We start from the raw sequence: 57671 nt of genomic DNA, 5'->3' as shown, positions 1-57671 counted from the left end.
CGCGTACGCCGTGGTGACCGGGCGGTGCAGGTGGCCGGCGGCGACCCGGACGACGTGCCGGTGCCGGCCGATGACCTCGGCGAGGGCATCACCGTCGGCGAGCCGGATGGTGTCCGCCACCGGGATGCCGACCGCGACCGGTGGGTGGTGCAGGAAGAGCACGGCGGGCACCTCGGGCCGCCCGGCCAGCACCCCGTCGAGCCAGCTGAGCTGCTCCTCGCCGAGTTGGCCGCCGTCGCTGCCGGGGACGAGCGAGTCAAGCACCACGACCGACACCGCTTCGTGGTCGACGTGGTAGTAGGCCGAGAAGCCGCCGCCGAGCCACGGCGTGCCCCCGAACGCGTCGAGCAGCGACTCCCGGTCGTCATGGTTACCGGTGGCCAGGTGCACCGGCAGCGGGAATGCGCCAATCACCTCGCGCAGCGCCGCGTACTCCTCGGGTTTCCCGTGGTCGGCCAGGTCGCCGGTGATCACCACACATTCCGGGCGGGGCCGCAACGCCAGCACCCGACCGAGCGCCCGGTGCAGCCCGGCGGCGGGTTCCGCGGCGAGCAGGCCGGTGGTCAGGTGCGGGTCACTGAGCTGGGCGATGAGCACGGGCTCGCCTCCTCGACGCCGGGGTGCTTCAGGCTATCGCCGGGCGCGGCATCCCGGGGGCAGCCGTCCACAGGCCGCGTCCACAGCCTGTGGATAGCACGTGTGTACGAAGGTCGCTGGCCCGCCACCGTGAGTACGCTTGATCGAGCGGTTCGGCGTCAGCCGGACCCCTCCCCTACCTGGAACGACGTGCGAGTGGATCATCAGCGAGTCATCCGTGACGTCACCGTCCGCCTGCCGATGGCGTCGAGCACACCGGAGGCGTGTCGGTGGACGGTCACCGCACTGTCCCGCCACACCCCGGCGACCATCTCCGTACTCCTCGCGGCCCACGACCGTCTGCGCTGCGTCGCGGCGACCGGGGCCTGGCAGGTCTTCGCCACGGTTCCGGCGCGGACCGGCATCGTCGGCCGGGTGTACGCGACCGGCACTCCCGCCGTCGTCCCGGACGTCACGGTCGACCCGGACTACCTCCCGGTACGCCCGGACGTGACCGCCGAGCTGTGCGTACCGGTGCTGGACCCGACGGGCCGGGCGATCGGCGTACTCGACCTTCAGTGGAGCGAACCGACGGACCTGGAGCCGTGGCGGGAGACCGCGCAGCGGCTGGCCGACGGGCTCGGTGCGCGGATCGCCGCCCTCGGTGGCCCACCGGTGGAGAGCCGCAGCGAGAAGCTGCTCCGGCACGCGTCCGCGCTCTCCTCCGCGCCGACCGAGGGAGAGGTGATGGGGGCGGCGGCCCGCGCCGCCCGGGAGGTCTCCACGCTCTCCACCGCACTGCTGTTGATCGGCGGCCAGCTCGGCCCGTCCCCGGCGACGCCGAGCGACCTGGAGACCCGGATCCGCGCCGAGCTGGCCGCAGCGGGTCCGGCCGCCCTGGACCGGATGGTCGAGCGGGCGCACCGGTACGGCGCCGGCTACACGCTGGGCGAGGCCGGGCATCCCCCGACCGAGGACTACCGCCCGCTGACCCGGGCGGGGGTACGCACACTGGTCGCCGTGCCGGTCGGGCCCACGGACGCCGGTGGGGTGCTGCTGGTCGCCGACGAACGCGCACTGCGCCCGGACCCGACCACGGTCAGCCTGATGGAGTTGCTCGCCGGGCAGGCCTGGACGAGCGTGGACCGGCTGCGCACGCTGTCCCAGCTGCGGGAGCAGGCCAGCTCCGACCCGCTGACGGGGTTGCAGCACACCGGCCCGTTCGGGCAGCGGATCGCTGCGGCCACCCCCGGCCGTACGGCCCTGCTGGCGATCGACGTGGACGGCTTCAAGACCGTGAACGACACGTACGGCCACCAGGCCGGTGACCGGGTGCTGGTCGGGTTGGCCCGGGCGCTGGAGGGGGCGCTGCGGCACGGCGACGAGTTGTACCGGATCGGCGGCGACGAGTTCGTCGCGGTGATCGAGGTGAGCCGCCCGGAGGAGGCGGTCCGGATCGCCGAACGGCTCACCGAGGCCGCCCGCCGCATCGGCCGCACGATCAGCGTGGGCGTCGCACTACCCCGCCCCGGCGAAACCCCCGACCGCACCTTGAAGCGAGCCGACCAGGCCCTCTACGCGGTCAAACGCCAAGGCCGAGACGGCGTCCTCCTCTCCGCCGCCTAACCCCAAACCCCAAGCCCCCAAGCCCCAAGCCCCAAGCCCCAAGCCCCAAGCCCCAAGCCCCAAGCCCCAAGCCCCAAGCCCCGGCGATCTTGCACTTTTGGTTGTCGTTTTGTCGCTCTAGTCCTTTATGCCGCCACAGAAACTGCAAGATCGCCGCAATCGGAGGGCCCCGAGCCTCAAGACCAGATCGATCATGGACTTGTGGTGGGCGCTTTAGCCCCGGAAGGGGTGAACGCCCCCCACCACAAGTCCATGATCGACGCGGGTCAGAGGGCAGGGCCGCGGCAGGGGCAACCGCGCCACGAGCAAGGGCGGGGCAGGAGACGCGGCGCAGGGGCGGGGCAGGGAGGCAGCGGGGGTTAGGGGGTGCGGAGTTCTTTGGCCAGGAGTTCGGCGATCTGGGCCGTGTTGAGGGCCGCGCCCTTGCGGAGGTTGTCGCCGGTGACGAAGAAGTCGAGGGCGCGGGGGTCGTCCAGGGCGCGGCGGATCCGGCCGACCCAGGACGGGTCGGTGCCGACGGCGTCGATCGGCATCGGGAACTCCCCGGCCGCGGGGTCGTCGACCAGGATCACCCCCGGTGCGTTGCGCAGTGCCTCGCGGGCACCCTCGGCGTCGACCTCGGTGGCGAAGACCGCGTGCACCGCTACCGAGTGGGCGGTGACCACCGGCACCCGGACGCAGGTGGCGGAGACCTTGAGGTCGGGGAGGCCGAGGATCTTCCGCGACTCGTTGCGGATCTTCATCTCTTCCGATGACCAGCCGCTGTCCGCCGGGGAGCCGGCCCACGGGACCACGTTGAGCGCCATGGGTGCCGGGAACGGGCCCAGGTCGTCGCCGACCGCCTGGCGTACGTCGCCGGTGCGCGAGCCGAGCGCCCGATCGCCGGCGACCTTGGTGAGTTGGTCGTGCAGGATGTCGACGCCGGACTGACCGGCTCCGGAGACCGCCTGGTAGGAGGCGAGCACCAGCTCGCGGAGGCCGTACTCGCGGTGCAGCGGCGCGACGGCGACGATCATCGCGAGGGTGGTGCAGTTGGCGTTGGCGATGATGCCCCGGGGCCGGTTGCGGACCTGCTCGGGGTTGATCTCCGGAACGACCAGCGGGACGTCGCGGTCCATCCGGAACGCGCCGGAGTTGTCGACAGCGATCGCGCCGCGGGCGACGGCGATCGGCGCCCACTCGGCGGAGACCTCGTCGGGCACGTCGAACATGGCCACCTGGACCCCGTCGAACGCCTCGGGGGTCAGCGCCTGGACGACGAGTTCCTCGCCCCGGCAGCGCACCCGGCGGCCGACGGAGCGCTCGGAGGCGAGCAGCCGGATCTCGCCCCAGACGTTGCGTCGCCCGGTGAGCAGCTCACACATCACCGTGCCGACGGCACCTGTCGCTCCGACCACGGCGAGGGTGGGCAGCGCCGTCATCGGCGCTACCTACCCGTCCCCGCGTAGACCACGGCTTCGGTGTCGCCGCCCAGCTCGAACGCGTCGTGGATGGCGCGGACGGCGGCGTCGAGGTCGGTGTCCCGGCAGACCACGGAGACCCGGATCTCGGAGGTGGAGATCATCTCGATGTTGACCCCGGCCGCGCCGAGGGCGGCGAAGAAGCCGGCCGCCACCCCGGGGTGCGAGCGCATGCCCGCGCCGATCAGCGAGACCTTGCCGACGTGGTCGTCGTAGAGCAGGCCCTTGAACTTGACCGGCTCCTGGATCTTGCTGAGCGCGGCCATCGCGGTGGGGCCGTCGGCCTTGGGCAGGGTGAACGAGATGTCCGTCCGGCCGGTGCCCTCGGTGGAGACGTTCTGCACGATCATGTCGATGTTGATCTCGGCGCCGGCGACGGTGTCGAAGATCCGCGCGGCGGCACCCGGCTCGTCGGGCACCCCGACGATCGTGATCTTGGCCTCGCTGCGGTCGTGCGCGACCCCGGTGATCAGTGCCTGCTCCACGGAAAGGTCCTCCATCGATCCGGTGACCATCGTGCCGGTGTTGGTCGAGTATGACGAACGGACGTGGATCGGCAACCCCGCCCGCCGGGCGTACTCCACGCTACGCAGGTGCAGCACCTTCGCGCCGCACGCGGCCAGCTCCAACATCTCCTCGTAGGTGATGTGCCGGATGTGTCGGGCGTTGGGCACGATCCGCGGGTCGGCGGTGAAGATGCCGTCCACGTCGGTGTAGATCTCGCAGACGTCGGCGTGCAGGGCGGCGGCGAGCGCCACGGCGGTGGTGTCCGAACCACCGCGACCCAGCGTGGTGACGTCCTTGGTGTCCTGCGAGACGCCCTGGAAGCCGGCCACGATGACCACCGAACCCTCGTCGAGCGCTCCCTTGAGCCGCCCGGGGGTGACGTCGATGATCCGGGCGCGGCCGTGCACCGAGGTGGTGATCACGCCGGCCTGCGAACCGGTGAACGAGCGGGCTTCGTACCCCAGGTTGTGGATGGCCATGGCCAGCAGGGCCATGGAGATCCGCTCCCCGGCGGTGAGCAGCATGTCCAGCTCGCGGCCCGGCGGCAGCGGGCTGACCTGGTTGGCCAGGTCGAGCAGCTCGTCGGTGGTGTCACCCATCGCGGAGACCACCACCACCACGTCGTCGCCGGCCTTGCGGGCGGCGACGATGCGCTCGGCCACCCGCTTGATCCGCTCGGCGTTGGCGACGGAGGACCCGCCGTACTTCTGCACCACGAGTGCCACGACGGTGCACTCCCTCCCAGCGACCCTGAGCGTGCCGACGCCGCCGGAACCGGGGCCGGCGGCGCGTGTCAGACCTCATGAGGGTATCCGGCGGATAACGAAGCCGGGTCAGGTGATCCCACCATCCGGCCCGGCCGGGACCGGCCGGGGCGGTCCCACCAGGTCGGATGGGTACGCCGGGCCGCCCCGCCCGACACGCCGGGACGGGCCAGGTACGCGCCGGCACCCGCCAACCGCCCGCACCCACCAGAATGGGCCGGTGCCCGTCCTCATCCGCTCGGCCGGCCGCGTGATCGGGCCGCTCGTCCTCGCCCTGCCAGCCCTCCTGGTCGCCTGCACCAGCGAGCAGCCTCCGCCTCCGCCGCCAGCCGACCCGGGGCCGGTCGAGGTGGACGCCGCACGGGACGAGCTGGCCGCGCTGGCCGCGGCGGCTCAGGACCGTCACCTGGTGGCCCAGTACGTCTACAGCCAGACGGGTCAATCGGATCGCACCATCGTGTTCACCAGCGCGAACGACGGCAGCTGGCGGGTGGACGTGCCGGGGGGCGCCCTGGGCGGCACCGCCGACGTCTCGATGGCCAGCACGGCCGACGGGCTGTTCCAGTGCGCCCTGCCGTCGGCCGGTCGGGCCGAGTCGGCGAGTTGCGTACGCCTGGGTGATCGCGACGACGCGGTTCCACGCCGGTCGGACCCCCGGGTCCAGCACCTGCTCACCGACTGGCTGGACGTGCTCACCGACCGACGCGCGCCCTTGGCCGTTGCCCCGGCCAGGACGCCCGACGGCCTCACCGGCACCTGCTACTCGGTGGATTCCACCTCGGCGTCGCTGAACGCCCCGCTGGATGTGGGCATCTACTGCTACGACCAGGACGGCACACCCACCGGCGTCCAGACCGGGGCCGGGACGCTGAGGCTGGCCGCCGCACCCGGCCCGGCACCGGCCACCGTGCAGCTGGCCGGCCCGGTGGTGATCGACCGGGAGCCGCTCGACACCGCCGCGCCGCCGACCCCGGACCCGTCGGAGAGCCCGGGCGCGGGAACGCCCTGATCTTCGTCCCGTTACGGGTGCTCTTGCCCACATTCAGCCACCCCATCCTGATGGGCGAATCACCCATACAGGACGATTCGGTGTATGGCCGATCTCACCCCGCTGCTCGCCTACCGCTGGAGTCCACGAGCCTTCGACCCGAGCGCCGAGCTGACCCCGGAGGAGTCCGCCTCGCTGCTTGAGGCCGCGCGCTGGGCCCCGTCGGCGGAGAACGGGCAGCCCTGGCGGTTCGCCCTCGGCCACCGCGACGACGAGACCTGGAAACGGATCCTGATCAGCCTCCCGGTCGACGACCAGATCTGGATCCGGCACGCCGCGACCCTGGTGGTCGGCGCCCACACCGGCCTGAACACCGAGCAGGCGGCGTACGACCTCGGGCAGGCGATCGCCCACCTGACAGTGCAGGCCACAGCGCTCGGCCTGCACGTACACCAGCTCACCCGGTTCGACCGGGCCGGCCTCGCCACCGAACTCGACCTGCCCGGCGATGTCCGCCCGTTGGTGGTCGCCGCCGTCGGACGACTCGGCAACCCGTTCGACCTCCCGGCCCACCTGCACGCTCGGGAGACCGGCCTGCGGCACCGCCACCCGGTCGCCGAGCTGCTGCTGCGTTGATCGGGCGCCGGGCTCACTCGCCCCGGCTGGCCCGGAGCAGGACCGCCGCGGCATCGGTGTTGCGATAGCGCACGTGCCGGCCCTCGCGGAACCGGGACACCAGGCCGGCGCCGTGCAACGCGGCCAGGTGCTGGGAGACGTTTCCGGCGGACATCCCGGTGAGTCGGGCCAGGTCGGTGGTGGTCAGCGCCGTCTCGAGCAGGTACAGCAGCGTGGTCCGGCCCGGCCCGATCACCCGTGCCAGCGGGTCGCCGGGCGGCGGCGCGGTCGCCTCCCAGAGCGTCCCGACGGCACGGACCGGGTACGCGCCGGCCGGCAGCGAATCCTCGAGCAGGTTCCACAGCACGTGCTGCTCGGTGAACACCGTCGGGTTCAGCGCCAGCCCACGACCGCGGAGGTCGAAGTCCCGCTCGAACGTGTCGTCGCTGATCACCCGGTCGCCGTGCCAGCGCAGGCTCGGGTGGAGGTGCTCGAAGAACCGACCGGCGCCGCTCTCGGCGAGCTGGGCGGCCCGATACGCCACGTCGGCGTCGAGCAGCGCCCGCATCCGCGGCCAGTCCGGGGCGATCGCCTCGTCGTACCAGACCCGCACCGCGTCGACGACCTGCGGCAGCAGCCCGCCGGGGTCGGCGAGCAGCGCCCGCCCGAACGGGCTCAGCGGCTTCTGCCAGGTGGTCGCCAGCAGGTCCTGGACCACCACGGCCGGCGGCGTCGCGGCGATCTGGTCGAGCTGCTCGGCCAGCTCCACGTTCGGTCGGGCCGCCGGGGTGAGGAAGTCGGGCAGCCAGCGACCAGGCACGACCAACCCCACCAGAGGCCGGACCCGGTCGGCCACTTCGGGACGATGCAACGTCACCCGGGCCCGGTCGATCCAGGGCAGGTGCACCGCGTAGCGGACCGGGTTGGCCAGCGCCCACATGCTCATGACCGTCTCGTTGACCGGTGACACGGCGAGCCGCACTCCCGCCACGTCGGCCAGGCTGAACCGCAACTCGGACACACGCCCCCCAGGAGCAGGATTCGGTCCAGCCTAAAAGATTCGACCGAGGTCATGGGGACCCGCTTCACTCCCCGGACATGGGGACCAGAGAAACCATCCGTACCGCCGTTCGAGACGTCGTACCGCCAGCCGGGCTGACCCGCGCCCTGGCCGTGCAGGCCATGGTCTACGCCGTCGGCAGCGGCCTGTTCCACGCCGGCAGCGCCGTCTTCTTCACCCGGGCGCTCGGGCTCAGCGCCGCCCAGGTGGGGTTGGGGCTCTCCATCGCCGCGGGGGTGACGCTGCTGGGCACGGTGTCGCTGGGTGGGCTCACCGACCGGTACGGACCGCAGCGGGTCTGGGTGGTGGGGCTGGTGCTGAACGGGGCGCTGTTCGCGACCTACCCCTTCGTGGGTGGCTTCGCGGGGTTCCTCGCCGTGGTGGTGGCGCTGGCAGCCGTGGACGGCGCTGTCGGCGTGGCCCGGCAGGTCTACTCGATCAACGCGCTCGCGCCGGCCGAACGGGTCACGGCGATGGCGTACCAGCGCTCGTCGCTGAACGTCGGCTTCGGGCTCGGCGCGGTGATCAGCGGCCTGGTGCTGGCGGTGGACACGATCGAGGCGTACCGCGGGATGGTCTGGTTCATCTCGACGGTCTTCCTGGTGACGGCTCTCTTCGTGCGCCGACTGCCTCGACTGCCGCAGGTGCGGAGGTCGGTGGAGCCGACGAGTCGGCTCGCCGTGCTGCGGGACCGCCCGTTCATGACGGTGTCCCTGCTCTCCGGGCTGCTCACCGCACACCAGGCGCTCTACCTGACGGTCATGCCGCTCTGGATCCTCACCCACACCGATGCCCCGAAGACGGTCATCGCCGCTCTGGTGCTGCTCAACACGGTCCTGGTCGTGCTGCTCCAGGTACGTGTGAGCCGGGGCGCGGACACTGCGGCGGGCGCGGCCCGGGCCTCCCGTCGGGGTGGACTGCTGATCGCCCTGTTCTGTCTGGTCCTGCCGATTTCCGGGTTCACCCGGGGCTGGCTCACCATCGTGGTGCTGGTGACCGCGGCGACGGTACTCATCCTGGCCGAGCTGATCGAGTCGGCCGGCACCTGGGGGCTCACCGCCACCCTGCCACCGGCCAACCAGCGCGGCGCGTACGTGGGGGCTCTCGAACTCGGCGTGCAGGTGCAGTACCTGATCGCGCCGGCCGGACTGACCGCGCTCGGCGTGACCACCGGCGGGTGGGGTTGGTTACCGACGGCAGCGATCTTCGTGCTGGTCGGGCTGGCGATCGTGCCTGCGGTGGCCTGGGCCGGGCGCACGCCGCGGCTGGGTGCCGAGGCCGCAGCGCCGGCCATGACCCCGGTCCCATAGTCCGGACCTGTCTTTCCACCCACCGTTCCATCACGTAGGGTGACTTGGTCATGTGGCAGGCGCTGCTCCTCCTTAGCCGCCGCGACGAGGCCTGACCGGCCGGCACCTCGTCGCGGAGTTGCATCGCGCCGTCCAGCACATCCGATTTTTTTCTCGGCACCGCCGCGCACCGTCGCCCGGCATCTCGCCGACACCTTCCGATCTGCTGACGCCACATGTTCCAGGGAGCACTCCGAGATGGCTCAACCTGTCACCGACGCTGAAACCGATCCGATCGCCCGGCAACGCCCGAGCCGGATGCCGTACCACCGCTACCAGCCGTACGGGGAGCAGTTCCGGGTCGAACTCCCGGACCGCACCTGGCCCACCCGCACCGTCGAGGCCGCCCCCCGCTGGTGCGCCGTGGATCTCCGCGACGGCAACCAGGCACTGATCGACCCGATGTCGCCCGAGCGCAAGCGCCGGATGTTCCAGCTGCTGGTGCAGATGGGCTACAAGGAGATCGAAGTCGGTTTCCCGTCGGCCAGCCAGACCGACTTCGACTTCGTCCGGCAGCTCATCGAAGACGACATGATCCCGGACGACGTCACCATCCAGGTGCTCACGCAGTGCCGGGAGCACCTGATCGACCGGACGTTCGAGTCGCTGCGCGGCGCGAAGCGGGCCATCGTGCACTTCTACAACTCGACCTCCACCCTCCAGCGGCGGGTGGTCTTCGGCCTGGACAAGGACGGCATCGCCGACATCGCCACCACCGGGGCGCGGCTCTGCCAGAAGTACGCCGAGATCCACACCCCGGACACGGAGATCTTCTACGAGTACTCGCCGGAGTCGTACACGGGCACCGAGCTGGAGTACGCGCTGGAGGTCTGCTCCCGGGTGATCGACGTGATCGACCCGACCCCGGACCGGCCGCTGATCATCAACCTGCCGGCCACCGTCGAGATGGCCACCCCCAACGTGTACGCCGACTCGATCGAGTGGATGCACAGGCACCTGCCGCGCCGGGACAGCGTGGTGTTGAGCCTGCACCCGCACAACGACCGGGGCACCGGTGTGGCCGCCGCCGAGCTGGGCCTGCTCGCCGGCGCGGACCGCATCGAGGGCTGCCTGTTCGGCAACGGTGAGCGCACCGGCAACGTCGACCTGGTCACCCTGGGGCTCAACATCTTCTCCCAGGGCATCGACCCGATGATCGACTTCTCGAACATCGACGAGGTCCGGCGAGCGGTTGAATACTGCAACCAACTGCCGGTGCACGAGCGCCACCCGTACGCGGGCGACCTGGTCTACACCGCCTTCTCCGGTTCCCACCAGGACGCGATCAAGAAGGGCTTCGACGCCCTCGCCGCCGACGCGAAGGCGGCCGGCGTGCCGATGGACGAGCACACCTGGGCGGTGCCGTACCTGCCGATCGACCCGAAGGACCTGGGCCGCACCTACGAGGCGGTCATCCGGGTCAACTCGCAGTCCGGCAAGGGCGGCGTCGCGTACATCATGAAGAGCGAGCACCAACTGGACCTGCCGCGCCGGCTCCAGATCGAGTTCTCCGGGGTGGTGCAGCAGGTCACCGACCACGACGGCGGCGAAGTCGACCCGGCCGCCATGTGGGAGATCTTCGCGACGCACTACCTGCTCGACCACCAGCCCGACCCGGCGGTCCGGCTGGCCGGCTACACGATCGGCACGGTGGACGGCAAGGTCGAGATCGAGGCCCAGGTCGGTGTGGGCGGCGAGCAGCGCTCGCTCGCCGCAGTCGGCAACGGCCCGATCGACGCGTACGTGAACGCGCTCCAGTCGGTCGGGGTGGGCGTACGGGTGCTCGACTACCACGAGCACGCGCTCTCCTCCGGTGGTGACGCGCAGGCCGCCGCGTACGTGGAGTGTGAGGTGGACGGCAGGACGGTCTGGGGTGTCGGCACCGACGCCAACATCGTCACCGCGTCGATCAAGGCGGTCACCAGCGCCGTCAACCGCGCCCGCCGCTGATCTAGGCGCGCGACACCCCCGAAGTGGCTTCCTACTTCGGGGGTGTCGCGGCGGGCAGTGAGTGGCAGGGCTGGGACGGCGGGGCTTTCCGGGGCGGTCGGTGGACCAGCACGAGGGCCAGCAGCGCGCCAGCGACGAGCAGCCCCGCACACCACTCCATCGCACCCCGGAACGCGTCGGTCAGCTCGGCCTTCTGCTCGTACCCGCCGCCGGAGAGCCCGACCAGCAGCGGCAGCGCCGCCACCGCGAGCAGGCCGCCGGCGCGGGATGCGGCGTTGTTGAACCCGCTGGCCACCCCGGAGAACCGGTCCTGCACGGCGGCCAGCACCGACGCGGTGAGCGGTGCCACCACCAGGGTCAGCCCGATGCCGAAGAGCAGCACCCCGGGCAGCACGTCCCGCCAGTACGACGCGCCCGGTCCGACGCCGCGCAGCAGCAGCAGGCCGACCGCGGCGACCACCGGTCCGATGGCCAGCGGCAGTCGTGGGCCGATCCGGGCGGACAGCGCACCGGCGCGCGCGGAGCCGACCAGCAGCAGCAGGGTCATCGGCAGCAACGCGATGCCGGTGCGGAAGGCCGACCAGCCGACCACGTTCTGAAGGTAGACGGCGAAGAAGAAGGTGAAGCCGCCGAGCGCCGCGTAGACGACGACGGTGAAGATGTTCAGCACCGAGAAGAGTCGGCTGCTGAACAGGCCGGTGGGCAGCATCGCGGTGTCGCCACGCCGCCGTTCCAGCAGGACGAAGGCCACTGCGGAGAGCACCCCGACCAGGGCGGCGATCAGCACCTCGGCGGAGTCGAACCCGCGGGCCGGCGCGTCGATCAGGGCGTAGGTGACGCCGGCGAGCGCGAGCGCTCCGAGCAGGGCTCCGGCGACGTCGAACCGTCGTCGGGTCCGACCCCGCTCCTCGGTGCGGGAGGCGCTCTCGTCCCGGCTCTCCGGCACCCAGCGCAGGGCGGCCAGCAGCACGAGCACGGCGATCGGCAGGTTGAGGAAGAAGATCCAGCGCCAGGAGAGCGCGTCGATCAGCCAGCCCCCGATGAACGGCCCCAGCGCGGTGGAGACCCCGGACAGCCCGGCCCAGGCACCGATCGCCCGACCCCGGTCGTCGGGATGGAAGCTCGCCTGGAGCACCGACAGCGACCCGGGCGTGAGCAGCGCGCCACCGGCACCCTGGAGGAACCGGGCGGCGATCAGCATGCCGGTGTCCTGGGCCAGCCCACAGAGCACGGAGGCGGCGGTGAACCAGACCACGCCGATGAGGAATATGCGTCGCCGGCCGAAGCGGTCGCCCAGAGCGCCGCCGAGCAGCACGAACGCCGCCAGCATCAGCAGGTAGCCGTTGATGGTCCACTGGAGATCGGCCACGTTCGCGCCGAGGTCCTGCCCAAGTTTCGGCAGCGCCACGTTGACGACGGTGCTGTCGAGGAAGACCATTCCAGAGGCGAGTACGGCGGCGAGCAGCGTGCCCCGGCCGGCGGTGGTGCCCATCCGGAGGGCGGTCGCCGGTACGGGTGCGGTCATCCCACCAATCTGCCTTGCATCATGTGGGAGACGCCACGAAACGCCGAAACCGTGCCCGGGTACTGTGCGCAATCGCCGGGAGCCCCCAAGCTGGAGAGGTGTCGTCTGTGCGTACCAGATCAGGACCGCGAGCGGCGGTGGCCGTGCTCACCGCGGCGCTGGCGCTCGGCGTGGCCGGTTGCGTCCCGCAGGATGAACCGACCACACCGCCGTCGAGCGACGGCGGCAACGCCGCTGAGCAGCTGAGTCAGCTGACCGTCGCTACCGCCGGCTCGATGAAGGGCTACAGCCGGGAGCGTTTCCCGCATTGGCGGGACACCGGCAAGAACTGCGATATCCGGGACAGCATCCTCCAGCGCGACGGCAAGGATGTGAAGCTCTCGGGCTGCAACGTGGTCGGTGGGCGCTGGGAGAGCGTGTACGACGGTCGCAGCTTCTCGGATCCCTCCGACGTGGACATCGACCACATGGTGCCGTTGGCCAACGCGTGGCGCTCGGGCGCTGACGAGTGGGACAACGCGAAGCGCGGCGATTTCGCGAACGACACCACCCGTCCGCAGCTTTTCGCGGTTTCCGCCTCGTCCAACCGGGCAAAGGGTGACCAGGACCCGTCGCAGTGGAAACCGGCAGACCGGTCTTACTGGTGCAAATACGCCCAGGACTGGGTGACGGTCAAGCACTACTGGAAGCTGACGGTGACCAGCGCCGAGAAGGCCGCCCTGACCGACATGTTGGAGGGCTGTTGAGTGGGGAGCGATTCGTGACCGCCGCCGAGGAGAGCGGCCCGTCCGCCGCCGGCATGACCGCGGACGGCGCCGCCGAGACTCCCGCCGCCGTGCCGGGTGCCGGCATGGTCGCGGATTCGAGCGGGGCGGCCGGCCCGCAGAGCCGCACCACCGACATCGTGCCCGGCCCCGGCGGCGTGATGACCGACGAGGTCGGCGTCGTCACCGGGGACCTGACGCTGCGCACCGAGTACGCGGACGGCAAGGTGACCCTGCGGGTGCAGTACAAGGACGCGGACGAGTGGTATGCGGTGACCGGCACGTCGGTCACGCTGGCCGACCCGGCTGGGCTGGACGCGGTGCACGGCGTCGCGGTGGGGCTGCTGAACCGCCCCGAGGGCTGACGACCGCCGGCACCGCGTCCAGTCTCAGACGTACGAGCCGGGCTCGGTGGGCGCGGAGACCACGCTCGGCGCGTCCCCCTCGCCCTCGGGTCGGACGATCTGCGCGCTGACCCCGTGCGGGCGCAGTTCGCCGCTGGCGATCTGCTCCGCGAAGTGGCAGGCCACCCGGCTGGCGCCGATGTCCCGCAGCACCGGTCGCTCGTCGGCGCAGCGGGTGGGCTGCGCCCACGGGCAGCGGGTGTGGAAGCGGCAGCCGGTCGGCGGGTTGGCCGGCGACGGCAGGTCACCGGCGAGCAGGATCCGCTCCCGGCGGTCCTCCACGTCCGGGTCCGGCACCGGCACCGCCGACATCAGCGCCCGGGTGTACGGGTGCAGCGGCTCGGTGTAGAGCCGGTCGCTCGGCGCCTCCTCCACCAGCGCGCCCAGATACATCACGCCGACAGTGTCGGAGATGTGCCGGACCACAGCGAGGTCGTGCGCGATCACCAGGTAGGTCAGCCCCAGGCTGTCCTGGAGCTCGTCCAGCAGGTTGACCACCTGGGCCTGGATCGACACGTCGAGCGCCGAGACCGGCTCGTCGGCGACGATCAGCTCCGGCCCGAGCACCAGCGCGCGGGCGATGCCGATGCGCTGCCGCTGCCCGCCAGAGAACTCGTGCGGGTAGCGGGAGAGCGCCCAGCGCGGCAGCCCGACCGCGTCAAGGGTCTCGCCGATGATCCGTCGACGGTCGGTGCGGTCGGTGCCGATCCCGTGGGTCTGGAGGCCCTCGGTCAGGATCGACTCGACGTTCTGTCGGGGGTCGAGGCTGGACATCGGATCCTGGAAGATCATCTGCATCCGGCGACGCATGCTGCGCAGCTTGCCGGACGGCAGCGTCGTCAACTCGACGCCGTCGAAGCTGACCTCACCGGCGGTCGGCGGGGTGAGCTGAAGCAGCGCCCTGCCCAACGTGGACTTGCCGCAGCCGGACTCACCCACCAGGCCGTACGTCTTGCCACGCGCGATGCTCAGGTCGACCCCGTCGACGGCCTTCACGTGGCCGACCACCCGGTCGAAGAGCACCCCCCGCTTGATCGGGAAGTGCACCTTCAGGTCGCGCACCTCGACGAGGATGTCGTTCTCACTCACGCTGTTTCCTCCTCGCGCGGGGCGGGCACCAGGCCCGGCAGCGGCTCCGGGTTGACGCACCGGTAGCTCCGTCCGTCGTGCGCGTGCACCAGCTCCGGCGGCTCACCCACACACTCGTCGATCCGGCGGGCGCAGCGCGGGGCGAAGGCGCATCCGTCCGGCCACGGCAGCAGGTCGCGGACCGAACCGGGAATCGGGTTGAGCTTCTCGCCCCGCCCGGCGTCCAGGCGCGGCACCGAGCCGAGCAGACCCACTGTGTACGGGTGACGCGGCTGGCGGAACAGCGGACGACGGCGGGCCGTCTCCACCACGCGGCCGCCGTAGAGCACGTTGACGGTGTCGCACATGCCGGCCACCACGCCCAGATCGTGCGTGATCATCAGCAGCGCGGTTCCGGAGTCCCGGACCAGCTCCTTGAGCAGCTCCAGGATCTGGGCCTGGATGGTGACGTCCAGGGCGGTGGTCGGCTCGTCGGCGATCAGCAGCCGAGGCTGGCAGGCCACCGCCATCGCGATGAGCGCCCGCTGGCGCATGCCACCGGAGAGCTGGTGCGGGTACTCCTTGAGCCGCCGCTTCGGGTCGGGGATGCCGACCCGGTCCAGCAGTGCCGCCGCTTCCTTCGCCGCGGTCTCGCCCTTCATCCCCCGGTGCCGGGTGAGCACCTCGGTCACCTGCAACCCGATCGGGATCACCGGGTTCAACGAGGAGAGCGGGTCCTGGAAGATCATCGCGATGTCCCGACCCCGGATGTCCCGCCGCGACCGGTCGTCGAGCTGGAGCAGGTCGGTGCCGTCGAAGACGGCCTTGCCGCCGACCCGCAGGCCGGGCTGCTTGGGCAACAACCCCATGATCGCGAGCGAGGTGACGCTCTTGCCGCAGCCGGACTCGCCGACCAGGCCGACCACCTCACCGGCGTCGACCGAGAAGGACACCCCGTCGACCGCGTGCACGGCCCGCTGACCGCGGCGGGCGAACGTGACGGAGAGATCTTCAACTTCGAGCAGTGCCATTGCCGGGCCTACTTCCGCAGCTTCGGGTCGAGGGCCTCACGCATCGCCTCACCGAGCAGGGTGAAGCCGAGCGCGGTGATGATGATCGCGACGGCCGGGTAGATCGCCAGTGACGGCCGGATGCCGAGGTACTGCTGCGCGTCGGCGAGCATGACCCCCCACTCCGGTACGGCGGTGTCCGGGTTGCCGAGGCCGAGGAAGGAGAGCGCCGCGGCCTCGATGATCGCGGTGGCCAGGGTCAGCGTGGCCTGCACGATCACCGGGGCGAGCGAGTTCGGCACCACGTGGGTCAGGGCGATCTTCGACTTCTTGACGCCGAGCGAGGTCGCCGCCAGCACGTAGTCGCTGTTGGCCTGGGAGATCATCGAGCCGCGCAGCAGCCGGGCGAACACCGGCACCGAGACCACGCCGACCGCGATCATGACAGTGGTCAGGCTGGCCCCGAGCAGGGCGGCGATGCTCACCGCCAGCAGCAGGCTCGGCATCGCCAGCAGCATGTCGATGAAGCGCATGAGGGTGGTGTCGATCCACCGCCCCCACCGGCCACCGAGGCCGGCCGCGGCACCGGAGATGCCACCGATCAGCGCGCCGATCGCCAAACCGATCAGGGTGGAGACCACGCCGACCAGCAGGGTCTGACGGGCACCCACGATCATTCGGCTGAACTCGTCCCGGCCCTGGTGGTCGTAGCCGAACCAGTGGTCGCCGTTCGGGCCGGGGATGACACCCGGCTTGATCAGCCCTTCCCGGATGCCGATCGTGTCCGTTGCCGCGTACGGCACGAGGAACGGGCCGACCACCGCGACCAGCACGAAGAGCGCCAGGATGACGGCGCCGACGATCGCGGCCGGGTTGCCGCGCAGCCGACGGAACGCCTCCTGCCAGAGGCTGACGCCCCGCTCGTCGTCACGGGCGGCCAGCTCGGAGAGCCGGTCGATCTTTTCCTTCTTCTTGCCTGGGCTGAGTGTCATCGCACCCTCACCCTCGGGTCGATGAAGCTGTAGGAGAGATCGACCAGGAGGTTCACCAGCACGTACACCACCGCGATGATCAGGATGAAGCCCATCAGCACCGGATAGTCGCGTTGGCCGATGGCCTCGGCGACGAACGCTCCGATGCCGCTGAAGGCGAAGACGGTCTCGGTCAGCACCGCGCCGGAGAGCAGGCCGCCAGCGAGCAGACCGATCGAGGTGGCGACCGGCAGCATGGCGTTGCGCAGGACGTGCCGGCGACGAACCGTCTGCTCGGTCAGGCCCTTCGCCTCGGCGGTCCGCACGAAGTCCTCGTTCAGCACCTCCAGCACGCTCGCCCGGGTGATCCGGACGATGATCGCCAGCGGGATGCTCGCCAGCGCGATGCTGGGCAACACCAGATGCCAGAGGGCGTCGGCGGCGGCGTCCCACTCACGGGTCATCAACCCGTCGAGGACGAAGAAGTTGGTGACCCGGGTCGCCCCGAGTGTCGGGTCCTGCCGGCCACTGGACGGGAACCAGTGCAGGTTCTCCGAGAAGATCGCTTTGAGCACGTAGCCCAGGAAGAAGACCGGGATGCAGATGCCGATCAGCGAGCCGCCCACTGACGCGTGGTCCAGGAAACGGCCGCGACGACGGGCGGCCAGGTAGCCCAGCGGGATGCCGACGCCGATTGCGATGATCATCGCGGTGATGGTCAGTTCGACGGTGCCGGGGAAGCGCTCGATGAACTCCGTGGTGACCGCCCGCTTGGTGGAGGTCGAGGTGCCCAGGTCGAGCTTGATCAACCGCCGTACGAAACGGCCGTACTGCACCAGGATGGGCTCGTCGAGTCCCATGTTGCGGCGGATCGCGGCCCGCATCTCGGGGGTGCCGCGCTCGCCGAGGATGGCGGTCTCGGGGCCGCCGGGAAGTCGGCGGAGCCAGATGAAGAGCAGGAGGGAGAGCCCGAACAGCGTGGGTATCAGCTGAAGCAGGCGCCTGACGATGAACCGGAACACGGCGGCCTCGAAGGGGTGCGGAGGGTTGCGGGCGGGCGCTGTGCGACAGCGCCCGCCCGCGTTCCTTGCTGCGTCAGATCAGGACTTACTTGAACTCGGCGGTGGAGAACCGCTCGTCGGTGAGCGGGCTCGCCTTGACGCCGGTCACGTCCTTGCCGAACACGATCGCCGGCGGCGAGTGCGAGATCGGCACACCCGGCAGGAAGTCCATCACGGACTTGTTCAGGGCCTTGTACTTCTCGGTCCGGGCCGCGATGTCGGCGGTGGTGTCCGCGTCCTTGAACTGGTCGAACAGGGCCTTGTTGTTGAAGCCCCACTCGTCCTTCGGCCGGTCGAAGAAGGTACCGATGAAGTTGTAGGCGTCGCCGTAGTCACCGGTCCAGCCCAGGAAGTGGATGTCGTGCTTGCTACCCGAGGTGGTGGCGTTCAGGTAGTCCGGGCTCCACTTCAGCGGGATCCCCTCGACGGTGATGCCAACGGCCTTCAGGTCCGCCGAGAGCAACTCGAAGATGTCCTTCGGGTTCGGCATGTACGGCCGGGTGACCTCGGTCGGGTAGTGGAACTTCAGCGTCAGGTTCGACGCGCCGGCCTCGGCCAGCAGCGCCTTCGCCTTGGCCGGGTCGTAGGTGTACTTCGTGACGTCACCGTTCCAGCCCTCGACGGTGTCCGGCATGAAGTTGTCGGCGACCTTGGCACCCGGCGGCAGCTTGGAGGTGACCAGCTGCTGACGGTTCAGGGCGTACGCGATGGCCTGCCGGACGCGGATGTCGGCGAGCTTCGGGTTGCCCTTCTGGTTCATCGCCAGGTAGAGCACGTTGAACGCCGGGCGCGTGAGCATGTTGAAGCCCTCGCTCTTCAGCGGCTCGACGTCGGCCGGGCCAACCAGGTCGTAGCCCTGGATGTCACCGGAGCGCAGCGCCTGCTTGCGGGCGTTCTCATCCGAGATCGTCTTGAAGATGAGGGTCTTCAGCTTGGCCTTGGTGCCCGAGTAGTCCTCGTTGCGCTCCAGGGTCAGCGTCTTGTTCGCGACGTCCCAGGCCTTGAACTTGAACGGGCCGGTGCCGGTCGGGTGCTCCGTCGCGTACGACGGGTACTTGATGTCCTCGGCGGTGCCGGCGACGTTGCTCGCGTCGAACTCCTGCAGCGCCTTCGGGCTGTGGATGGAGAACGAGGGGAGCATCAGCGCGGCCGGGATCTTGCTGGAGACCCGGGTGAAGGCCAGGTCCACAGTGGTGGCGTCCTTGGCGGCGCAGGACTTGAAGAGGCTCGGCGGAAGCTCCGCGTCCTCGTTCTTGGCGAAGCCGCCCATGACGTCCTGCCAGTACGCGGTCACGTCCGGGCTCTGCATGAGGCCCTTGGCGTTGTACCAGCGGTTGAAGTTGACGCAGACGGCCTCGGCGTTGAAGTCGGTGCCGTCGTGGAACTTCACGCCCGAGCGGAGCTTGAAGGTCCACGTGGTGCCGGCGGCGTCCGGGGTCCAGGACTCGGCCAGGCCGGGGGTGACCTTGGTGCCACCCTCCTCCGGTCGGACCAGGGTCTCGAAGACCTGACGCGCGACGCGCAGCGACTCACCGTCGCTGGCGAAGCTCGGGTCGAGCACCTTCGGGTCTCCGGCGACGCCGAAGACGAGGGTGTCCTTCTTGCTACCGCCGGAATTGTCGTCGCGGTTGCTCTCGGCGCAGCCTGCTACCGCGAGGGCCGCGACCGCGATGGCCGCGATCGCGGCCTTCGGCCTGGGTGCACGCATGTGTGCTTCACCTCGTCCTTGGGGGTACGGACAACGTGGTGACAGGGGTCACCGATGGCGGTGACCATAGCTCCCGATGCGTCCACCCGGAAACCGCTGAGTGGACGGTTGGTATCGGATCGTGCCTCAACCGCCGCTTGACATTCGATTCTTAGGTAAACAGCGGCAAAAACCGATCAATCTGCACCCGCGATGCCAAACTGTTACGTCGAACAGCCCCGATGAGGGCACAGGTGTCAGATCATTTCCGGGCAGAGACGCAGCGGTGGCCGGCACCCGCACGGGTGCCGGCCACCGGCCATACGTCAGGCAGTCAGACCGCGCGGCGCCCCTCGAAGGCCCGGCCGAGGGTGATCTCGTCGGCGTACTCCAGATCGCCGCCGACCGGCAGCCCGCTGGCCAGCCGGGTCACCGAGATGCCCATCGGCTTCACCATCAACGCCAGGTAGGTGGCTGTCGCCTCGCCCTCGGTGTTCGGATCCGTGGCCAGGATCAACTCCCGAACCCCGCCACCACCGAGCCGGATCATCAACTCCCGGATGCGCAGGTTGTCCGGGCCGATCCCCTCCAGCGGATTGATCGCCCCACCCAGCACGTGGTAGCGACCGCGGAACTCACCCGTCCGCTCGACGGCCACCACGTCCTTGGGCTCCTCCACCACGCACAGCACCTCGTCGGTGCGGCGCGGGTCGCGGCAGATCCGGCACTGCTCGGACTCGGCCACGTTGTAGCAGGTGGTGCAGAACCGCACCAGCTCCTTGACCTTGCGCAGCGCGCCGGCCAGCCGGTTGACGTCGGCCGGATCCGCCGAGAGGACGTAAAACGCGATCCGCTGAGCGCTCTTCGGACCCACGCCCGGCAGCCGACCCAGCTCGTCGATCAGATCCTGGATGGCACCTTCGTACATCTGCCGGCTCAGAAACCGGGCAGGCCGAGGCCGCCCATGCCGCCGGCGACCGGGCCCATCTTGCGCTCGGTCAGCTCCCGGGCCGCCTCGGCGGCGTTGTGCACGGCCGCGACGACCAGATCCTCCAGCGTCTCCACGTCGTCCGGGTCGACGGCCTTCGGGTCGATCTTGATGGCCTTGAGCTCACCGGAGCCGGAGACCGTCGCGGTGACCAGCCCGCCGCCGGCGGTGCCGGTCAGCTCGGCCTCGGCCAGCTCGGCCTGGGCGGCGGCGATCTGCTGCTGCATCTTCTGCGCCTGCTTCAGCATCTGCTGCATGTTCGGCTGTCCACCTGGGCGCACGGGATGGCTCCTTCTCGCACTCGTCTGCTCGACCGCCGCTCAGCCTATCCGCTGGGACCGACCTCGCCCCGCCCGGTGCGTCCGCCCACGCCGAGGCTTCGGGTACGGCTACCCCTACCCCGAACCGGCCATCTGCTGGTAGTGCGCCCATACCCGTCGCACTGGTCTGCTCAAGGCATGAACCTCAACCGCACCGGCCGGGTCGGCGCACTGTGCTGGCTCGCGGCCTCGCCCGTCTTCCTCGTCGCCAGCCTGATCACCGGTCTGCGGTGGCGCGAGCCCACCTACAGCTGGGCCACCCACAACATCAGCGACCTCGGCAACGCCCACTGCGGCGTCTGGGACACCACCCGCCCCCGCTACGTCTGCTCACCGTGGCACCCGTTGATGAACACCGCGACACTGGCCACCGCCGTCCTGCTCGCCGGCGGGCTCCTGCTGACCTGGCGGGTTCTCGGCCGCGGCCCGGTGGTGCGCACTGCCCAGACACACCTGCTGCTGGCCACCGGCGGATACGCCCTCGTGGCCCTCTACCCGGCCGACATTGACGAGAACCTGCACGTCCTCGGCGCAGTCCTGATCATGGGGATGGGCAACGTCGGCCTGCTCCTCGCCGGCTTCGCACCACGCAGCACGACGCTCGGCAGGTGGCGCCGACTCACCCTCACCGCCGGGCTTATCGCGCTGGCCGGAACGACACTGTTCGCCGCCCAACAGGGCCTGGGGCTCGGGGTGGGCGGCATGGAACGAGTAGCGGTGCTCCCGTTCCCCCTCTGGGCCTGCGCCCTGGGAGTCCTCCTAGCCGAAACCCCCGTCGGCGTCGATCATGGAGTTGTGGTGCCCAAGAAGAGCACTGATGGGCGATTTGCCACCCACCACAACTCCATGATCGACGGCGTTAGCGGGCGTCGATCTCGTTGATTTTTTCGGCACCGAAGGTCTCTCTGAGGAGGCGTACCGCCTGCTCCTCGCTGGACTCCCGGGCGGTCTTCTCGTCGATGATCTCGTCCAACGGCTCGTCGCCCGGGTCGAACCCCTCAAAGGCAGGGGTCGCCGCCGGTGCCGCGCCGCCAGGCCGGCCGCCGGCCCGCGCCGGGCCGTCGAAGTCCGGGTCGTAGGGCGGCTCGCCGGCCCATTCGGCGTCCGCGACGGGCCGGGCTGCCGCTCCGGTACGCGCACCGCGCCCCGCCGCCGCCGCGCGCGCCGCGGCGATGGCGCTGCTCACCGGCGCACCACCGGCTGTCGCCGGCTGCCGGGCCGCCGGTGTCGGGTTACCCCGCCCGCCCGGCTTACCGCCACCGGCCGCCGCCCCGGGCCCACCCGAACCACCGGGTCCGCTGCCGTTCGGGCCGCCGCCGTTCGCGCCGCTGCCGTTGGTGCCGCTGCCATTCCCGGCGTTCCCGTACCCGGTGCTGCCGTTCGCGCCGGTCGACGCCGGTGCGGAGTGCGGGCTCGACTCGTTTCCAGCGGACGCGCCGCCAGGTCGGGCGGCCTCCGGCCAGTCCTCGTCATCAGTAGCCTCGGCGGCGAGGCCACCGCCACCTGGGCGGGCCGCCTCCGGCCAGTCGCCGTCGTCGTCCGCCGCCGGGGCGGACGGCGCTGCGCCCCGCCCACCAGCGCCGTGACCACCAGCACCGTGACCAGTGGAACCCGCACCGACACCGGCACACGAGGCCGAGCCGGCAGCGCCGCTCGGGTTCGCTGCGGTCGGCGAGTCGTTCGTCGGCCCGGCGGTCGGGGCGTTGGGTGGCCCACTTCCAGGCCCGGCGGGATTCGAACCTGGCGCTGCGTTCGAGCCTGACCCAGCGGTCGAGCCGGGCGCTGCGTTCGAGCCCGGCGCAGCGCTGAAGCCCGGTGCCGCGCTCGAACTTGGCGCAGCAGTCGAGCCAGATGTGTTCGACCCTGACGCTGCATTCGAGCCAGGCACAGAGTTCGAGCCAGACGCAGCGCCCAAGCCAGGCGCGTCATTCGAGCCAGGCGCGGCGTTCGAGCCAGACGCGGCGCCCAAGCCAGGCGCGTCATTCGAACCAGGCGCGGCGCTCGAACCAGGCGCGGCGCTCGAACCAGGCGCGGCGCTCGAACCAGGCGCGGCGCTCGAACCAGGCGGGGCCGGTGGCGCGCTCGTCGGGCCTGCGGCAGTCGGGTTCGCGGCGGCGGGCGGGTCGGACGGGGCCGGCGGCGCGGCGGGTCGGGGCGGTGCGGTCTGCGGTGCGCGCGACGAGCCGGACAGCGACACGCCACCGCGCTCGCCGGCCACCTCGCACCGGATCTGCCAGCGCCCGCCCAACTCCTCGTAGAGCGCGTCGGTGAGCACGGCCGCGTGGTCGGCCATCATCTTGGCCAGCACTGTGGACTTCACCGTCAGCACCAGCGTGTCGCCGTCGAGTTCGCGGACCACCGCGTCGCGCATCAGGGCGGCGATCCGCTTGTTGGTCCGGTTGACCTTGCCGACCACGTCGGGCCAGACACGGCGGACCGCTACCGCGTCCAGCGCGGCGGCCGGTGCTCCGGGTCGGGGCGGCGCGGGCGTGGCCGGGTCGGGAAGCACCGCCGACGGTGGCACCACGCGACGCGGGGCCGGGCCGGCGGGCGAGACGGGTACGGCCTGGTCAGCGGTTGCCGGACCGGTCGACGCGCCGGGCGAGGCCGGGATCGGCGAGTCGGCCGGCGAGACGTACGAGGCCGGTGCGCCGGAGGTCGGGGCGGGTGCCTCGGTGACCGGAGCAGCCGGGGCGGGAGCGCCCTGGGCCGGGGACGCCGCCGGGTCGACGTCCCACGGCGGTGCCGAGGTAGGGGCGTTCGCGGGTGCCGGGGTGGCGGCAGCCGGGACCGGGGTGGCTGGCTGTGGGCGTACCCCTGGGTGGTTGGTTGGCGCGGAGCCGGCGGCGGCCGACGGCACGTCGCCGCCGCCCCCGCCCAGGGTGAGCCGGCGTTCCATCCGTTCCAGGCGCTGGAGCAGGCCGCCGGTGGAGTCGTCCGCGCCGGGCAGCAGCATCCGGGCGCAGATCAGCTCCAGCAGCAGACGGGGCGCTGTGGTGCCGCGCATCTCGACCAGGCCGTTGTGCACGATGTCGGCGCAGCGGGAGAGCGTTGCCGAGCCGAGCTGCGAGGCCTGGGCTGCCATCCGCTCGATCTGGTCGGCCGGGCCGTCGATCAGACCCTTCGCGGCGGCGTCCGGCACCTGCTGGATCACGATCAGGTCGCGCAGCCGTTCCAGCAGGTCGGAGGCGAACCGGCGCATGTCGTGCCCGGCCTCGGCGACCCGGTCGACGGTGGCGTACGCGGCCGCGCCGTCACCGGCGGCCAGCGCGTCGCACATCTCGTCGATCAGCGCCGAGTCGGTGACGCCAAGCAGCGCGACGGCCCGGGCGTAGCTGACTCCCTCCGCGCCGGCGCCGGCGATGAGCTGGTCGAGCACGGAGAGGCTGTCCCGCATGCTGCCGCCACCGGCGCGGACCACCAGCGGAAAGACCGCCGGCTCGACGGCGACGCCCTCGGCCTGGGTGAGCTGTTCCAGGTACGGGCGGACCACCTTCGGCGGAAACAGCCGGAACGGGTAGTGGTGGGTACGCGACCGGATCGTGCCGAGGACCTTCTCCGGCTCGGTGGTGGCGAAGATGAACTTGACGTACTCCGGGGGCTCCTCGACCAGCTTGAGCAGGGCGTTGAAGCCCTGGGTCGAGACCATGTGCGCCTCGTCGATGATGTAGATCTTGAAGCGGCTGTTGGCCGGCGCGAAGAAGGCGCGCTCGCGCAGCTCGCGGGCGTCGTCGACACCGCCGTGGCTGGCCGCGTCGATCTCGATCACGTCGATCGAGCCGGCGCCGTCGACCGCCAGCGAGCGGCAGGAGTCACACTTGCCGCACGGCTCGGGTGTGGGGCCCTGCTCACAGTTGAGCGAGCGGGCCATGATCCGGGCGCTGGTGGTCTTGCCGCAGCCACGGGGGCCGGAGAAGAGGTAGGCGTGGTTGAGCCGTCCGCTGCGCAGCGCCTGCGACAGCGGCTCGGTCACGTGCTCCTGACCGATGACCTCAGCGAAGGTACGCGGCCGGTACTTGCGGTAGAGCGCCAGCGTCACTCGTCCCGCCTCCTCTCGACCGAGCCATTCTGCGCCGGTCGGGCGCGGGTGACCACCCACCACCCCGGACGCCTGGGCCTTCAGCCTTGATCGACCGGGCCGCCAGGGCTTGATCGACTCGGCTTCCTGGAAACCGCGGTGTCCGCATGGCCGGGACACCGCGACATCAGGGATGCCGAGTGGATCAACCGGCCCACAGACAAAAAGGCCTCCCGTGCACCCGGCAGAGCTCGCTTATCCTTGCTGCCTTCCGGCCCTGGGGAGGTTCACGAGATACCGCCGCACGGGAGGTGACGCCCAGCCTACCCGACCGCCTGTCGATCTTCAGGGGGTGGTGGGGTGGCCCGGCCGACACGGACCTGTATCCTGGCTCGCGGAGGATTCGCCTAGAGGCCTAGGGCGCACGCTTGGAAAGCGTGTTGGGTTTACACCCTCACGAGTTCGAATCTCGTATCCTCCGCTCGCCTGAGCAGCAGAAACGCCCGGCAGACCCTCTCGGTCTGCCGGGCGTTGATGTTGCGGCCTCAGTTGGCTGGCACGAGCGCCCCGCCTGATCGTCGTCAGGGTCCGCGTCGGCGCCTTGCTCGGCTGGTTCTTCCGTCGCCTGCCTCCAGATCAGCCCGCCGACTCCCCTGGCGATGGCCGACCCGAATGGAGTCGGTGGCGTGCTGGCGACGGCCAGCCATCCCGGCAGTCGAAATTCCTACAGCCCCCGTTCCTGCGACTATTGTTCATCAATATCGCTACCGGGATCCTGCCGCTCCACTGCGATGATCCGACGTTCAGAGAGGCGGATAACAGCTTCTCTGGAGCTACCGAGATGCCCGCCTTGCATTTCCATCTCCGTCGCCTCGTTCAATATCCCACCTGCCTCGGTGTCGGTCATTCGGGATCGTCGGAGCTCTTCTCGATGACGTTGCCATTCCATGATCAACCGAATGGTGCGTTCAAGGACCGCCATCCCGGCCAGTCCATATGCGATCGGAGCGTACGAGGTCGCTATCGATGTCAGCGCAGCCTCTACGGGACTTGCCAGTCGGACTCGATCCACAATAAGGCTCGGAACGATCTCGTCCTGACGATTGGCTGTGCGTAACTCATCCTTGAGACGCTGCCAGGCCTCCGCATTGGCGGCCTCTTGATAAGCCGCGAATGAAGATCCCCATAGAGTGTTGATAGCTCCGAAGTGCATGTAAAAATCGCGGACCGTTGGTCGCCCTAGATCAATTACCAGGAATAATGCGGGCGATTGGATCTCGACCGATGATGCCTGGAGTGCCATCCCGCGATTGAATCACAGTCGCTGGCAGGGGTGGCGGGAGGAGGAGGATCAAGGTCCCGACACCCGTCCGAATTCAGGACTTTGTAATGGTATGTCGAGCGCACCCGTGAACGTCGGGCTCCCAGTTGGCCAACTGCTGCCCAGAAGGCCAACCAGCAACTCCATGACTACCGGGCGATTGCCCTTCCTGATACCTCCGCTCGCCTGAGCAGCACGACGGCCGCCTATGCCGGCCTCGCATGGGAGAACGTGCGCGGCGAGGCGTTGTCCCACTGGCAGTCGGTCCAACTCATCCAGGAAGTGGCGGAGTCATGGAGCTGAACGGCGCCCGGTGGCGCAAGAGCAGCCGCAGCAGCGGCAACGGCGGCGCCTGCGTCGAGGTCGCCGACAACCTTCCCGACGTCATCGGCGTACGGGATTCAAAGGACCCGACCGGTCCGGCGCTCGCCTTCGCGCCCACGGCCTGGCGCGCGTTCGTCAGTCAGCTCACCCGACGCACCTGACCTGCGCCCGGTCACACGCCCCACAGCGGCGGCACTGCGCCCGTTCGCCGTCGCACCGCGGCGAACAGGTCAGGAGCCGTCGCGGAGATCCCCCAGACGCTCTGCCCGAAACGTGATCTCGTCGAAGGTCACGCTGCACCCCTCACCGGTCGGGGACTGGCCTGCGAAGCCGATCCGGTCGCGAGACGCGTCGGGGTCGAGGAGGAAGACGCGGATCAGCTGCCAGGTCTCACCGTCGACCGAGGCGTGGTACGCGTAGACCCCGTCGACCCGGGAGACCCGCAGCCACACCGACCGGTCGGGTACGACGAAGGCGTTCGCGTCGTCGGCGACGCCTCGGCAGATGACCGACACGATCATCGGGTCGCCCGCCGGGGAGAACTCGAAGCACAGCTTGGCCCAGCGCCGCTCGTCGAGCCACAGCAGGAGCACACCGGCATCGAAGGTGGCGGCGAAGTCCACGCTGACCCGGGCGCTGAACTGGAAGTCCCCCGTCGGCAGGTCCCCGAGCAGCGTCGCGGCGTTGAGCGTCGACTCGGCGCTGACCGTGGTGGTTCCGGCCGCGTCGGCGACGCCGGTGCTGGGGTCGATGAAGATGTCCGTGAGCGGCTGCGCCTCGACCGCCACGGTGCCGGCCGCCTCGTCGACCCGCCACAGCTCGGCGGACGAGGGCACGAGCGGGAACGGCACACCGGGAACGCTCAGTTGACTGACCATGGCCAGGACCGTACAACGGTCGCCCTGCTCGCCGATGCACACTGATCGAGCAGGGGCCCGGCACGTCCACCCTCCGGCCGGTACCGTCCCAGGCACCGACGACGGGGAGCCCCGTCGTACACATGTTCTATCCACAGGCTGTGGACGACCGGAGGTTCCATGGCTTACCAGCTCAGCGCGGTGGTCGCGGACGTTGAGCTGCTCCGCGAGCAGACCGCCGAGCTGGATCACGCGGTCCTCGGCGGGCTGCGCCAGGACTTCGCGTTGCTGCCGGTCACCCCGCAGTTGGTGATCGAGCTGACCGGGTCGTTGCCGGATTTCGCCACTGACGACCGGAGCGCCGCGCGTCCGTTCGGCCTGGTGTTGTCGACGGCGCTGGTCGAGGTGCTGACTCGGTGGTCACAGTCGGGGCCGGTGGCCTATCTGGAGGCGGAGTTCGGTGGTGGGGTCGGCTACCAGTCGGCAGCGGTGTGGTTGGGCGGGGCGCTGTCCTGGGGCCCGTGCTTCGACGACGAGTTGAGCGCGCCGCGCGAGCATTGGCCGATCAACGGCGCGCTGATTCAGCTCGGCGTGGAGCCCGGCACCTGGATCGACAGGTTCGCCGAACTGGGGTTGCATCTGGAGCGGAGCACCGAGGGTTGGCTGGCGCACGGGCGGCGTCGACTCAGCGCCGACTACTGGGATGAGCTGGTCGAACAGTGGGAAAACCAGTAATCCGGCGTTCGGCAGCAACCTGAACGCCCCCGTTCCGTTGGGGACTGGGGGATTCCATGAAATTGCGACAATTTGCGTTTATCGCCGCGCTGTTGACGGCTGCCTCGATCGCGGGCAGCGGCGTACCGCCCACCAGGTCGATTCCGAACGGCCGGCCCGCCGGCAACGTGGAGATCATCGACCTGAACGGCCTCAGCAACATCGAGTTCGGTGCCACCGAGGACGAGCTGACCCGACGCGGCATCCTGCGTACCAGCCTGGACGCCTGCGGGCCGATGCTCGCTGGCCACGACACGGTCAGCCCGGTCTTCGTGGAGGACAAACTCGTGCTGCTCTGGGTCGGCGACCCGATGCGGACACCGGAGGGCATAACGGCGGGCTCGCCCGTCGACGAGGTCTGGGACCGCTATCCGGAGGTCAGCCGGCTACGCGCTCCACAGGGGACACACCGGCTCGACGGGTTGCTCGCCCGCAGCGGCGACCGCGCGTACCTGTTCCTGCACGACGGGCGCACTGTCCGAAAAACCATAGCCGGGTACGCGGACTGGGCCCGCCGCCTTTTCAACGAAGGGGCAGGCCCCTGCTGAGCCGGCCGACCTGTCGAGCTGCTTCGCGGAACGGCCCATCTCCCCTTCTCCGCACATCCTAAGGCTGATAAAAGACCGATCGGTACAGAAATTTCTGGACCCCGTCGGCGGTTGCTACGGTCGGATACGTACCGCACGGTACAGAACTGCAGGAGGCCCGGCCGGCCGCGCACCACCACACGCCGACAGAGGAGATCCATCGTGGGACAGCTCGACGGCAAGACCGCCCTCGTCACCGGGGGCACCACGGGCATCGGCCTGGCCGCCGCCCGCCGCTTCGCCGCCGAAGGCGCGTACGTCTTCGTCACCGGCCGCCGCCAGGGCCCGGTGGACGAGGCCGTCGCCAGCATCGGCGCGAACGTCACCGGCATCGCCAGCGATGTCAGCAAGCTCGACGACCTGGACCGGGTGATGCGGGCGATCGAAGAACGGGGCGCCGGGCTGGACGTGGTGTTCGCCAACGCCGGCGGCGGAGAGTTCCGGTCGCTCGACTCGATCACGGTCGAGCACGTCGCCAACACCTTCGACACCAACATCTACGGCACCATCTTCACCGTGCAGAAGGCCCTGCCCCTGCTCAACGAGGGCGCGTCGATCGTGCTCACCGGCTCGACAGCCGCCAGCAACGGCACCCCGGCGTTCAGCGTCTACGCGGCGTCCAAGGCGGCCATCCGCTCGTTCGGCCGCACCTGGGCCGCCGAGCTGATCGGCCGGAAGATCCGGGTCAACACCCTGGTGCCCGGCTCGACCGAGACCCCCGGGCTCGCCGGCCTCGCACCGAGCGCCGCCGAGGCCCCCGGGCTACTGAAGACCATCGCCTCGGGCGTGCCCATGCAGCGCATGGCACACCCGGACGAGATCGCCAACGCCGCGCTCTTCCTCGCCTCCGACCAGAGCAGCTTCATGACCGGCGGCGAGTTGTTCGTCGACGGCGGCGAGCAGCAGCTCTGACACGAAAACGCCCGGTCGATCCTCGCGGATCGACCGGGCGTTTCGGCACTACAGAGCGGTGGCGGAGGGATTTGAACCCTCGGAGGGCGTTAACCCTCACACGCTTTCGAGGCGTGCTCCTTAGGCCGCTCGGACACGCCACCGCCGACGAGGGTACAGGACCGCCGGTTCCGACGCCGAACCGGTATCGCCCAGGCCGGCCTGGCAGGATCTTTGCCATGAGTACGCACATCGGCGCGAAGCCGGGCGAGATCGCCGAGCGGGTCCTGATGCCGGGCGACCCCCTGCGGGCCAAGTGGATCGCGGAGACCTACCTCGAGGGCGCTACCTGCTACTCGACGGTTCGGGGCATGCTGGGTTTCACCGGCCGCTGGAACGGCGTCGAGGTTTCCGTCCAGGGCTCCGGCATGGGCATGCCGTCGGCCTCCATCTACGCCCACGAGTTGATCAACGAGTACGGCGTGAAGACGCTGATCCGGGTCGGCTCCTGTGGTGCCCTCAGCACCGACCTGCAACTGCGGGACGTGGTGGCCGCGATCGGGTCGTCCACCGACTCGAACATGAATAGGATGCGCTTCGACGGGCTGATCGACTACGCCCCGGTGGCCGACTTCGGGCTGCTGCGTACGTCGGTCGAGGTGGCCGAGCGGCGCGGCATCACCATGCACGTCGGGCCGATCCTGGCGGCGGACGCCTTCTACACCGACCGGCCGGACCTGTACGACACCCTCGCCGACTACGGCGTGCTGGCCGTGGAGATGGAGTCGGCGGCGCTCTACACGATCGCCGCCCGGTTCAAGGCCCGCGCGCTGACCGTGTTGACGGTCAGCGACCACATCAAGACCGGTGAGAAGACCACCTCGGAAGAGCGCGAGCAGACCTTCAGCCAGATGGTCGAGATCGCCCTCGACACGATCATCGCCTGACCTGTTCGGGCGGCAATGTCGCGAAGAGCGTGATGACTGTGAGGCATCAAGATGACTCGTAGTCATCACGCTCTCTCGCATCAGACCGCTGGGCCACAAGAAGTCAGACGGCTGCCAGCGCCTCTCAGCGGAAGAACGCGCGCAGGACGGTGGCGGTCTCGGCCTCCAGCACCCCGCCGTAGACCTCGGGGCGGTGGTTGAGCCGACGGTCCCGCAGCACGTCCCAGAGCGATCCTGCAGCGCCGGTCTTGGGCTCCCAGGCACCGAACACGACTGTGGAGACCCGGGCCAGCACCAGCGCACCGGCGCACATGGTGCACGGTTCGAGGGTGACCACCAGGGTGCAGCCGTCCAGCCGCCACCGACCGGTGCGCTCGGCGCCCCGGCGCAGGGCCAGCACCTCGGCGTGGGCGGTGGGGTCACCGGTCAGCTCGCGCTCGTTGCGTCCGGTGGCCAGCTCGGCGCCGTCCGGCCCGTAGAGCACCGCCCCCACCGGCACGTCGTCGACGTCGGTGCTGACCGTGTCGTCGACGGGTGGACCGGCGACGGCCACCTCCAGGGCACGGCGCATCCACAGCTCGTGCCGCTGTCGTCGGCCGACCTCGCCCAGGTCGGCCAGGCCCTCGTGCGCGCCGGGCCCGGCGCGGCGCACCGCGCCGGGGGTCGGCTGGCCCGGTCGGATCGACTCCAGCGACGGATCGGTGGCGTCGGCCGGCTCAGACCTCACGCAGCTCCTCGACCTCGTCGGCGCAGCCGAGCACCTGGCAGATCTCGACTGTGACGTCCGCCGGCATCATCCCCTCGTGGGTGCAGAGGGTCAGCAGCTTCTGCGCGGAGATGCCCAGGTTGGCCAGCAGGTCGGCGTCGCCGACCGGATCGGCCTCCGGGTCGACGACGGGCTGCTCGGTCTCCTCGTCGCCGGTGCTCACCGGGCGTGGCTCGTCGTCGCCGTCGAGCCCCGTGACCGAGGTCTTCAGGTCACCGACCAGCAGCGACCCGAGCTGCGACTCCTCCGCGTACGCGGAGTCCGAACCGAAGACCCGCAGGTCCTCGCCCTCGTCGAGGCGCAGGATCACCAGGTAGGCGTCGTCGGCCTCGACGAAGAGCAGCGACACCTCGGCCTCCAGGTCGACGTCACGCAGCCGGTCGGCAACCTCGTCGATGTCGTTGGCGCCACGCAGGCTGACCTCGGCGGCGGTCCAGCCACTGTCGTCGCGCACCACGGCCGCAGCGAAGTACGACACGGTCCCCCCAATAGCCTCGACACAGCGTCGACTCGTTACGCGTGCACGTTAGCCGGTCGGGTCGGCAGGCGACCCGTCAACGCCCCGAAGGGCGGGTCATTCCTGACAAAGTCGGATCAGCCGACGACTCGACGGCGGGTGGCGATGAGCTGGCGCAGACGCTCGGTGCGCTGCCGCTGCGGTCGGCTGCGCTGGCGGACCGCCCGGGCGCCCGCCAACTCGGCCAGCAACTGCAGTCGACGGCGATTGCGATCGGGATCCTGCCGGGGAGTGGTCCAGGCCATAGTTGCGAGCGTGCCGAGTCTCGGCGGCCACGTCAAGACGGCGTTCGCTACGCAGCCAACCGGGCACTCGGTGCAGTCACCGAGCACCGTTTCGGGGCCCGTCCGCGCCGGTCACCACAGCGGCCAGTCACCACTGGTGGCCCAGCGGACGGCCACCACTGCGGCGGCGATGCTCCACCCACCCGCCGTGACGATGGCGACCCCGGTGGCCACCCCTCGGTCGCCGAAACGGACCAGCACCAGGGCGGTGGCCCAGGCCAGCAGGCCGGCGAACACCGTCCACCACGCGTAGCTGGCCACGTCGGTGCCGAGCAGGCCGAACAGCAGCAGCCAACCGGCCGCCGCGCCGCCTCCGGCGGCGACACCAGCGCCGGTGACCGGGTGCGGCTCGCGGTAGGTGGGCCGTGGCGGTGGCCCGGAGGGGAAGAGACCCGACGGGGTACGCGGAACCGGGCGTGCGGCGCCGAAATCGGGGCCAGGTTCGGGTCGGGCAATGGTCACCGTCGCTGCCCTCCCTCACGCGTGCCGCTCGTGCCCACGGTACCGGCTCTGCCAGGATGACCGGATGTCCTCGCCGACGATCAGCCGCCGCGCTCGTCCGGCGTACCCGATCCTGCTGTTGCTCGCCCCGGTGCTGGCCGCCGGCTGCGCGACCACCCGGCCGGGGGTGCCCGACGGCGCCGCGCCGACGCCACAGTCGGTCTGGGCGACCGCCGACCAGCCGGCGTCGCAGCCGCCGCCCTCGCCGGCGGCCACCGACCCGAGCTCCCCGGCGCCGTCGGCGGCCAGGCCGACGACGGCGGCACCCCGCACCGGGCTGAAGCATGTCTTTCCGGTACGCGCCGACAACGTCGACTACCACCCGACGCACGGGGCGTACCCGGCGACGGACCTCTTCGCCGACTGCGGCGAGCCGTTCGTGGCGGTGACCGACGGGACGGTGCTGGAGGTGAGCCGAGTGGACCGGTACCGCAAGCGTGGGCCGCAGGGCCCGGACAACGGCGGCCTGTCGGTCGCCCTGCTCGGGGACGACGGGGTGCGCTACTACGGCTCGCACCTGAGCGTGGTGACCGGCGGAATCGACGCCGGGGTGCGGGTCCGCGCCGGGCAGCAGCTCGGCAAGGTGGGCCGTACGGGCAACGCGAACAACGTGTGTCATGTGCACTTCGGCATCTCGCCGGCGTGCGCGGGCAAGGACGGCTGGTGGATCCGGCGCGGGGTGATCTGGCCGGCGCGTTACCTGGACTCCTGGCGGCGCGGCGGCAACCGGGAGCCGGCCACCGAGGTCACCGCGTGGCAACGCAAGCGCGGTTGCCCGAAGGCGCCCTGACATGGCTCGCGCGAGAGATCCCATCGCCGACCTGCGCCGGATCGCCTTCCTGTTGGAACGGGCGAACGAGGCCACCTACCGGGTGCGCGCGTTCCGGTCGGCGGCGAAGGCGCTGGCCGGCCTGCCTGCGGCCGAGCTGACCGAACGGGTCGGCAACGGCACGCTCACCGAACTGGCCGGGGTCGGTGACGTCACGGCCCGTTGCGTGGCGGAGTCCCTGGCCGGTGAGGAACCGGTCTACCTCCGCCGTCTGGTGGCGACCGAGGGCAGCGACCTGGACGCCGAGGCCACGGCGCTCCGCGCCGCCCTGCGCGGCGACTGTCACACCCACTCGGACTGGTCCGACGGCGGCTCACCCATCGAGGAGATGGCGTTGGCCGCTGTGGAGTTGGGCCACGAGTACCTGGTGCTGACCGACCACTCGCCCCGGCTGACGGTGGCCCGAGGGCTGACCGCGGAGCGGCTGCGCCGGCAGCTCGACCATGTGGCGCAGGTGAACGCGGCGCTGCCCGAGGGATTCCGGATCCTCACCGGGATCGAGGTGGACATCCTCGCCGACGGTTCCCTGGATCAGGACGACGACCTGTTGGCGCGGCTCGACGTGGTGGTCGGGTCGGTGCACAGCGGCCTGAAGGACGAGCGGTCGAAGATGACCCGGCGCATGCTGAAGGCGGTCGCCAATCCGCACCTGGACATCCTCGGGCACGTCACCGGCCGGATGGTGTCGTCCCGCCCGGCCGGCGTGACCGGTCCGGGCGATCGGGGGCACCGCGCGCGGACCAGAGCGGAGAGCGACTTCGACGCGGAGGCCGTCTTCGCCGCCTGCGCCGAGCACGACACCGCCGTCGAGATCAACTCTCGGCCGGAGCGGCAGGACCCGCCGAAGCGCCTGATCCGTCGGGCTCTGGAGGCCGGCTGCCGGTTCGCCATCAACACCGACGCGCACGCGCCCGGCCAACTCGACTGGCAACGGTTCGGCTGTGAACGCGCCGCCCTCTGCGGCGTCCCCGCCGACCGCGTGATCAACACATGGTCGGCGGAGCAACTGGTGGCCTGGACGCACACCCGCACCTGACCCCCGGCGCTGATCGAAACTGCGCTCTGTCAGCTCCGGACGGGTTCGGCGGCGGGTGTGGCGGGAGCGCCGACGCCGACGACCGGGCTGCTCCGGCGTCGACTGAACATCCCCTGCGAGACAGCGACCCCGAGCAGCACGATCAGCGCGCCGACCGGCTGGTGCCAGTTGAGTCGTTCGTCGAGCGCCAGCGCACCGATCAGCACCGCGAAGATCGGGACCAGGTACGTGACAGTGGACGCGGTGCTCGCGCCGGCCAGCCGGATGTTGCGCATGTTGATCACGAACGCGAGCCCGGTGCCGAGTGCGCCGAGGGTCAGCACACTTGCCACCACCCCCGCGGACAGCTCCGTGGGCAGCGGCGGCAGGCCGGCGACGAAGGGGGCGACGATGGCCAGCTGCGCGGCCGCGAGCAGCAGTTGCGCGGTGGAGAGCGACAAGCCTGAGTACGCGCTGTCGGCGACGAACCGCTTCTGGTACGGGATGGCCACGCCGTAGCAGGCCGCCGCACCGAAGCACATCAGCTGCCCCGTGAAGTGCGCTCCGCCGATGCCCTCCCAGACCCCGAGCACCACCAGCACCCCGACGAAGCCCAACCCGAGCCCGACCGCACGGCGCGCTGTGAGCCGCTCGGTGCGGAAGACCAGCACCGCAAGCGGCAGCACGATCAACGGCGTGGTGGCGTTCCAGATGCCGGCCAGCATCGACTCGACCCGCTGCTCGCCGTAGCCGAAGAGGGTGAACGGCACGGCCACGCCGAAGGCGGCGACGACGGTCAGGTGCGCCCAGACCCGGGGCTCGCGCGGCAGCCGGTCGCGCAGCACGGCGAGGACCACCAGCAGGGTCAACGCGCCGGCGACGACCCGGTAGAGGGTGAGTTGGACCGGGTGCAGCTCGGCCACCCCGACCTTGATGAAAAGAAAGCTGGAACCCCAGATCGCGGCGAGGGCGACAAAGCCGGGCAGCCAGGCGCGGGCCGGCGCTTTGTCAGGAGTGGTATCGGTGTTCACCCCTGACACTCTGCCGCAACCGTACGACAAAGTCGCGCGCCTTTCGGCAGTCACGCCGTGCCTGAACCCGCAGCTCCAACACGACAAACGTCGGCGACACGGGGGGTGGAGTGGTCACGTAGGGTCGCAGCGTGGGACGAATTGATGAACTCGCCAACCGCTACGTGGCCGAGTGGGCGCCGTTGAGCCCCACCGGCGCGACCTTCGTCGGCATCGCCGGCCATGACGACCAGCTCGACGACCTCTCGCCCGACGGCTACGGTGCGCGCGCGGACCTCACCCGCCGGACCCTGGCCGAGCTGGAGGTGACCGAGCCGGAAAACGAATCGGAACGGACCGCCAAGGAGGCCATGCAGGAGCGGCTCGGCCTGGACCTTGCCCGGTACGACGCCGGTGAGGTGACCAGCGAGGTCAGCGTGATCACCAGCGGGCTGCACGAGATCCGCATGGTGTTCGACCTGATGCCCACCGCGACCAGCGACGAGAAGGCCAACATCGCCGCCCGGCTCAACGGCTTCGGTGCCGCGCTGGAGGGCTACAAGACCACGCTGCGCGAGGCGCTCGCCGCCGGTGAGGTCAGCTCGAAGGTGCAGTTGGTCGAGGTGGCCAAGCAGTGCGACATCTGGGTCGACCCGACCGGTGACAACTTCTTCCACGGGCTGGTCGAGCGGCTCGGGGCGGAGGGCACGCTCGGGGCGGAACTGCGCCGGGGTGCGGCGGCGGCGACCGCCGCGACCGCCGAGTTCGGCCAGTTCCTGCGTACCGAGATGGCCCCGCACGGGCGGGACAAGCAGGCCGCCGGTCGGGAGCGCTACGAGCTCGCCTCGCAGTACTTTCTCGGCGCCAAGGTCGACCTGGACGAGACGTACGCCTGGGGCTTCGCCGAGCTGGCCCGCCTGGAGGCGGAGATGCGGGTCGTGGCGGGGCGCATCGCCGGCTCCGGTGCCACCGTCGACGAGGCCGTGACCACGTTGGACGCCGACCCGGCCCGGACCATCCAGGGCAAGGAGGCATTCCGGGACTGGATGCAGGCGCTGGCCGACAAGGCGATCAGCGAGCTGCACGGCACCCACTTCGACATCCCCGAGCAGGTCCGCCGCATCGAGTGCTGCCTCGCCCCGACCAGCGACGGTGCCATCTACTACACCGGCCCGAGCGAGGACTTCTCCCGCCCGGGTCGGATGTGGTGGGCGGTGCCGCAGGGCATCAGCGACTTCTCCACCTGGCGAGAGGTGACGACGGTCTACCACGAGGGCGTGCCGGGTCACCATCTCCAGGTGGCGCAGACCGCCGTCCGGGCCGACCTGCTCAACCGTTGGCAGCGGCTGCTCTGCTGGGTCTCCGGGCACGGTGAGGGCTGGGCGCTCTACTCGGAGCGGCTGATGGACGAGTTGGGCTACCTGGAGGATCCGGGCGACAAGCTGGGCATGCTCGACGGCCAGGCGATGCGTGCGGCACGGGTCATCGTGGACATCGGCATGCACCTGGAGCTGGAGATCCCGAAGGACAATCCGTTCGGTTTCCACCCGGGCGAGCGGTGGACGCCCGAGCTGGGCTGGGAGTTCATGCGGGCGCACTGCCGGGTTCCGGACGAGAACCTGCGCTTCGAGCTGAACCGCTACCTGGGTTGGCCGGGGCAGGCGCCGTCGTACAAGGTGGGTGAGCGGATCTGGCTCCAGGCCCGCGAGGACGCCAAGGCCCGCAAGGGCGCCGATTTCGACCTGCGGGAGTTCCACCGGCAGGCGTTGGACCTGGGTGCCCTGGGTCTCGACCCGCTGCGCCGGGCGCTGGCCCGGCTCTGAGTCGCTGATGGCTCCCGGTGCTGGCGGCTCGTCTTACCGCCAGCACCGGGAGCCATCGGAGCGGGTGCCGTTCAGCCGAGGGCCAGTGCCAACGACGGCCGGGCGGTCAGCGTGTCACTGGTGACGTACGCCAGATCCATCACCGGGTCGGTGAACGTGATCGAGATCGGCAGGGTCACCGGGATTCCGTCCGGCAACGGCAGGTCCGGGGTCAAGGTGAGCTTGATGCCGAGCAGCTTGCCGACGAACCGGGTGGAGTAGAAGGCCACGTCACCGCGGACGGTCAGCCGGTCGGTCTTGTATCGCTGGGTGCGCCCGTCGGGGCCGTCGGCGACCAGCAGGAAGTCGTCGGTCACCGCCTCCCGCATGCTGAACTTCAGCACCTTGAGGCTGCCCTTCTCGGTCCGCAGTTCGGTGGTCCCGTCGAAGCGCAGCCCGGTCATGGTGACCTTGGAGCCGGTGAGCTTGGACGGCATCTGGCCCACCATTGGCAGATTCGGGTCGGCCGCGATGCGGGGCAGCGGCTTGCCCGGCTCCGCTTTGTCTGGCTTGTCGGGTGTCGTGGCCCCGGGCTTTTCTGACCCGCCCGGGTTCGGTGACGGGCAGGCCGTGGACCCGGGACGGGCCGTCGGCCTGACTGTCGGCTTCGCCGACGGGCTGGCGGTCGGGGTGGCCGACGGCGTCGCGGTCTTCTCGTTGCGTCCACCGGTGAGCAGGTCCCCGATCTCGTCCAGGATGTCGGTGATGATGTTGCCGTCCCGCTCCGGGCTGGCGCTCGGTGTCGGGGTCGGCGTCCTCGTGATGGGAGTGGTGGCGCTGGGCGACGGCGCGCCGGACCGGGACGGGGTCGGGCAGGCGGTCGCGGCGGGTCGGGTCGGTGCGGCCTGCACCGCTCTGGGCTGGGTGGCCAGGCCGGTCGCGGCGAGGCCCAGCACCAGCAGTGCGACTCCGAACACCCGAGGATCAGCAGAACGTCCCGGCCACTCGGGGGGTGCGCCCGCGTCGGTCGCGTCGCCCGCCGGGCGGTCCACCGGTTCGCCGGCCGCGTCGGCCTGCACGACTCCGATCCGCTCCGTGTCGAGCCGTTCGACTCTGCGCTGCTCGGCGTGGGGCTGATCCGCGTCCGCCTGATCCGTGCCGTGCTGATCCGCCTCCGCCTGATCCGCATCGACCCGTTCGGCGACGGGCAGTTCGGTGTCGGACAGTTCAGCAGCGGTTGGCGCGGGTCGGATCGGGGTCCAGGCGAAGGCGAGCGCGCTGCCGACGATGCCGAGCAGCAGACCGACGAAGAAGCCGCCGAGGTTGAGTCCGATCAGCGAGTAGACCGATGTGACCGCCGCGACGACCGAGTAGAACAGCCGCTGCGCCGGGCTCAACCAGAGCAGCAGGGCGCAGGTCACCAGGATGACCGGGATCAGGAGCGAGAGCAGACCGGTGGCTCCGCTGTGGAAGCTCAGGCCGTTGATCGTCATCCTGGTGGAGGCGAACATCGCCACCCCAGCCAGGGCGATGAAGAGACCACCCCAGAACGGTCGGCTCCGCTGCCAGCGGCGGAAGGTATGCCACGCCTGGGCCATACCGCCGGGCCGGGCGTGGGACGCGTTCGCGGTTGTCACGTACTCCTCCTGGCGGAGCGGGACGGGGACAGGGCCGGGGCCCGCGGTGGTCGGCCAGCGCGGACCCAGTCACCTCAGAAGCACTCCTTGCCCTTGGCGTCATCGCCCACGTTGACCTTCAACCGGAGGCCGACCAGGTTGAAGGTGGCCGCCGTGGTGTAGCGGGACACCTGCTGCAGGTTCGTGATGGTGACGTGGTCGGAATTCTGGCCGAACGAACCCTTCTGCGCCGTCGCGTTCAGGTCCGTCGCGTCCCGGCCAATCTTGATGTTGGTGAACGTCGCGTTGCCGTCGAGCGAGTCCATGGCGATCAGCAGGTCCTTGGCCCGGGCAGGCTCCTTGCCCTCACCGGCGTTGATGGTGAGCACCACCGGCAGGCCGGGCAGGTCGGAGCGGACGGACTGGCAGAGGTTGTAGAGCTCTGCGCTGTTGATCTCGGCGACGGCGATCGGGTGGGTCTTGCCGTTCTCACCCTTTTCGCGGACGACGCCGCCGTACTGCTTGAAGCCGTCGCCCTCGAGACGGGCCGCGCCGATCTTGAACGTCTGTCCGGACACGGTGACGTCGGACGCGATGGCGCCGGTCGACATGCCGAACAGGATGGCGCCGACGGCGGCGGTGGCGGGGACCGCCATGGCGGCGAACCGCCGCCACCGGGTACGACCCTGATCCTCAAACCGATCCTGCACGGGTTCCTCCTCAGGTGGCCGGTCCCGGACTGGCGGCCTCGCACCGGGCCCGTCATGTGTTACCGGCGGGTAACGATCGAGCCTGATCGTGCACCCGTTGCGGCGCGGCTCACAACCCCCTGACCATCCGGCGGTAACACGAGGGCGACCCAACAGCAGCTCGACGTCACGAATCGTGGAATTACCCGTGTGGATAGAAGCCTCTCCATATGACAAATACGGCAAAACCCTGCTCCCCGACAGCGGAGAGTGGCAGGGCATCGACGAATTACAATTAGGTAACGGATGTAAAGTACGCAGGTCGCGGAAAGCCGTTCGGCTCGTCCTCTCGTCCGAACATCCAGGCGATCCCGGAAACAGCAGGACCCCACCGAACGGCCCGAGGTCCTAGGGTTTCGGCGTGCATCTGAACGACGTGCGACGCCACTGGACCAAGCTCGGAGCTGAAGATCCACTCTGGGCCGTACTCGTTGAGCCCGGCAAACGCGGCGGACGGTGGGACGTCGGGGAGTTCCTGGCCACCGGCCGCACCGACGTCGAGGAGACGACCGGCCAACTTCGCCAACTCGGTCTGCCCACCCGCTGGGAGCGGGTGCTCGACTTCGGCTGCGGCGTCGGGCGACTGTCGCAGGCACTCGCCCCACACGCGGACGAGGTCGTCGGTGTGGACATCGCTCCGACCATGCTGGAGGCCGCCCGGCGACTGAACAGCGCCGAGAACATCCGGTTCGTCCTCAACGACGCACCGGACCTGAGCCAGTTTCCCGATGGTCACTTCGACCTGGTCTACAGCGCCCTGGTGTTGCAACATCTGCCGCGCCCCGCGATCGATCACTATTTGGCCGAGTTCCTGCGCGTGTTGCGGCCAGGCGGCACCGCCGTCGTCGGGTTGCCAACCGAGCGGGGGCGTACGGCCAGGGGCATCGTCTGGCATCTGGCGCCGTCCCGCCTGATCAGCTGGGCACAGTGCCACCTGCTCAACTATCCGGCGCCGATGAAGATGACGGTCGTCCCGCACACCGACATGGTGCGACTCATGGCCGCACACGGCGGGGACATCGTCGGGCAGTGGCGCGATCTGCTGTACAGCGAGGACTGGGTCTGCACGCGGTACGCCGTGCGCCGCGCAGGGCATTAGAGGCAGGTGCCGCTCCACGACTGAGGGGTGGACCGCATCGCGGCCCACCCCCCGGTCGTGCTTCCTGTCGTACCCGTCAGCGCTGCTCCACCTCGCCGTGCGCCGGGCGCTGGGTCGGCACCGTCGGGTCCTCGGACTTCCAGTTCGTGGACGCCGGCGGGATCTCGTCGGTCAGCGGACCGCCTGCGGGCTCGGTCCTGGGCTGCTCGGCGGTCTCCGCGTCGCGTACCGGTTCTTGGTCCACCCGGGTCCGAGTCGGGTCGGCGCCGGGTGCCACAGCCGGTTCGGCGCGGTGCCGGGCGGCACCGTCGTTGGTCCGCGTCACCAGCCATACGCCGACGACGAGGGCGATCAGACCAAGGACACCGGCGGCGATCGGACCCCAGAAACTGATCAGGCCGATCTTGAAGCGGTTGTCCTTGACCGTCTCGACACTGCGAGTGACAGTGTCGTCGTTGTAGTTGAAGTCCGCGTCCAGTAGCACCGTGGCGGCGCCGGTGTCGGGGCGCAACTCCTTCTTCTGCTGCTCCCGGACGTTCACGTAGGAGCCCGTCACGGGGTCGATCCAGAGCGTACGGATGTTGCTGTAGACGATCTGACCGCTGGTGGCGCCGGGGGCGAACCTGCCGAGCAGCGGCTTGAGGCTCGCCTCCGGGGTGTTCAGCCCCTCGTTCTCGATTCGCTGCTCGAAGCGGTACGCCTCGATGCCCTTGACCTTTTCCGTGCCGACGAACTTCGCCGGGGCGGTCCGCTTCAGGTCACGGTCGAAAACCTGGTAGTCCCGCTTGTCCGTGCCGAACGGGAACTTGTAGATCTGGCCGGAGTAACTCACGTTGCCGACCGGAGTCTGCTCCGCGCCGCTCTCGTTGAGCCACTGCTCCTTCCACGGGGCGGCCGCGCCGGAGATCCGGTCGAGGGCCAGCTCGGTGCTGTACTGGCTGACCACATCCGAGGTGTCGGAACGCCTGACCGTCTGGTAGACGTCCCAGATCACCGCGTCGCCCTTGAGGTCCTCGGGCAGCCGGTCCCTCGTGTCGTCCGGCTGAGGAATGACCTCGACGCTGGAGACGAGGTCACCTTGCAGGACCTCGATGCTCACCGACTCGCCGACACGAGTGATCTTCAGGAACTTGGCGTTCTTCGCCTCCGCGACGGACGTCGTTGGTTCAAGATCATAAGGGAGCTTGGTCACGGAGGGGGCCACGTAGAACGGCAGCCCAGCCGCGAAGACCAGCAACAAAACACCGAGCCCGAAGAGCGCGGCGCCCACGCGAAGCTTCACTCATCCTCCTGTAGCCTGCCGCCCTACGACCTGTTGTCCGGGGCACCCGATCCTTAACATGGCGGGAGGTTACTCCCCGGTCACCTTCAAAGCGACCCCCTGGATGTCCAGATGTCCACAGCCGCCGCGCCAACAGTTCCGCAGACTTCGGTAACCGACCGACTCCCCGCCCTCGACGCGCTGCGAGCAATTGGCGCTGTGGCGGTCGTCGGTCACCACGTCGGGTTTCAGACCGCCGCCACCATGAACACCACGTGGGGCGGATGGCTGGCCCGGCTCGACGTCGGCGTTGCCATCTTCTTCGTGCTCTCCGGATTCCTGCTGTTCCGACCGTGGGCACTGAGCGCCGCAACGGGACAGGCCCGACCGCGCGCCGGGCGGTACCTCTGGCGGCGGGCCCTACGAATCCTGCCGGCCTACTGGCTGGCGGTGCTGGTCTGCCTGATCGTCCTGCCGCAGAATCAGCCGGCGTCCGCTGGTGACTGGATTCGCCACCTCACCTTCACCCAGATCTACGGGCCGGGCCAGTTGCGCTCCGGGCTCACCCAGACCTGGAGCCTCGCCACCGAGGTCGCGTTCTATCTGATCCTGCCGCTGGTAGCCGTGCTCGCTGTTGGTCGGTCATGGCGTCCCGTCCGAACCGTCGTGATCGTCTGCGGGGGTTTGTTGATTACTGCGGGATGGCTCGCCCTCTTGGGGTTCGGCTGGCTCAGCAACGGCCTGCACACCATGTGGCTCCCCTCGTACGCCGCCTGGTTCAGCGCAGGGATGGCCCTGGCGGCGGCGCACGTCGCCCTGCGCACCGGGACCGCGCCCGTCGCCTTCCGCGTACTGGACGACCTTGCCTCCGCACCGATCGCCTGCTGGGCAGCGGCGGTCGGCCTGATGGCGATCGCGACGACGCCCATCGCCGGCCCCCGCGACCTCGCCGGCCCGACAGCCTCCGAGTTCGCCGTCAAGCTGGCCCTCTACCTCGCGATCGCGACACTGATCCTGATCCCGGTGGCCTTCGGTGGGCGGACGCGGGTCAAGGAGGTCTTCGGCGCCGAGTCCGCCCGATGGCTCGGCACCGTCTCGTACGGACTGTTCCTCTGGCACCCGCTGGTCATCGAATTGATCTACCTGATCGACGACCGACCGCTCTTCACCGGCGGGCTGTTCAACACCTTCGCGCTCACCATGGTCTTCGGTCTGGTGTACGCCACCGTCAGCTACTACGGCGTCGAGCGGCCCCTGCAGGTGCTCGGATCGCAGCGTCGAAAGCGACCGGCCAGGCGCGGGCAGGCGTCCGGCACACCCGCCGTCGACGTGGCCGCACCGGCAGTCGCGGCGCCGACGGTCACGCCGGCACCCACGGTCAACGCGTAGCGCCAGTCGATCAGCGCTGCCCCATAGGGGCATTGCCGGCCGGCATCCCAGCCCCTAGTGTGACGCGCGTCCCTAAATTACTTGAGAGTAGGGTTCGCGTGGAGCGTCGCTTCGGCATGCCCGGACACGTGCTGTTCCTCAACTGGCGAGACACCCGTAACCCCGAGGGTGGCGGTTCCGAGGTGTACGTGGAACGGATCGCCGCCGAGTTGGTGTCGCGCGGTTTCCGCGCCACCCTCTTCTGCGCCGCCCACAGTGAGGCACCCGGCGACGAGGTCAACGAGGCAGGCGTTCGGCTGGTGCGGCGCGGCGGCAGACACACCGTCTACCTCTGGGCGGCGCTCTGCTACCTGGCCGGCGCAGTGGGCGTGGGCCCAATGTCGAGCCGCCGGGGCGGCCGGCCCGACATCCTGGTCGACGTCTGCAACGGGTTGCCGTTCCTCTCCCCGCTGTGGACACGGCGCCCGGTGGTCAAGCTGATCCACCACGTGCATCGCGAGCAGTGGCCGGTGGTCCTTCCGCAGTGGGCCGCCCGGTTCGGCTGGTGGGTCGAGTCGTCGCTCGCCGTGCGCGTCTACCGGCGGTGCCGATACGTCACCGTCTCCGAGGCCACCCGTAGAGAACTGGCCGTGCTGGGAGTACCGCCGGAGCAGGTCGCCGTGGTGCACAACGGCACCCCGGCGCTGCCCCGCACCGACGCCGAGCGGGCGCCGTTCCCGCTGCTCGTGACGCTGAATCGGCTGGTGCCACACAAGCGGGTCGAGGTGGCGTTGCGGGCGGTCGCGGCCCTCGCCGACGAGTTGCCTCAGCTGCGGCTGGTCGTCGCCGGCCAGGGCTGGTGGGAGTCGCACCTGCGCGAGCTCGCCGCGGAGCTGGACATCACCGAGCGGGTGGATTTCCGGGGCTTCGTGACGGAGGAGGAAAAAGCCGCTCTGCTCGCCTCGGCCTGGGTCGCCCTGACCCCGTCACTCAAGGAGGGCTGGGGCCTGACGATTGTCGAGGCGGGTTCCGCGGGCACGCCAACGGTCGCGTTCCGGGAAGCGGGCGGGGTCGCCGAAGCTGTCGTGGACGGGCGTACCGGCCTGCTGGCCGATGACATCGACGATTACCTGGCGAAGGTGCGCACACTTCTGCACGAGGACGAAATGCGGCGGGAGATGGGGGCGCAGGCCCGGGAGCACGCGGCGAGCTTCACCTGGCAGGCCGCGGGTAGGCACTTCGCGGACCTGCTGGACGGTGTGGAGTCGCCCCGCCCAGTGCAGCAGCGGGGCGAGCCGTCCTACCTGTCGCCGTAGACCACGGGGGCGTACGGGTCCTTCTTTCCGGCACGCTTGGCCGCTTCCGAAACACTCTTGGCCTCGTTGGCCGCCTCTTTGTCGGTGGCGGTCGCGGCGGCCGAGAGCCCGCCGAGGGCCAGGATCCCCAGCAACGCCGCCACCATGCCGGAGACGACCAGGGTCAGAGCTCTACGCATGCCAATCCTCCAATGGCGAGACGTGCGAGCGGACGTTACCACGCAGTAGGGCGCCGGTGTAGTGCCGAAATGGCGGCAGCCATGACCACCAGAAGGGCAGCGCCGAGCGCCATCACGACTGCCCACGCACCTCGTCCAGGGGGGTTCGATTCCGGAGGAGCAGCGGGATTTCGGTAGAGGGTGAGAGACGGTCCCTCGTGAACGGCTTCGAGATCACGAAGGGTCGCAGGGTCGACCTCGCTGGGCAGTTGGTGATGCACCACCACCCAGCGCACGCCGGTGGCCGAGACGGGCCGCCCTTCGGCCAACACCCGGCGCACCTCGCGGAGCCGTGGATTCTCCCCGGCCACCGCGACATCGCCGACCCGCAGTGTGTCGTCGGTCAGCACCGTCCCCGGCAGATAGCGCGGCAACGGATCCAGGACGACACGTCCCGGGTTCCACGGGTAGGCCCGGTAGGCGGACAGCGGCAGCGCGAGGATCTCCCCCGGCTCGCCGGCCACCCGCTCGGCGACCACCTGCCAGTCCGCCGGATAGCTCACCGGACGAAGCCGGCCGGCACCGCCGAAGGCGAGGTCCGGCATGACGGCCACCGGCAGGAGCAGCAGGCCGACCAGAACCACCCCCGCCACCTCCCGGTCGATCCTGGCCACCAGCCGCTCGGCTCCCAACGCGGCACACACCACCAGCAGCAGGGCGTACGGGGCCAGGAACTTCTGGCCGTCTCGAAGCAGCCCCGCACCCGGCAGATGCACCACCGCCCAGCGCAACGCGGCGGCCCCGCCGGGGAGCACCCCGAGGGCAGCGAGAAGGCAGGCGATCCCAGCGAGCACCGCCAGCCGCACCGCCGCACCCGGGGGCAGCCGACGCCGCAGCAGGCCGGCACCGACACCGGCCAGGATCAGCAGGAGCAGGGTCGCCAGCGGCACCAGCGGTGCCGCGCGACTGGAGGGGGTCGCCTGTGCGCTCCAGACGCCACCCGTACCCGCGAGCGCCACCAGCGGACCGGCCCAGTTCTCCGAACGCGCCGCGAACGCCGCCACCCCCGCCGGATCGGATGACCCGCCGGCGCCGGTGACCAGGGCCGCGGTCACCCAGGGGGCGTTGAGTAACGCGATGCCGCCCACCACGAGCGCCGACCGGCGAAGGCGCGTCCGGTCCCACACCAGCAGGACCACCGTGCCCAACGCGATCAACCCGCCGGTCGGGGTGATCGCGGCGGGAGCGGCGGCGAGCACCACCCGAGCGAGCGCGCCGTCACGACCCGCTCGCAGGTCCAGCGCCGCCCGGACCAACCAGGGCAGCGCGGCGTACGCGAGCAGCAGCCCCCACTGTCCGATCAGCAGCCGCTCGGCAAGGTAGGGCGTCCACGCGTACGCCACCGCGGCGAGCAACCGGACCGCGAGCCGTTCGGTCGGCACCAGACGGCCGGCGCCGACCGCGGCCAGGAGAACCGCCCCACCGAGCGCCACCCGCTGCACCGCCCAGCCGGGCACGAGCTGGGTGACCAGGGACATCAGTGCGTCCATCGGCACCGCCCGGGGCAGAGTCTGCGCCGGGGCGACGAGATCCCAAGTCAACGGCTGCCGGGGTACGAACACCATGTCGTACAGCAGCGCGTAGCCGGGTGCCGCGAGCGGGGCCAGCACCAGCACCGTGACAGCCGCCGCAACGGCGTACAGCGGCAGCGCGTCCCGCACCCGCCGCACCGGTGGGGCCCCGACGCCGGTGGTCTGCTCAACCATTCACGGTGCCGGCACCGCGCGGCCGACGGTGATCAGTTGGGTGCACACCCTGACCCCCGAGGTGCTCACGGTGACCTCGACGGCGTCCCCAGCCCCCTCCAGCAGGAAGAACACGTCGTTCAGCCCCCGCTTCAGGGTGATCACCCGGACGCTGTCCCCGAGACGGAAGATTGCCGTCGAGTCGCCCGAACTGACATAGCCGAAATGGATCGCGTACGGCCACTCCTCCAGGTACCCGTCCAACGGGATCCGGGCGGGCTGACCACCCTCCGCCAGGTGCCCACAGTCGGGCACCGTGCCGGGCACGACCTTCCGCCCCTGAACCACGACCGGACGAATCCGGCCGAAGTCGTCGAACATGAACGGTTTCTCGGCCTCCTCCACGAAGGTGGGTCGACGCTCGGCCGGGCGGAAGAAGTGCGACTGGAGATTGTCCGGCCAGAAGTAGCCGGCGATGACGCGGTCCGGGACGGTGGTTTCCAGGAAAACGGTGCCCGGCGCCGCGGCGGCAAGCTCGATCTGCGTCGTCGCGAGGTAGTCCCGTCCGTACTTGGTGCTCCAGTTGTCCCCGAAACGGGCCGTGCTCCACAGCGTGCCCACCCCGATGGTGGCCAGGACGACGATTATCGAGACCAGGCCGACCGCAAAGGCACCCGGCTCCCGCAGAACGGTCGGCACCGGCCACGCGGACACGTCCTCCTCATCGGCGTCCTTCGTCCCCAACAGGGCCGCGCCGACACAGATCGCGGCGACCAGCACCACGTCGGCGACGTACCGGGGAATGATGCCCACGAACGAGCCGAGCGGCCCACCGAGGCGGGTCACGGCGAAGAGCGCGGCGACCAGCCCGAGGTAGCACGCGAGCAGCAGCCAGGCCCGCCGGGCCGACGGGCGCCGCCGCGCGGTGACCACGATGAGAGCCCCCAGCACCGCCCAGGACAGCCACTTGGCGATGTCGTACGGGTTCACGGCCGGAGGACCGTCTCCGGCGTACGCCCAACGCCAGGGGCCGCCGAGCAGACCCGGAACGACGGTTTCGCCGACCAGATCACCGAGGAATTTGAGGACCTGACCGACGGATGTGGGCTCGTCCAACTCGCGGGCGGGACGGGTCAGATAGAACGCCAGGTACGCCCCCGAGAGCGCACCGAGCACCAGCCACGCCGGCCAGTGTCGGCGGACCGTCGTCACCAGGCTGCGCCAGGCGCCGCCCGACGTGAAGAGGAAGACGGTCAGCAGGAACAGCAGCGGCACGATCAGCAGGGACTTGGTGTCGAAGAGAAGGCCGAACACCACCCACAGGACGACCGCCACGAGGTGCCGCAGCCGGCCGGTCCGCACGTACCAGACCTGGGCCGTCGCTGCCATGACCAGGGCCAACTGCATCGGCATCACGAGCAGCCCGACCAGCCACAGCGAGGAAACCTCGAGCGTCAGCGGGCTGAACACGAACAGGCACAGCGGGATGAGCAGCCCCCAGCCCGGCCGGAGAAGATGGCGCAGCAACCGGTAGACGGCGAACCCGATCGCCGCCTGGCCGACCGCCAGCAGCACCACCCAGGGCCAGGTGACAAAGCCCGCCACCCGCACCATCGCCCACGCCACCAGCAGGCCGCCGGGCATGAGGTGGTTGTTGAAGGTACGCAGGAGGAAGTCCGCGTCCAACCGGGTGTCGAGGACCTGGGCAGCGATGACGAACTCGTCCTGCGAGAACCAGCCACGGGTGGCAAGGCCGGCGCGCCACGCGACGGACACGACGATGAGGGCGATCGCTACCGCGCGGACGCGGTCGGCGCGGAACCATCGGCCGACCGGCCCCGGCCGGTCGCCATCGGACGCGACGCGTTCCGGACGCGTCTCGGCCTCAGCTTCTGGCATTGACATGGTCGGCAGCCTGCCACACGCTTACACGCCGTGGGGACGGCCGTTCTCCCGATAACGCCACCGCAGCGCCCCTGGTCGCCCGTCCGTGCCCGGTCCGGATAACGTCGCGCGACAGTCGTCGGCTGCAGGTGCGCGTCCGGCCGGTGAAGACAGGAGCCGAAATGCGTGCAGAGGTGACCAGTGGCGCTGCCCCGGGGTCCAGTCGAAGCCGGCACACGGCCCGACGGTTCCGGCACCTGGTCATCTGCATCGCGCTGACCGCCCTCGCATTCCAGCAGGCCCCGGGTCAGGTCGTTCCCGACACCAAGGTCGACCTGAGCGTCAACCCGGCCGGCTGGCTGCTCCGCTCGCTGCACCTCTGGGACCCCACCGGCACGTTCGGTCAGCTACAGAACCAGGCATACGGATATCTCTGGCCGATGGGCCCGTTCTTCCTGCTCGGATCGGAACTCGGCCTCGCGCCGTGGGTGGTCCAGCGGCTGTGGTGGGCGCTGATCTTCTGTGTCGCCTACCTGGGAGTGGTACGGCTGGCGGGCAGGCTCGGCATCGGCACGCCCGCCGGACGCATGATCGCCGGTGTCGCCTTCGCGCTGTCACCCCGCATCCTCACCCAGCTCGGCTACGCCTCGGTGGAGTCCTGGCCCAGCGCCATCGCCCCCTGGGTACTCATCCCGCTGGTGGGCCTCGCCCGCGGCACCCCCCTGCGGCGCGCCGTCGCCGGGTCGGCCGTCGCCGTCGCCTGCGCCGGTGGAGTCAACGCCACAGCCGTGGCCGCGGTAGTGCCACTCGCCCTGCTCTGGCTCGCCACCCTCCAACCCGTACGCCGCCGCGTCACCGCCATCGCCGCCTGGTGTGGCGCGGTGGCGCTGGCCACGGCGTGGTGGTTGATTCCGCTGCTCGTTCTGGGGCGGTACAGCCCACCCTTCCTGGACTACATCGAGACCGCCCGGAACACGACCAGCGTCACCGACGCGGTGACGACGCTCCGCGGCGCCTCCTACTGGCTCGCCTACCTGGCCTCCCCGTTCGGGTCGATCCTTCCGGCCGGCGCACGACTCGCCAACGAGGCGCTACTGGTCGCCGCCACCCTGGTGGTCGCCGCCCTCGGTGTGCTCGGGCTGTCCCGACGGGGGATGCCGCACCGCCGGTTCCTCATCACCGGTCTGGTGCTCGGCGTCGCGCTCGTCGGTCTCGGGCACGTCGGTGACCTGCCGAACATCCTCGCCGGGCCGCAGCGGGAGTTCCTCGACGGCGTCGGCGCACCCCTGCGCAACGTGCACAAGTTCGACGTCCTGCTCCGCCTGCCCCTGGCCCTGGGCATGGCGCACCTGATCGGCCTGGCCGTCCGCGCGGCACGCACCGCGCCCGAGCAGCATCGCCCACGAACGGTCGCGCGCGCCTGGCTCACGGCCGGGGTGGCCATGGTCGCCGTCACGGCGGTTGCCACGCCCGCGCTTGCCGGCGGTCTCGCCACGCCAACCGGCGTCAAGGCGGTGCCCGGCTACTGGCATGAGGCCACCGACTGGCTCGACGCGAACACCGGGCGCGGGCGGGTGCTCGTCGTACCCGGGGCGCGCTTCCCCTCGTACGACTGGGGCAACACCACCGATGAGATCGCCCAGCCGCTGCTGAACAGCAGGTGGGCGGTACGAAACGCCATCCCCTTCACCCCACCGACCACGATCCGGCTGCTGGACGCGATCGAGTCGACACTCGCCACCGGCTCCGGCTCGACCGGGCTGGCCGACCTGCTCGCCCGGTCCGGGATCAGCCACGTCCTGTTCCGCGCCGACCTTGACCACGGCCGCTCCGACACGGCCCGCCCGGCAGTGGTCCGGCAGGCGCTGGAGCGCTCACCCGGGTTGACCCGCGTCACCTCCTTCGGCCCCCTGCGCGGCGGGCCCTCGTCCCCGGACGAGTTCCGCGACCAGGGGCTCGACGTGCCGGTCCGGGCGTTGGAGGTCTACCGGGTCGACCGGCAAGTCGAGCCGGTCGTCGCATACGACAGTGACGCCGTGACCACCGTGGTGGGCGGCCCCGAATCGCTCCTCGACCTCGCCGCGGCAGGGCAGCTCGGCGCGGCGCCAACGGTCCTGGCGGGCGATGCGGCGGCTGCCGGCGTCGCCGGTCCGGTCGCGATGACCGACGGGCTGCGCAGGCGGGACGTGTCATTCGGCCGAGCGCGCGACAACGCCTCACAGACCCTCACCGCCGACGACACCTTCGAGGTGACGGCACCCGCCCACGACTACCTGCCCGAGTGGGGAGCGCAGCAGTCCACCGTCGCTCGTTTCGAGGGCATCAGCGCGATCCGCGCGTCGACCGCCCGCTCGCAGGTGGACTCCCCCGGCGGCGCCCGCCCCGAGCACCAGCCGTACGCGGCGATGGACGGCAATCCCGAAACCTCCTGGCAGTCCGCGCCGTACTCGCCCAGCGACCGCCAGTGGGTCGAGGTAGGCCTCGCCAACCCGACACGGGTCACCCGGGTCGAGGTCTGGTTCGACGTGAAAGCCGACGCCCTGCCCACGAAGGTGACCGTCACCGCCGGGTACGAGAGCCGCACCATCGAACAGTTCAGCGATCACATGGTCTTCGAACTACCCGGCGTCCACGCCACCCGCGCGGTCCAGATCACGATCGACGACGCGTACGACCTCCGCTCGCTCGGCAACAGGTCGGTCGGCATCGCCGAGATCAAGATTCCCGGCATCCAGACCAGCCGGACCCTCGTCCTTCCCGCCGCACCGGCCACCGACCGGCCGGCGACCGTCGTCGTGGCGGCGGCGCCCACCACACCGGCCTGCTTCTCCGTCGACGGCCACCCTCGCTGCTCCACCGACGCCGTCCGCGGTTCCGAGGACGCCTCCACCATCGACCGGACCCTCACCCTGCCCGCCGCCGGCGCGTATGACGCCAAGCTGTGGGCGCGGCCGACGGCCGGCCCGGACCTGGACAACACTCTCGACAAGCTGGTGGCCGACGCACAGCCGCTGCGCCTCGCCGCGCAGGTCAGCGCCTCCTCAACGGCCGTTGCCGACCCGACCGGTCGGGCCGGCGCGGCGCTCGACGGGGACCCGACCACCAGTTGGTCACCGGCGGTCAGCGACGAGGCACCGATCCTGCGCCTCACGTGGCTCAAGCCGCAGACCATCACCGGGCTCAGGTTCTCCGTCGCCGACGGCGCAGCCGCCACCCGCCTCGGCAGTGTGCGGGTGGTCGGCGACGACGGTTTCCGAAGCAGCTTGCTCGGCGACGACGGGTTCCTTCGCCTGGACCCGCCGATGCGGACCGACGAAATCACCATCCAGTTCCTCGACAAGCCGTCCGCCACGAGCACGGACCCGTACAAGCTGCGGTTGCCGGAGAAGCTGCCCGTCGCGGTCGGCGAGGTGACCGTGCTGCCCGGAGCGACCATCGTCAAACCGCGCCTCGACGCACCCCTGACGCTGGCCTGCGGGTCGGGCCCGACGCTGCAGATCGGCGCGTCCCGGGTGACCACCACGCTCCGCGGCACACTCCGCGACCTGCTGGAACTGCGCGAGATGCCGGTGACGCCGTGCGGGCGGGCCACGCCCCGACAGCTTGACCTGGGCCGCGGGGAGCATCGCCTCGTGACCACACCGAGCAAGCTCGCCTCGCCGACTCGGGTCGCCCTGGTGCCGCGGACGCCCACGCCGACCCCGGCGGCGGCCGCCGGCACCATCGAGGTGGGCTCCTGGGGAGCCACCGAACGACGGGTACGGGTGGTCGATCACCCCGTCGACCGCGTACTCGCCGTGCGGGAGAACACCAACACCGGCTGGGAGGCGACCATCGGCGGGCGGACGCTGAAGCCGCTGGTGGTGGACGGATGGCAGCAGGGCTGGATCCTTCCCGCTGGCACCTCCGGGGAGGTGGTACTCCGCTTCGCCCCGGACACGACGTACCGGGCGGGCCTTCTGCTCGGCGGCATCCTGCTGGCGGTGGTGGTCCTCCTCGCGGTGCTGCCCGCCCGGCAGCCCACCGGGCGCACGTCGTCGACCGCCGTACCGCGGGGCCGTCGTCGGGTCACCCGATCCCTGCCGTTGTTGGCCGTCGGTGCCGCCGCGCTGGTGTTGTGGAGCGGTTTCATCGGCGGACTGCTGGTCGCGGCGGGGTTCATGCTGGCGGTACCCGGCCCACGCCGCCTGCCCTGGCCAGCCGACCCACGTCGGGCCAGGACGATCAGCCGGGCCGTCGAGACGTGGCTCCCCGGCGTGCTCGTCCTGCTCGCCGGGTGGCTCTATCTCAATTCGACGCAACGCAACACCGACGCCCTGCTGCAACTCATGATCGTCGTCGCCCTGGGCGCTCTCTGGCTCTCCACCACCGCCCGACGGCGGCCCGTACGCCGGGCCAGGCCGACCGCCGTGACCTCGGCCGTTGCGGCGACTGCGCTGGTCGGGGAGGAGCCAAACCCGGACCTGGCCAAGCCGGACCCGGCGGGGCCGGCCGACGGGCAGCTTCCGACCTTCTCGGAGGTCACGTGAGCCCTCGGCGACCCGTCCGTCCGACGGCAATGGAGCGGACGGCGGAGACGGAGCGGACGGCGGAGGCGGAGGATCCGGGCCGACGGAACAACGGTCTGGGCGCCGCAGGGATCAGCATCACCCTGGCCGGGGTGCTGGTCAACGGCCTGGCCTACCTGGTGCCGGTCCTGGCCGCCCGGCGGCTGGACCCGGCCGACCTCAGCGTGCTCGCCGCCGCCCTCGGTCTGGTGGCCATCGTCGGTGTGCCCGGGCTCGGCCTGCAACTGGCCGTCGCCGTGCACCGCGCCCGGCACGGCGCATCCGACACTCGGCGGCTCACCGCGGTCACCGCCGCAGTGTGCGCGGGAACCCTCGTCGCGGCGACGCCCCTGCTGGTCGTCGCCCTGGATCTCCCGGTCGAGATGCCCGCGCTGCTGGCGGTCACCACCGCGGCGATCGTGCTCTCCTCGCGCTCCCTCGGAGAGTTGCAGGGAAGCCAACGCTTCGTACGACTCGCCATCGGGATGGCGGTGCTCGCCGCCGGCCGCTACGGCGGCGTGATCGCCGGGTTGCTGCTCGGCACGGGCCCGACCGGCGCGCTGGCGGTCGGCGCGTTGACCGCCGCCCTCACCCCTGCGGTGCTGGCCCGACTCGCCCGCGAGCCGCAACGGTCGTCCACCGCCCCACGGCTGACCGTCGCTCAGGTCGTTGCCGGCTGCGGTGCGACACTGGCGATGCTCGTCGTCTCCTACGCCGACCTGCTGCTGTCCCGGCAACTGCTGCCCCCGTCGGATTCCGGGGCGTACTCGGTCGGCACCGTCCTGAGCAAGGGCGCGCTCTGGGCACCGCAGGTAGCCGCCGTCCTCGCCCTACCGAGGCTGGCTCGCGGTGACCGGCGCAGCCGAACTGTCGCCCTCGCGGTGACAGGCGGGTGCGGCGTGGTGCTCGTTCTCGCCTCGACGCTCGCCGGGGGGCTCGCCTTCCGTCTCGCCGGTGGGCCCGGCTACGACCACCTGGGCCGGTACGCGCCCCTCTTCGCCGCGGTCGGTGCGCTCTACGCGGTGACGTTCGTGCTGCTCAACGACCGCCTCGCGGCCGGCGCGCGCTGGGCGGCGGCACCGCTGTGGCTGGGCGTGGCCGGCCTGGTGGCCGTCACCGCGACCCTCCGGCCCCACACCGTCCCCGGTCTCCTCGTCGCAGCCCTGGGCACGGCCATCGGCACCACCGCGCTGATGGCGGTGACGGCCCGTCGGCGCGTCCCGGTTCCGGCGGCCGACCCGACTAGCCTTCCGCCAGCCAGTCCGTCAGCAGTCGGTGGTCGATCGAGTCCACCCGACCGAGCGGGCGACCCGAGGCCACCCGGTCCCGCAGCTCCGCCCGGGTGAACCAGCGCGCCTCCAGCAACTCCTCGCCGTCCACGCGTACCTCGTCGGAGGTGGCGGTGGCCCGGAAGCCCACCATCAGGCCGGCGGGGAACGGCCACGCCTGTGACCCCTGGTAGGTCACGTCGGTGACGGTCACGCCCGCCTCCTCGCCCATCTCCCGACGGACCGCGTCCTCCAGGCTCTCGCCGATCTCGACGAAGCCGGCCAGCGTCGAGTACGCGTCCTCGGCCCCGCCCGCGTGCCGGGCCAGCAGACAGCGCCCCGACCGACCGGGTGCCTCGACCAACACGATGATGGCCGGCTCGATCCGGGGGAACAGCAGACGTCCGCACTCCGTGCCGGTGCAGGTCCGCAGGTGCCCGCCACCGCCGGCGACGGCCGGCGCGCCGCACGTCCCGCAGAATCGCTGCTGCCGGTGCCAGTGCAACAACCCCCTGGCGTACGCCAGGACGGCCGCCTCGCCGGGTTCGAGTCGCCCGACCAGTGCCCGCACGTCGACGGAGCGCACCGCACCGGCCATCTCGACGGCGGACTGCTCGGGCAGCGCCGAGAGGTCCGCTGCGAACACGGCGGCCTCCTCGTCGAGCCCCAGGAAGACGGTCTCGCCGGCGGCGGACCGGACCAGTGCCGCGCGTTCCGTGCTGAGCCGGACCGGCCCATGCCCGTCGACGAGACAACGGTCCCGCCACATCGGCAACAACATGGCGGTCGAGCCGGTGAGCAGTGCGCCCAACCTCGTCGGATCGGTGCGCAACGGTCCCGCCCGGTCCAGCGATCCGCCCCCGTACGCCAACACCCGCTCCGCAGTGCCCACCCGGTCACCGTGCCACGTCGATGATCGGCCGTCGGCACCGCCCCCGGGCCGATGCGACACGCCGACCGACACGCGGTAGCAGCGCCGGCTGGGCGCAGCCGACGAGGACGGCCGGGCATTCGTTACCGTAGGTGGCTCCGGGAGGGAGGACCTCCCGCGGCACCCTGGCGATCGAGGTTGCAGTGACGCTGTACGGCGAAAACAGTCCACCCGCCGACGACCGGCCCACCGTGCAGGTCACCGCGGTCACCTGGCCGGACGGACCTGAGCCGGTCACCACAGCCGCCCCCGGCGAGCCGGACGGCAGCCCGCGCCGGCCGCGTCGGGTGCGCATGCTGCTCGCCGCGGGCATCACCGGTGGCGTCCTCGCCGCCGTGGCGGGTGCCGGCGCCTGGGCGTACGCCGGTGATGTTCCCCGTGGCACCAGCGTGCTCGGCACCGAACTGGGCGGCCGGAGCCGCGCGGACGCCGACCGGGAGTTGCGGGCGGAGCTGGACCGGCGGGCGGCAACGCTGGCCACACCGCTGAAGGTCACCGTCGACGGGCGCACCGCCGAGATCAACCCCGCCGACGTGGGGCTGACCGTCGACGTGCCGGCGACCGTCGCGGCAGCCGCCGAGGCCGACGCGCACCCGGTCAGCCGGTTGGTCGGCTCCCGCACCGTCGAGCCCGTGGTGACCGTCGACGTGGACCGGTTGGACGACGCCCTCCGTAAGGTGCTCGGCGACCAGGCCCAGGGCATGACGATGCCGGCGATCACCTATCAGGGCACCACGCCGAAGGTCGTCCAGCCCAAGCCCGGGCTGGCTCTGAACCCGGAGCGTTCCGCCGAGGTGGTCCGCACCGGCTGGTTGGCCGGCGCCCCGGTCACCGTTCCCCTTGTGGAAACCCACCCGGCGACCACCGCCGAGGAGTTGGACCGGATGGTCAGCGAGCTGGCGAAGCCGGCGGTCGCCGCACCGGTCACCCTGCGGACGAACAAGGGCCAGGTGACGATCCCGCCCGCCGCCATCGCGAAGAGCCTCCGGTTCGGTGCCGACAAGACCGGCAAGCTCACCCCCTCGGTGGACGTCAAACGGCTGCGGGCGGCGCTCGGCGACAAGCTGACCGCCATCGAGGTGCCGCCGAAGGACGCCACGATGACGATCTCCGGTGGCCGGCCGACCGCCAAGGAGGGGAAAGCCGGGCAGCAGCTGGACACGGCAGCCCTCGGTCGAGACCTGCTGGCCGTGCTGCCGAAGGCGGACGGCCGCGAGGTGACCGGCGAGTTGAAGCCGACGCCGCCGCAACTCACCGGGGAGAAGCTCGCCGGGCTGGGCATCAAGGAGCGGGTGTCGACCTTCACCACCCGGTTCACCGGCGGCATGGCCTCGTCGCGCAGCCAGAACATCGCGACCATCGCGAGGAAGGTGGACGGCACTGTCGTACTGCCGGGGAAGACGTTCTCGCTCAACGGGCACACCGGCGAACGCGGCTACGCCCAGGGCTACCGGGACGCACCCGTCATCCTCGACGGCAAGCTGGTGCCGGGCGTCGGCGGCGGCACCTCGCAGTTCACCACCACGCTGTTCAACGCCACCTACTACGCGGGCCTGGAGGACGTCGAGCACAAGCCGCACTCGTACTGGTTCGACAGGTACCCGGCGGTCATCGAGTCGACAATCTTCTGGCCGAATCTGGACTTCAAGTTCCGCAACAACACCGAGTACGGCGTGCTCATCGACACGTCATACACGTCGAGCACGATCACCGTCTCGATCTGGAGCACGAAGATCTACGACAGCGTGAAGACCGAGTACGGGCCGCGCCGCAACATCACCACACCGAAGCAGATCCACCTGACTCCCGGCCCCTCGTGCATCGAGACCAACGGCATCAACGGCTTCACCCAGGACGCCTTCCGGGTCATCAAGAAGGGCGGCGCGGTGGTCAAGCGGGAGAAGTTCACCTGGCGCTACGACGCGGAGCCCCGCTACGTCTGCGGTCCGAAGACGTCCTGAAGCCCGGGTCCGGCTGGAGTCCGGGGTCAGCTCAGGTCCGGGGTCAGCTCGGCGGCGTTGTCGCCGTGCTCATTGCGCTTGCCACCCTGTGGTGGCATCGGTACAGCGCGACTCTCCTGCACCCGGATCTCGGCCCGGAACCGGTGTGCCGCGGGGTGCCACATCTCCTCGAACGGACCCATGACCTCGCCACCGATACCGCGGCGACGAACCCGGGACGCGAGCCACCAGAGGGTGCCCAGGACCGCCGCCAGGCAGCCCACAAACACCACAACTATCAGGACCTCATCCACAGGCCGAGCCTAGCCCTGGGCGCCAGGCCCAGCGCCGAACCACAAACCCCCGGACGTCGGCCCTTGCCCTCTGTCCCCTGACCTGACCCCCCCACCCGCAAGATCGTGCAACATCCTGGTTGTAGTGGTCTCCACACACCGCGAAACCACTACAACCAGGATCGAGCGTGACCGTGACGGGTCTCCGGGTTCAGGGACCCTGATGACCCCCGGAAAAGGGGGGAGACGCAGAGAAGCCCACCCCGAATTGGGGTGGGCTTCTCTGGAAGATTGTCCGGCGGCGTCCTACTCTCCCACACCCTCACGAGTGCAGTACCATCGGCGCTGGAGGGCTTAGCT

General features: G+C 70.6%; 50 protein-coding genes, 2 tRNA genes, 1 other RNA gene and 1 pseudogene (1 of these 54 running past the window's edge). 24 read left to right on the top strand and 30 right to left on the bottom strand.

The genetic code is table 11. The features are described from left to right. Positions 1 to 597, bottom strand: the 5' portion of a protein-coding gene (locus ACLQ3F_RS23465) for a phosphodiesterase (RefSeq protein WP_425851420.1). It extends 183 nt beyond the left edge of the window; only the first 597 of its 780 coding nucleotides appear in the window; its start codon is at positions 595 to 597; its stop codon lies beyond the left edge, outside the window. Positions 598 to 792: 195 nt separating this feature from the next. Here ACLQ3F_RS23465 and ACLQ3F_RS23460 point away from each other — a divergent pair, with 195 nt between their 5' ends. Further along, the gene (locus ACLQ3F_RS23460) at positions 793 to 2202 is read left to right on the top strand and encodes a diguanylate cyclase (protein WP_425851418.1); all 1410 of its coding nucleotides are present in this window, start codon (positions 793 to 795) and stop codon (positions 2200 to 2202) included. A 359-nt stretch (positions 2203 to 2561) separates the two neighbouring features. Here ACLQ3F_RS23460 and ACLQ3F_RS23455 read toward each other — a convergent pair whose 3' ends face one another. After that, on the bottom strand, positions 2562 to 3623 hold the full coding sequence (locus ACLQ3F_RS23455) for an aspartate-semialdehyde dehydrogenase (RefSeq protein WP_091403390.1): 1062 nt from the start codon (positions 3621 to 3623) through the stop codon (positions 2562 to 2564). A 5-nt stretch (positions 3624 to 3628) separates the two neighbouring features. Beyond that, positions 3629 to 4894, bottom strand: a complete 1266-nt coding sequence (locus ACLQ3F_RS23450; RefSeq protein ID WP_151491046.1) for an aspartate kinase — start codon at positions 4892 to 4894, stop codon at positions 3629 to 3631. A 259-nt stretch (positions 4895 to 5153) separates the two neighbouring features. Here ACLQ3F_RS23450 and ACLQ3F_RS23445 point away from each other — a divergent pair, with 259 nt between their 5' ends. Both ACLQ3F_RS23445 and ACLQ3F_RS23440 read left to right on the top strand, forming a co-directional pair. Further along, entirely contained in the window at positions 5154 to 5942 is a 789-nt protein-coding gene (locus ACLQ3F_RS23445) for a hypothetical protein (RefSeq protein WP_425851417.1), read from the top strand. A gap of 84 nt (positions 5943 to 6026) precedes the next feature. After that, the gene (locus tag ACLQ3F_RS23440) at positions 6027 to 6557 is read left to right on the top strand and encodes a nitroreductase family protein (protein WP_425851416.1); all 531 of its coding nucleotides are present in this window, start codon (positions 6027 to 6029) and stop codon (positions 6555 to 6557) included. Positions 6558 to 6570: 13 nt separating this feature from the next. Here the strand turns inward: ACLQ3F_RS23440 and ACLQ3F_RS23435 are convergent, their stop codons facing one another. After that, positions 6571 to 7557 carry an ArsR family transcriptional regulator gene (locus ACLQ3F_RS23435; protein WP_425851414.1) on the bottom strand — a complete coding sequence of 329 codons (987 nt, stop codon included), beginning with the start codon at positions 7555 to 7557 and terminating at the stop codon, positions 6571 to 6573. 77 nt (positions 7558 to 7634) lie between these two features. Here ACLQ3F_RS23435 and ACLQ3F_RS23430 point away from each other — a divergent pair, with 77 nt between their 5' ends. Beyond that, positions 7635 to 8906, top strand: coding sequence for an MFS transporter (locus tag ACLQ3F_RS23430; protein WP_425851413.1), 1272 nt, complete (start codon positions 7635 to 7637; stop codon positions 8904 to 8906). 237 nt (positions 8907 to 9143) lie between these two features. Next, positions 9144 to 10895: a 2-isopropylmalate synthase gene (leuA, locus tag ACLQ3F_RS23425; protein ID WP_425851411.1), complete on the top strand. Its 1752-nt coding sequence runs from the start codon at positions 9144 to 9146 to the stop codon at positions 10893 to 10895. A gap of 31 nt (positions 10896 to 10926) precedes the next feature. On the opposite strand, the gene ACLQ3F_RS23420 is transcribed toward leuA, so the two are convergent. After that, a complete protein-coding gene (locus ACLQ3F_RS23420) occupies positions 10927 to 12420 on the bottom strand; it encodes an MFS transporter (protein WP_393219191.1) in 1494 nt (497 codons plus the stop codon). 107 nt (positions 12421 to 12527) lie between these two features. On the opposite strand from ACLQ3F_RS23420, the gene ACLQ3F_RS23415 reads away from it, so the two are divergent. Continuing rightward, a complete protein-coding gene (locus tag ACLQ3F_RS23415) occupies positions 12528 to 13166 on the top strand; it encodes an HNH endonuclease family protein (RefSeq protein WP_357204478.1) in 639 nt (212 codons plus the stop codon). Then, positions 13160 to 13549 carry a hypothetical protein gene (locus ACLQ3F_RS23410; protein WP_357204495.1) on the top strand — a complete coding sequence of 130 codons (390 nt, stop codon included), beginning with the start codon at positions 13160 to 13162 and terminating at the stop codon, positions 13547 to 13549. The genes ACLQ3F_RS23415 and ACLQ3F_RS23410 overlap by 7 nt, the downstream gene beginning before the upstream one ends. Before the next feature lie 24 nt (positions 13550 to 13573). Here the strand turns inward: ACLQ3F_RS23410 and ACLQ3F_RS23405 are convergent, their stop codons facing one another. The 7 genes from ACLQ3F_RS23405 to ACLQ3F_RS23375 form a co-directional block, all read right to left on the bottom strand. After that, entirely contained in the window at positions 13574 to 14677 is a 1104-nt protein-coding gene (locus tag ACLQ3F_RS23405) for an ABC transporter ATP-binding protein (RefSeq protein ID WP_425851410.1), read from the bottom strand. Continuing rightward, positions 14674 to 15687 (bottom strand): ABC transporter ATP-binding protein, encoded by a 1014-nt coding sequence (locus ACLQ3F_RS23400; RefSeq protein WP_425851408.1) that lies wholly within the window; start codon positions 15685 to 15687, stop codon positions 14674 to 14676. The genes ACLQ3F_RS23405 and ACLQ3F_RS23400 overlap by 4 nt, the downstream gene beginning before the upstream one ends. Positions 15688 to 15695: 8 nt before the next feature. After that, positions 15696 to 16658, bottom strand: a complete 963-nt coding sequence (locus ACLQ3F_RS23395) for an ABC transporter permease (protein ID WP_425851406.1) — start codon at positions 16656 to 16658, stop codon at positions 15696 to 15698. After that, on the bottom strand, positions 16655 to 17659 hold the full coding sequence (locus ACLQ3F_RS23390) for an ABC transporter permease (protein ID WP_145778530.1): 1005 nt from the start codon (positions 17657 to 17659) through the stop codon (positions 16655 to 16657). The genes ACLQ3F_RS23395 and ACLQ3F_RS23390 overlap by 4 nt, the downstream gene beginning before the upstream one ends. 85 nt (positions 17660 to 17744) lie before the next feature. Further along, positions 17745 to 19406 (bottom strand): ABC transporter substrate-binding protein, encoded by a 1662-nt coding sequence (locus ACLQ3F_RS23385; protein WP_425851405.1) that lies wholly within the window; start codon positions 19404 to 19406, stop codon positions 17745 to 17747. A gap of 313 nt (positions 19407 to 19719) precedes the next feature. After that, positions 19720 to 20313, bottom strand: coding sequence for a recombination mediator RecR (recR, locus tag ACLQ3F_RS23380; protein WP_124856597.1), 594 nt, complete (start codon positions 20311 to 20313; stop codon positions 19720 to 19722). A gap of 8 nt (positions 20314 to 20321) precedes the next feature. Then, complete coding sequence (locus tag ACLQ3F_RS23375; protein ID WP_007466279.1) at positions 20322 to 20630, bottom strand: YbaB/EbfC family nucleoid-associated protein; 309 nt, start codon at positions 20628 to 20630, stop codon at positions 20322 to 20324. Between the two features lie 201 nt (positions 20631 to 20831). On the opposite strand from ACLQ3F_RS23375, the gene ACLQ3F_RS23370 reads away from it, so the two are divergent. Continuing rightward, on the top strand, positions 20832 to 21575 hold the full coding sequence (locus ACLQ3F_RS23370; protein ID WP_425851403.1) for a DUF998 domain-containing protein: 744 nt from the start codon (positions 20832 to 20834) through the stop codon (positions 21573 to 21575). Here the strand turns inward: ACLQ3F_RS23370 and ACLQ3F_RS23365 are convergent. After that, on the bottom strand, positions 21553 to 24732 hold the full coding sequence (locus ACLQ3F_RS23365) for a DNA polymerase III subunit gamma and tau (protein WP_425851401.1): 3180 nt from the start codon (positions 24730 to 24732) through the stop codon (positions 21553 to 21555). The genes ACLQ3F_RS23370 and ACLQ3F_RS23365 overlap by 23 nt on opposite strands. 203 nt (positions 24733 to 24935) lie before the next feature. Beyond that, positions 24936 to 25025, bottom strand: an RNA gene (ffs, locus tag ACLQ3F_RS23360) — signal recognition particle sRNA small type. A gap of 82 nt (positions 25026 to 25107) precedes the next feature. On the opposite strand from ffs, the gene ACLQ3F_RS23355 reads away from it, so the two are divergent. Beyond that, positions 25108 to 25192: transfer RNA gene (locus ACLQ3F_RS23355), tRNA-Ser, on the top strand. Between the two features lie 264 nt (positions 25193 to 25456). Here ACLQ3F_RS23355 and ACLQ3F_RS23350 read toward each other — a convergent pair. Beyond that, positions 25457 to 26014, bottom strand: coding sequence for a hypothetical protein (locus tag ACLQ3F_RS23350; protein ID WP_425851400.1), 558 nt, complete (start codon positions 26012 to 26014; stop codon positions 25457 to 25459). 240 nt (positions 26015 to 26254) lie between these two features. Here ACLQ3F_RS23350 and ACLQ3F_RS23345 point away from each other — a divergent pair. Then, a pseudogene (locus ACLQ3F_RS23345) lies at positions 26255 to 26335 on the top strand (XRE family transcriptional regulator); the annotation flags it as partial. Next, positions 26326 to 26517 (top strand): DUF397 domain-containing protein, encoded by a 192-nt coding sequence (locus ACLQ3F_RS23340; protein WP_425851398.1) that lies wholly within the window; start codon positions 26326 to 26328, stop codon positions 26515 to 26517. The pseudogene ACLQ3F_RS23345 and the gene ACLQ3F_RS23340, both read left to right, overlap by 10 nt. Before the next feature lie 69 nt (positions 26518 to 26586). Here ACLQ3F_RS23340 and ACLQ3F_RS23335 read toward each other — a convergent pair whose 3' ends face one another. After that, complete coding sequence (locus ACLQ3F_RS23335; protein WP_425851397.1) at positions 26587 to 27234, bottom strand: DUF1349 domain-containing protein; 648 nt, start codon at positions 27232 to 27234, stop codon at positions 26587 to 26589. 159 nt (positions 27235 to 27393) lie between these two features. On the opposite strand from ACLQ3F_RS23335, the gene ACLQ3F_RS23330 reads away from it, so the two are divergent. From ACLQ3F_RS23330 to ACLQ3F_RS23320, 3 genes are all read left to right on the top strand, one after another. Then, a complete protein-coding gene (locus tag ACLQ3F_RS23330; RefSeq protein WP_355006044.1) occupies positions 27394 to 27948 on the top strand; it encodes a hypothetical protein in 555 nt (184 codons plus the stop codon). Positions 27949 to 28040: 92 nt separating this feature from the next. Next, on the top strand, positions 28041 to 28535 hold the full coding sequence (locus tag ACLQ3F_RS23325; protein ID WP_425851395.1) for a hypothetical protein: 495 nt from the start codon (positions 28041 to 28043) through the stop codon (positions 28533 to 28535). Positions 28536 to 28736: 201 nt separating this feature from the next. Beyond that, on the top strand, positions 28737 to 29486 hold the full coding sequence (locus ACLQ3F_RS23320) for an SDR family oxidoreductase (RefSeq protein ID WP_425851393.1): 750 nt from the start codon (positions 28737 to 28739) through the stop codon (positions 29484 to 29486). Between the two features lie 56 nt (positions 29487 to 29542). Here ACLQ3F_RS23320 and ACLQ3F_RS23315 read toward each other — a convergent pair. Next, positions 29543 to 29629 (bottom strand) — tRNA-Ser (locus ACLQ3F_RS23315). Between the two features lie 75 nt (positions 29630 to 29704). On the opposite strand from ACLQ3F_RS23315, the gene deoD reads away from it, so the two are divergent. Continuing rightward, positions 29705 to 30412 carry a purine-nucleoside phosphorylase gene (deoD, locus tag ACLQ3F_RS23310; RefSeq protein ID WP_074315244.1) on the top strand — a complete coding sequence of 236 codons (708 nt, stop codon included), beginning with the start codon at positions 29705 to 29707 and terminating at the stop codon, positions 30410 to 30412. Between the two features lie 124 nt (positions 30413 to 30536). On the opposite strand, the gene ACLQ3F_RS23305 is transcribed toward deoD, so the two are convergent. From ACLQ3F_RS23305 to ACLQ3F_RS23290, 4 genes are all read right to left on the bottom strand, one after another. After that, on the bottom strand, positions 30537 to 30983 hold the full coding sequence (locus ACLQ3F_RS23305; protein WP_425851658.1) for a nucleoside deaminase: 447 nt from the start codon (positions 30981 to 30983) through the stop codon (positions 30537 to 30539). A 145-nt stretch (positions 30984 to 31128) separates the two neighbouring features. Next, entirely contained in the window at positions 31129 to 31656 is a 528-nt protein-coding gene (locus ACLQ3F_RS23300; RefSeq protein WP_425851391.1) for a tRNA adenosine deaminase-associated protein, read from the bottom strand. 116 nt (positions 31657 to 31772) lie between these two features. Next, the gene (locus tag ACLQ3F_RS23295; protein ID WP_167362451.1) at positions 31773 to 31940 is read right to left on the bottom strand and encodes a hypothetical protein; all 168 of its coding nucleotides are present in this window, start codon (positions 31938 to 31940) and stop codon (positions 31773 to 31775) included. 111 nt (positions 31941 to 32051) lie between these two features. Further along, complete coding sequence (locus ACLQ3F_RS23290) at positions 32052 to 32441, bottom strand: hypothetical protein (protein WP_425851389.1); 390 nt, start codon at positions 32439 to 32441, stop codon at positions 32052 to 32054. Here ACLQ3F_RS23290 and ACLQ3F_RS23285 point away from each other — a divergent pair. Both ACLQ3F_RS23285 and ACLQ3F_RS23280 read left to right on the top strand, forming a co-directional pair. Next, complete coding sequence (locus ACLQ3F_RS23285; protein WP_425851387.1) at positions 32434 to 33270, top strand: M23 family metallopeptidase; 837 nt, start codon at positions 32434 to 32436, stop codon at positions 33268 to 33270. The two genes, ACLQ3F_RS23290 and ACLQ3F_RS23285, sit on opposite strands and share 8 nt — an antisense overlap. Before the next feature lies 1 nt (position 33271). Then, positions 33272 to 34345 carry a PHP domain-containing protein gene (locus tag ACLQ3F_RS23280; RefSeq protein WP_425851386.1) on the top strand — a complete coding sequence of 358 codons (1074 nt, stop codon included), beginning with the start codon at positions 33272 to 33274 and terminating at the stop codon, positions 34343 to 34345. Between the two features lie 29 nt (positions 34346 to 34374). On the opposite strand, the gene ACLQ3F_RS23275 is transcribed toward ACLQ3F_RS23280, so the two are convergent. Next, positions 34375 to 35355 carry a DMT family transporter gene (locus ACLQ3F_RS23275; RefSeq protein ID WP_425851385.1) on the bottom strand — a complete coding sequence of 327 codons (981 nt, stop codon included), beginning with the start codon at positions 35353 to 35355 and terminating at the stop codon, positions 34375 to 34377. Positions 35356 to 35486: 131 nt separating this feature from the next. On the opposite strand from ACLQ3F_RS23275, the gene ACLQ3F_RS23270 reads away from it, so the two are divergent. Beyond that, on the top strand, positions 35487 to 37157 hold the full coding sequence (locus ACLQ3F_RS23270) for a DUF885 domain-containing protein (RefSeq protein ID WP_357206101.1): 1671 nt from the start codon (positions 35487 to 35489) through the stop codon (positions 37155 to 37157). A gap of 71 nt (positions 37158 to 37228) precedes the next feature. On the opposite strand, the gene ACLQ3F_RS23265 is transcribed toward ACLQ3F_RS23270, so the two are convergent. Further along, positions 37229 to 38773, bottom strand: a complete 1545-nt coding sequence (locus ACLQ3F_RS23265) for a DUF6114 domain-containing protein (RefSeq protein WP_425851383.1) — start codon at positions 38771 to 38773, stop codon at positions 37229 to 37231. A gap of 74 nt (positions 38774 to 38847) precedes the next feature. Further along, positions 38848 to 39462, bottom strand: a complete 615-nt coding sequence (locus ACLQ3F_RS23260) for a DUF6230 family protein (protein ID WP_425851382.1) — start codon at positions 39460 to 39462, stop codon at positions 38848 to 38850. 400 nt (positions 39463 to 39862) lie between these two features. Between ACLQ3F_RS23260 and ACLQ3F_RS23255 the strand changes: the two genes are divergently transcribed. Then, entirely contained in the window at positions 39863 to 40600 is a 738-nt protein-coding gene (locus ACLQ3F_RS23255) for a class I SAM-dependent methyltransferase (protein WP_425851380.1), read from the top strand. A gap of 76 nt (positions 40601 to 40676) precedes the next feature. On the opposite strand, the gene ACLQ3F_RS23250 is transcribed toward ACLQ3F_RS23255, so the two are convergent. Further along, positions 40677 to 41882, bottom strand: coding sequence for a DUF3068 domain-containing protein (locus tag ACLQ3F_RS23250; protein ID WP_425851379.1), 1206 nt, complete (start codon positions 41880 to 41882; stop codon positions 40677 to 40679). A gap of 111 nt (positions 41883 to 41993) precedes the next feature. Here ACLQ3F_RS23250 and ACLQ3F_RS23245 point away from each other — a divergent pair, with 111 nt between their 5' ends. Together ACLQ3F_RS23245 and ACLQ3F_RS23240 are read left to right on the top strand one after the other, a co-directional pair. Then, positions 41994 to 43250: an acyltransferase family protein gene (locus ACLQ3F_RS23245; protein ID WP_425851377.1), complete on the top strand. Its 1257-nt coding sequence runs from the start codon at positions 41994 to 41996 to the stop codon at positions 43248 to 43250. Between the two features lie 116 nt (positions 43251 to 43366). Beyond that, complete coding sequence (locus tag ACLQ3F_RS23240; protein ID WP_357204052.1) at positions 43367 to 44545, top strand: glycosyltransferase family 4 protein; 1179 nt, start codon at positions 43367 to 43369, stop codon at positions 44543 to 44545. On the opposite strand, the gene ACLQ3F_RS23235 is transcribed toward ACLQ3F_RS23240, so the two are convergent. The 3 genes from ACLQ3F_RS23235 to ACLQ3F_RS23225 are packed head-to-tail and all read right to left on the bottom strand — an operon-like array spanning position 44530 to position 48347. Beyond that, positions 44530 to 44724, bottom strand: a complete 195-nt coding sequence (locus tag ACLQ3F_RS23235; RefSeq protein WP_124858362.1) for a hypothetical protein — start codon at positions 44722 to 44724, stop codon at positions 44530 to 44532. The genes ACLQ3F_RS23240 and ACLQ3F_RS23235 overlap by 16 nt on opposite strands. A 35-nt stretch (positions 44725 to 44759) precedes the next feature. Further along, complete coding sequence (locus ACLQ3F_RS23230; protein WP_425851376.1) at positions 44760 to 46469, bottom strand: hypothetical protein; 1710 nt, start codon at positions 46467 to 46469, stop codon at positions 44760 to 44762. Next, positions 46470 to 48347 (bottom strand): hypothetical protein, encoded by a 1878-nt coding sequence (locus tag ACLQ3F_RS23225; RefSeq protein ID WP_425851656.1) that lies wholly within the window; start codon positions 48345 to 48347, stop codon positions 46470 to 46472. A gap of 167 nt (positions 48348 to 48514) precedes the next feature. Between ACLQ3F_RS23225 and ACLQ3F_RS23220 the strand changes: the two genes are divergently transcribed. Further along, on the top strand, positions 48515 to 52861 hold the full coding sequence (locus tag ACLQ3F_RS23220) for an alpha-(1->3)-arabinofuranosyltransferase (RefSeq protein WP_425851374.1): 4347 nt from the start codon (positions 48515 to 48517) through the stop codon (positions 52859 to 52861). Positions 52862 to 52890: 29 nt separating this feature from the next. Continuing rightward, the gene (locus ACLQ3F_RS23215; protein ID WP_425851654.1) at positions 52891 to 54225 is read left to right on the top strand and encodes a lipopolysaccharide biosynthesis protein; all 1335 of its coding nucleotides are present in this window, start codon (positions 52891 to 52893) and stop codon (positions 54223 to 54225) included. Here ACLQ3F_RS23215 and nudC read toward each other — a convergent pair. Then, positions 54122 to 55039 carry an NAD(+) diphosphatase gene (gene nudC, locus ACLQ3F_RS23210; RefSeq protein WP_425851373.1) on the bottom strand — a complete coding sequence of 306 codons (918 nt, stop codon included), beginning with the start codon at positions 55037 to 55039 and terminating at the stop codon, positions 54122 to 54124. The genes ACLQ3F_RS23215 and nudC overlap by 104 nt on opposite strands. A 182-nt stretch (positions 55040 to 55221) precedes the next feature. Here nudC and ACLQ3F_RS23205 point away from each other — a divergent pair, with 182 nt between their 5' ends. Further along, a complete protein-coding gene (locus ACLQ3F_RS23205; protein WP_425851371.1) occupies positions 55222 to 57039 on the top strand; it encodes a VanW family protein in 1818 nt (605 codons plus the stop codon). Positions 57040 to 57065: 26 nt separating this feature from the next. Here the strand turns inward: ACLQ3F_RS23205 and ACLQ3F_RS23200 are convergent, their stop codons facing one another. Next, entirely contained in the window at positions 57066 to 57332 is a 267-nt protein-coding gene (locus tag ACLQ3F_RS23200; RefSeq protein ID WP_425851369.1) for a hypothetical protein, read from the bottom strand. Positions 57333 to 57671 lie beyond the last annotated feature (339 nt).

The sequence above is a fragment of the Micromonospora sp. DT15 genome (assembly GCF_049841475.1).
In the GTDB taxonomy this organism is placed as follows: Bacteria; Actinomycetota; Actinomycetes; order Mycobacteriales; family Micromonosporaceae; genus Micromonospora.
Note: the sequence above shows the minus strand (reverse complement) of the source record. Positions and strands in the feature narration are given on the sequence as shown.

Coding starts and splice junctions, on each gene's coding strand:
- ACLQ3F_RS23295 (WP_167362451.1), bottom strand. CDS start 31,940: ATGGCCTGGACCACTCCCCGGCAGGATCCCGATCGCAATCGCCGTCGA.
- ACLQ3F_RS23430 (WP_425851413.1), top strand. CDS start 7,635: ATGGGGACCAGAGAAACCATCCGTACCGCCGTTCGAGACGTCGTACCG.
- ACLQ3F_RS23340 (WP_425851398.1), top strand. CDS start 26,326: ATGGAGCTGAACGGCGCCCGGTGGCGCAAGAGCAGCCGCAGCAGCGGC.
- ACLQ3F_RS23400 (WP_425851408.1), bottom strand. CDS start 15,687: ATGGCACTGCTCGAAGTTGAAGATCTCTCCGTCACGTTCGCCCGCCGC.
- ACLQ3F_RS23370 (WP_425851403.1), top strand. CDS start 20,832: ATGAACCTCAACCGCACCGGCCGGGTCGGCGCACTGTGCTGGCTCGCG.
- ACLQ3F_RS23305 (WP_425851658.1), bottom strand. CDS start 30,983: ATGCGCCGTGCCCTGGAGGTGGCCGTCGCCGGTCCACCCGTCGACGAC.
- recR (WP_124856597.1), bottom strand. CDS start 20,313: ATGTACGAAGGTGCCATCCAGGATCTGATCGACGAGCTGGGTCGGCTG.
- ACLQ3F_RS23215 (WP_425851654.1), top strand. CDS start 52,891: ATGGAGCGGACGGCGGAGACGGAGCGGACGGCGGAGGCGGAGGATCCG.
- leuA (WP_425851411.1), top strand. CDS start 9,144: ATGGCTCAACCTGTCACCGACGCTGAAACCGATCCGATCGCCCGGCAA.
- ACLQ3F_RS23385 (WP_425851405.1), bottom strand. CDS start 19,406: ATGCGTGCACCCAGGCCGAAGGCCGCGATCGCGGCCATCGCGGTCGCG.
- ACLQ3F_RS23420 (WP_393219191.1), bottom strand. CDS start 12,420: ATGACCGCACCCGTACCGGCGACCGCCCTCCGGATGGGCACCACCGCC.
- ACLQ3F_RS23375 (WP_007466279.1), bottom strand. CDS start 20,630: ATGCAGCAGATGCTGAAGCAGGCGCAGAAGATGCAGCAGCAGATCGCC.
- deoD (WP_074315244.1), top strand. CDS start 29,705: ATGAGTACGCACATCGGCGCGAAGCCGGGCGAGATCGCCGAGCGGGTC.
- ACLQ3F_RS23280 (WP_425851386.1), top strand. CDS start 33,272: ATGGCTCGCGCGAGAGATCCCATCGCCGACCTGCGCCGGATCGCCTTC.
- ACLQ3F_RS23350 (WP_425851400.1), bottom strand. CDS start 26,014: ATGGCACTCCAGGCATCATCGGTCGAGATCCAATCGCCCGCATTATTC.
- ACLQ3F_RS23230 (WP_425851376.1), bottom strand. CDS start 46,469: ATGGTTGAGCAGACCACCGGCGTCGGGGCCCCACCGGTGCGGCGGGTG.
- ACLQ3F_RS23235 (WP_124858362.1), bottom strand. CDS start 44,724: ATGCGTAGAGCTCTGACCCTGGTCGTCTCCGGCATGGTGGCGGCGTTG.
- ACLQ3F_RS23330 (WP_355006044.1), top strand. CDS start 27,394: ATGGCTTACCAGCTCAGCGCGGTGGTCGCGGACGTTGAGCTGCTCCGC.
- ACLQ3F_RS23220 (WP_425851374.1), top strand. CDS start 48,515: ATGCGTGCAGAGGTGACCAGTGGCGCTGCCCCGGGGTCCAGTCGAAGC.
- ACLQ3F_RS23225 (WP_425851656.1), bottom strand. CDS start 48,347: ATGCCAGAAGCTGAGGCCGAGACGCGTCCGGAACGCGTCGCGTCCGAT.
- ACLQ3F_RS23285 (WP_425851387.1), top strand. CDS start 32,434: ATGGTCACCGTCGCTGCCCTCCCTCACGCGTGCCGCTCGTGCCCACGG.
- ACLQ3F_RS23245 (WP_425851377.1), top strand. CDS start 41,994: ATGTCCACAGCCGCCGCGCCAACAGTTCCGCAGACTTCGGTAACCGAC.
- ACLQ3F_RS23335 (WP_425851397.1), bottom strand. CDS start 27,234: ATGGTCAGTCAACTGAGCGTTCCCGGTGTGCCGTTCCCGCTCGTGCCC.
- ACLQ3F_RS23440 (WP_425851416.1), top strand. CDS start 6,027: ATGGCCGATCTCACCCCGCTGCTCGCCTACCGCTGGAGTCCACGAGCC.
- ACLQ3F_RS23455 (WP_091403390.1), bottom strand. CDS start 3,623: ATGACGGCGCTGCCCACCCTCGCCGTGGTCGGAGCGACAGGTGCCGTC.
- ACLQ3F_RS23240 (WP_357204052.1), top strand. CDS start 43,367: ATGCCCGGACACGTGCTGTTCCTCAACTGGCGAGACACCCGTAACCCC.
- ACLQ3F_RS23395 (WP_425851406.1), bottom strand. CDS start 16,658: ATGACACTCAGCCCAGGCAAGAAGAAGGAAAAGATCGACCGGCTCTCC.